This is a genomic window from Desulfogranum marinum (assembly GCF_016918565.1).
Lineage (GTDB): Bacteria > Desulfobacterota > Desulfobulbia > Desulfobulbales > Desulfobulbaceae > Desulfogranum > Desulfogranum marinum.
The window spans coordinates 57,672-115,342 of the sequence record NZ_JAFFQD010000010.1; the positions used below are offsets into that span (position 1 = coordinate 57,672).

General features: G+C 48.4%; 51 protein-coding genes, 2 tRNA genes and 2 pseudogenes (2 of these 55 cut by a window edge). 15 read left to right on the forward strand and 40 right to left on the reverse strand.

Annotation, left to right across the window (positions count from 1 at the left end; all coding sequences use genetic code 11):
• From JWH17_RS07680 to JWH17_RS24575, 9 genes and pseudogenes are all read right to left on the reverse strand, one after another.
• Positions 1-1,249, reverse strand: partial view of an ATP-binding protein gene (locus JWH17_RS07680; RefSeq protein ID WP_205222012.1) — the 5' portion only. The gene continues 662 nt to the left of window position 1, outside the view; 1,249 of the gene's 1,911 nt are visible here — the first part of the coding sequence; the start codon lies at positions 1,247-1,249; its stop codon lies off the left edge, out of view.
• A complete protein-coding gene (locus tag JWH17_RS07685) occupies positions 1,246-2,568 on the reverse strand; it encodes a Pvc16 family protein (RefSeq protein ID WP_205222013.1) in 1,323 nt (440 codons plus the stop codon). Before JWH17_RS07685 ends, JWH17_RS07680 begins: the two co-directional genes overlap by 4 nt.
• A complete protein-coding gene (locus tag JWH17_RS07690) occupies positions 2,565-3,380 on the reverse strand; it encodes a hypothetical protein (RefSeq protein WP_205222014.1) in 816 nt (271 codons plus the stop codon). Before JWH17_RS07690 ends, JWH17_RS07685 begins: the two co-directional genes overlap by 4 nt.
• Positions 3,377-4,105 carry a T4 family baseplate hub assembly chaperone gene (locus JWH17_RS07695; RefSeq protein WP_205222015.1) on the reverse strand — a complete coding sequence of 243 codons (729 nt, stop codon included), beginning with the start codon at positions 4,103-4,105 and terminating at the stop codon, positions 3,377-3,379. The genes JWH17_RS07690 and JWH17_RS07695 overlap by 4 nt, the downstream gene beginning before the upstream one ends.
• Before the next feature lie 20 nt (positions 4,106-4,125).
• Positions 4,126-4,650 carry a phage tail protein gene (locus tag JWH17_RS07700; RefSeq protein ID WP_205222016.1) on the reverse strand — a complete coding sequence of 175 codons (525 nt, stop codon included), beginning with the start codon at positions 4,648-4,650 and terminating at the stop codon, positions 4,126-4,128.
• A 10-nt stretch (positions 4,651-4,660) separates the two neighbouring features.
• Positions 4,661-6,217, reverse strand: coding sequence for a phage tail sheath family protein (locus JWH17_RS07705; RefSeq protein WP_205222017.1), 1,557 nt, complete (start codon positions 6,215-6,217; stop codon positions 4,661-4,663).
• A gap of 11 nt (positions 6,218-6,228) precedes the next feature.
• Positions 6,229-6,600: a hypothetical protein gene (locus tag JWH17_RS07710; RefSeq protein WP_205222018.1), complete on the reverse strand. Its 372-nt coding sequence runs from the start codon at positions 6,598-6,600 to the stop codon at positions 6,229-6,231.
• Positions 6,601-6,967: 367 nt separating this feature from the next.
• Complete coding sequence (locus JWH17_RS07715) at positions 6,968-7,195, reverse strand: hypothetical protein (protein WP_205222019.1); 228 nt, start codon at positions 7,193-7,195, stop codon at positions 6,968-6,970.
• A gap of 7 nt (positions 7,196-7,202) precedes the next feature.
• Positions 7,203-7,256: pseudogene (locus JWH17_RS24575) on the reverse strand (SEC-C metal-binding domain-containing protein); the annotation flags it as partial.
• A 164-nt stretch (positions 7,257-7,420) separates the two neighbouring features.
• On the opposite strand from JWH17_RS24575, the gene JWH17_RS24045 reads away from it, so the two are divergent.
• The 3 genes from JWH17_RS24045 (at position 7,421) to JWH17_RS07730 (ending at position 9,854) form a co-directional block, all read left to right on the forward strand.
• Positions 7,421-7,543, forward strand: coding sequence for a hypothetical protein (locus JWH17_RS24045; RefSeq protein WP_269755828.1), 123 nt, complete (start codon positions 7,421-7,423; stop codon positions 7,541-7,543).
• A 13-nt stretch (positions 7,544-7,556) separates the two neighbouring features.
• Positions 7,557-8,867 carry a trypsin-like serine peptidase gene (locus tag JWH17_RS07725; protein WP_205222020.1) on the forward strand — a complete coding sequence of 437 codons (1,311 nt, stop codon included), beginning with the start codon at positions 7,557-7,559 and terminating at the stop codon, positions 8,865-8,867.
• Positions 8,868-8,993: 126 nt separating this feature from the next.
• Complete coding sequence (locus JWH17_RS07730; RefSeq protein ID WP_205222021.1) at positions 8,994-9,854, forward strand: caspase family protein; 861 nt, start codon at positions 8,994-8,996, stop codon at positions 9,852-9,854.
• 204 nt (positions 9,855-10,058) lie between these two features.
• Here the strand turns inward: JWH17_RS07730 and JWH17_RS24855 are convergent.
• Positions 10,059-10,472 (reverse strand): annotated as a pseudogene (locus tag JWH17_RS24855) (zinc ribbon-containing (seleno)protein DG); the annotation flags it as partial.
• A 390-nt stretch (positions 10,473-10,862) separates the two neighbouring features.
• Between JWH17_RS24855 and hisN the strand changes: the two are divergent.
• The 4 genes from hisN to JWH17_RS07760 all read left to right on the forward strand — a co-directional run bounded on the left by hisN (position 10,863) and on the right by JWH17_RS07760 (position 14,230).
• Positions 10,863-11,675 carry a histidinol-phosphatase gene (gene hisN / locus JWH17_RS07745; RefSeq protein WP_205222024.1) on the forward strand — a complete coding sequence of 271 codons (813 nt, stop codon included), beginning with the start codon at positions 10,863-10,865 and terminating at the stop codon, positions 11,673-11,675.
• A gap of 155 nt (positions 11,676-11,830) precedes the next feature.
• Positions 11,831-12,778, forward strand: a complete 948-nt coding sequence (locus JWH17_RS07750) for a DUF1848 domain-containing protein (RefSeq protein WP_205222025.1) — start codon at positions 11,831-11,833, stop codon at positions 12,776-12,778.
• 106 nt (positions 12,779-12,884) lie between these two features.
• A complete protein-coding gene (locus tag JWH17_RS07755) occupies positions 12,885-13,448 on the forward strand; it encodes an REP-associated tyrosine transposase (protein WP_205222026.1) in 564 nt (187 codons plus the stop codon).
• 191 nt (positions 13,449-13,639) lie between these two features.
• Entirely contained in the window at positions 13,640-14,230 is a 591-nt protein-coding gene (locus JWH17_RS07760) for an REP-associated tyrosine transposase (RefSeq protein WP_205222027.1), read from the forward strand.
• Between the two features lie 660 nt (positions 14,231-14,890).
• Here the strand turns inward: JWH17_RS07760 and JWH17_RS07765 are convergent.
• A complete protein-coding gene (locus JWH17_RS07765; protein WP_205222028.1) occupies positions 14,891-16,213 on the reverse strand; it encodes an ATP-binding protein in 1,323 nt (440 codons plus the stop codon).
• A 9-nt stretch (positions 16,214-16,222) separates the two neighbouring features.
• Positions 16,223-16,543, reverse strand: a complete 321-nt coding sequence (locus JWH17_RS07770; RefSeq protein ID WP_205222029.1) for a hypothetical protein — start codon at positions 16,541-16,543, stop codon at positions 16,223-16,225.
• A gap of 510 nt (positions 16,544-17,053) precedes the next feature.
• On the opposite strand from JWH17_RS07770, the gene JWH17_RS07775 reads away from it, so the two are divergent.
• The 4 genes from JWH17_RS07775 to JWH17_RS07790 all read left to right on the forward strand — a co-directional run bounded on the left by JWH17_RS07775 (position 17,054) and on the right by JWH17_RS07790 (position 21,064).
• Positions 17,054-17,266 carry a hypothetical protein gene (locus JWH17_RS07775; RefSeq protein ID WP_205222030.1) on the forward strand — a complete coding sequence of 71 codons (213 nt, stop codon included), beginning with the start codon at positions 17,054-17,056 and terminating at the stop codon, positions 17,264-17,266.
• Between the two features lie 74 nt (positions 17,267-17,340).
• Positions 17,341-18,759, forward strand: coding sequence for a radical SAM protein (locus JWH17_RS07780; protein ID WP_205222031.1), 1,419 nt, complete (start codon positions 17,341-17,343; stop codon positions 18,757-18,759).
• Positions 18,760-19,254: 495 nt separating this feature from the next.
• Positions 19,255-19,527 (forward strand): HU family DNA-binding protein, encoded by a 273-nt coding sequence (locus tag JWH17_RS07785; protein WP_205222032.1) that lies wholly within the window; start codon positions 19,255-19,257, stop codon positions 19,525-19,527.
• A 367-nt stretch (positions 19,528-19,894) separates the two neighbouring features.
• On the forward strand, positions 19,895-21,064 hold the full coding sequence (locus tag JWH17_RS07790; RefSeq protein ID WP_205222033.1) for a Fic family protein: 1,170 nt from the start codon (positions 19,895-19,897) through the stop codon (positions 21,062-21,064).
• Between the two features lie 145 nt (positions 21,065-21,209).
• On the opposite strand, the gene JWH17_RS07795 is transcribed toward JWH17_RS07790, so the two are convergent.
• The 5 genes from JWH17_RS07795 to JWH17_RS07815 form a co-directional block, all read right to left on the reverse strand.
• Complete coding sequence (locus tag JWH17_RS07795) at positions 21,210-22,259, reverse strand: tyrosine-type recombinase/integrase (protein ID WP_205222034.1); 1,050 nt, start codon at positions 22,257-22,259, stop codon at positions 21,210-21,212.
• Positions 22,260-22,557: 298 nt separating this feature from the next.
• Positions 22,558-22,634: transfer RNA gene (locus JWH17_RS07800), tRNA-Arg, on the reverse strand.
• A gap of 371 nt (positions 22,635-23,005) precedes the next feature.
• Positions 23,006-24,301 carry a glucose-1-phosphate adenylyltransferase subunit GlgD gene (glgD, locus tag JWH17_RS07805; protein WP_232370971.1) on the reverse strand — a complete coding sequence of 432 codons (1,296 nt, stop codon included), beginning with the start codon at positions 24,299-24,301 and terminating at the stop codon, positions 23,006-23,008.
• The gene (locus JWH17_RS07810) at positions 24,259-25,512 is read right to left on the reverse strand and encodes a glucose-1-phosphate adenylyltransferase family protein (RefSeq protein ID WP_205222035.1); all 1,254 of its coding nucleotides are present in this window, start codon (positions 25,510-25,512) and stop codon (positions 24,259-24,261) included. Before JWH17_RS07810 ends, glgD begins: the two co-directional genes overlap by 43 nt.
• A gap of 192 nt (positions 25,513-25,704) precedes the next feature.
• A complete protein-coding gene (locus JWH17_RS07815; RefSeq protein WP_205222036.1) occupies positions 25,705-26,733 on the reverse strand; it encodes a DHH family phosphoesterase in 1,029 nt (342 codons plus the stop codon).
• A gap of 573 nt (positions 26,734-27,306) precedes the next feature.
• On the opposite strand from JWH17_RS07815, the gene JWH17_RS07820 reads away from it, so the two are divergent.
• Together JWH17_RS07820 and JWH17_RS07825 are read left to right on the forward strand one after the other, a co-directional pair.
• Positions 27,307-28,389 (forward strand): LptF/LptG family permease, encoded by a 1,083-nt coding sequence (locus JWH17_RS07820; RefSeq protein WP_205222037.1) that lies wholly within the window; start codon positions 27,307-27,309, stop codon positions 28,387-28,389.
• A gap of 303 nt (positions 28,390-28,692) precedes the next feature.
• On the forward strand, positions 28,693-29,517 hold the full coding sequence (locus JWH17_RS07825; RefSeq protein ID WP_205222038.1) for a DUF362 domain-containing protein: 825 nt from the start codon (positions 28,693-28,695) through the stop codon (positions 29,515-29,517).
• Positions 29,518-29,584: 67 nt separating this feature from the next.
• Here the strand turns inward: JWH17_RS07825 and JWH17_RS07830 are convergent, their stop codons facing one another.
• From JWH17_RS07830 to rnc, 16 genes are all read right to left on the reverse strand, one after another.
• On the reverse strand, positions 29,585-29,761 hold the full coding sequence (locus JWH17_RS07830) for a hypothetical protein (RefSeq protein ID WP_205222039.1): 177 nt from the start codon (positions 29,759-29,761) through the stop codon (positions 29,585-29,587).
• 64 nt (positions 29,762-29,825) lie between these two features.
• Positions 29,826-30,530, reverse strand: coding sequence for a BamJ family beta-barrel-assembly machinery protein (gene bamJ / locus JWH17_RS07835; protein ID WP_205222040.1), 705 nt, complete (start codon positions 30,528-30,530; stop codon positions 29,826-29,828).
• 137 nt (positions 30,531-30,667) lie between these two features.
• Positions 30,668-31,150 carry a MamS/MamX family magnetosome protein gene (locus JWH17_RS07840; RefSeq protein ID WP_205222041.1) on the reverse strand — a complete coding sequence of 161 codons (483 nt, stop codon included), beginning with the start codon at positions 31,148-31,150 and terminating at the stop codon, positions 30,668-30,670.
• A 9-nt stretch (positions 31,151-31,159) separates the two neighbouring features.
• Complete coding sequence (locus JWH17_RS07845; protein WP_205222042.1) at positions 31,160-32,458, reverse strand: phenylacetate--CoA ligase family protein; 1,299 nt, start codon at positions 32,456-32,458, stop codon at positions 31,160-31,162.
• Between the two features lie 156 nt (positions 32,459-32,614).
• Complete coding sequence (locus JWH17_RS07850; protein ID WP_205222043.1) at positions 32,615-33,340, reverse strand: ABC transporter ATP-binding protein; 726 nt, start codon at positions 33,338-33,340, stop codon at positions 32,615-32,617.
• A gap of 87 nt (positions 33,341-33,427) precedes the next feature.
• Positions 33,428-34,186 (reverse strand): ABC transporter ATP-binding protein, encoded by a 759-nt coding sequence (locus JWH17_RS07855; RefSeq protein WP_205222044.1) that lies wholly within the window; start codon positions 34,184-34,186, stop codon positions 33,428-33,430.
• Positions 34,187-34,470: 284 nt separating this feature from the next.
• Positions 34,471-35,547, reverse strand: coding sequence for a branched-chain amino acid ABC transporter permease (locus JWH17_RS07860; RefSeq protein ID WP_205222045.1), 1,077 nt, complete (start codon positions 35,545-35,547; stop codon positions 34,471-34,473).
• Positions 35,547-36,437, reverse strand: a complete 891-nt coding sequence (locus JWH17_RS07865) for a branched-chain amino acid ABC transporter permease (protein WP_205222046.1) — start codon at positions 36,435-36,437, stop codon at positions 35,547-35,549. Before JWH17_RS07865 ends, JWH17_RS07860 begins: the two co-directional genes overlap by 1 nt.
• A 59-nt stretch (positions 36,438-36,496) precedes the next feature.
• Entirely contained in the window at positions 36,497-36,928 is a 432-nt protein-coding gene (locus JWH17_RS07870) for an ACT domain-containing protein (RefSeq protein ID WP_205222047.1), read from the reverse strand.
• 77 nt (positions 36,929-37,005) lie between these two features.
• A complete protein-coding gene (locus JWH17_RS07875; RefSeq protein WP_205222048.1) occupies positions 37,006-38,307 on the reverse strand; it encodes a phenylacetate--CoA ligase family protein in 1,302 nt (433 codons plus the stop codon).
• Between the two features lie 153 nt (positions 38,308-38,460).
• On the reverse strand, positions 38,461-39,045 hold the full coding sequence (locus tag JWH17_RS07880; RefSeq protein ID WP_205222049.1) for an indolepyruvate oxidoreductase subunit beta: 585 nt from the start codon (positions 39,043-39,045) through the stop codon (positions 38,461-38,463).
• Positions 39,045-40,856: an indolepyruvate ferredoxin oxidoreductase subunit alpha gene (gene iorA, locus JWH17_RS07885; protein ID WP_332468387.1), complete on the reverse strand. Its 1,812-nt coding sequence runs from the start codon at positions 40,854-40,856 to the stop codon at positions 39,045-39,047. Before iorA ends, JWH17_RS07880 begins: the two co-directional genes overlap by 1 nt.
• A gap of 295 nt (positions 40,857-41,151) precedes the next feature.
• Positions 41,152-42,873, reverse strand: a complete 1,722-nt coding sequence (locus JWH17_RS07890) for a hypothetical protein (protein WP_205222051.1) — start codon at positions 42,871-42,873, stop codon at positions 41,152-41,154.
• A 40-nt stretch (positions 42,874-42,913) separates the two neighbouring features.
• On the reverse strand, positions 42,914-44,890 hold the full coding sequence (locus JWH17_RS07895; RefSeq protein WP_205222052.1) for an ABC-F family ATP-binding cassette domain-containing protein: 1,977 nt from the start codon (positions 44,888-44,890) through the stop codon (positions 42,914-42,916).
• Between the two features lie 19 nt (positions 44,891-44,909).
• Positions 44,910-45,917 carry an elongator complex protein 3 gene (locus JWH17_RS07900; RefSeq protein ID WP_205222053.1) on the reverse strand — a complete coding sequence of 336 codons (1,008 nt, stop codon included), beginning with the start codon at positions 45,915-45,917 and terminating at the stop codon, positions 44,910-44,912.
• Between the two features lie 218 nt (positions 45,918-46,135).
• Positions 46,136-46,873 carry a ribonuclease III gene (gene rnc / locus JWH17_RS07905; protein ID WP_205222054.1) on the reverse strand — a complete coding sequence of 246 codons (738 nt, stop codon included), beginning with the start codon at positions 46,871-46,873 and terminating at the stop codon, positions 46,136-46,138.
• A 60-nt stretch (positions 46,874-46,933) separates the two neighbouring features.
• On the opposite strand from rnc, the gene JWH17_RS07910 reads away from it, so the two are divergent.
• Together JWH17_RS07910 and JWH17_RS24330 are read left to right on the forward strand one after the other, a co-directional pair.
• A tRNA-Cys gene (locus tag JWH17_RS07910) sits at positions 46,934-47,008 on the forward strand.
• A 1,124-nt stretch (positions 47,009-48,132) separates the two neighbouring features.
• On the forward strand, positions 48,133-48,792 hold the full coding sequence (locus JWH17_RS24330; RefSeq protein WP_205222055.1) for a PEP-CTERM sorting domain-containing protein: 660 nt from the start codon (positions 48,133-48,135) through the stop codon (positions 48,790-48,792).
• A gap of 81 nt (positions 48,793-48,873) precedes the next feature.
• Here JWH17_RS24330 and thpR read toward each other — a convergent pair whose 3' ends face one another.
• From thpR to JWH17_RS07950, 7 genes are all read right to left on the reverse strand, one after another.
• Complete coding sequence (thpR, locus tag JWH17_RS07920) at positions 48,874-49,413, reverse strand: RNA 2',3'-cyclic phosphodiesterase (protein ID WP_205222056.1); 540 nt, start codon at positions 49,411-49,413, stop codon at positions 48,874-48,876.
• 51 nt (positions 49,414-49,464) lie between these two features.
• Positions 49,465-50,298, reverse strand: coding sequence for a carboxylating nicotinate-nucleotide diphosphorylase (gene nadC, locus JWH17_RS07925; protein ID WP_205222057.1), 834 nt, complete (start codon positions 50,296-50,298; stop codon positions 49,465-49,467).
• Between the two features lies 1 nt (position 50,299).
• The gene (locus tag JWH17_RS07930) at positions 50,300-52,984 is read right to left on the reverse strand and encodes a valine--tRNA ligase (protein ID WP_205222058.1); all 2,685 of its coding nucleotides are present in this window, start codon (positions 52,982-52,984) and stop codon (positions 50,300-50,302) included.
• A 157-nt stretch (positions 52,985-53,141) separates the two neighbouring features.
• Entirely contained in the window at positions 53,142-54,224 is a 1,083-nt protein-coding gene (locus tag JWH17_RS07935; protein WP_205222059.1) for a deoxyguanosinetriphosphate triphosphohydrolase, read from the reverse strand.
• A 244-nt stretch (positions 54,225-54,468) separates the two neighbouring features.
• Positions 54,469-55,579, reverse strand: a protein-coding gene (gene prfB, locus JWH17_RS07940) for a peptide chain release factor 2 (protein ID WP_232370973.1) whose coding sequence is annotated in 2 segments (ribosomal slippage) — positions 54,469-55,494 and positions 55,496-55,579 — 1,110 coding nt in all. Because the reading frame shifts where the segments join, the coding sequence is not laid out codon by codon here.
• 267 nt (positions 55,580-55,846) lie between these two features.
• Positions 55,847-57,427 carry an apolipoprotein N-acyltransferase gene (gene lnt / locus JWH17_RS07945; protein WP_205222060.1) on the reverse strand — a complete coding sequence of 527 codons (1,581 nt, stop codon included), beginning with the start codon at positions 57,425-57,427 and terminating at the stop codon, positions 55,847-55,849.
• A protein-coding gene (locus JWH17_RS07950; protein ID WP_232370974.1) for a hemolysin family protein crosses the window boundary here: on the reverse strand, positions 57,420-57,671 show its 3' end. 570 nt of this gene lie beyond the right edge of the window; 252 of the gene's 822 nt are visible here — the last part of the coding sequence; the start codon falls outside the window, past its right edge — the gene reads right to left on this strand; its stop codon occupies positions 57,420-57,422. The genes lnt and JWH17_RS07950 overlap by 8 nt, the downstream gene beginning before the upstream one ends.

Sequence of the window (57,671 nt, forward strand, 5' to 3'; positions counted from 1 at the left end):
TTTTACCAGCAAAGCCCCATGTTTCATACACCGTGGTGCGGTAACGTACTTGGCGACTAATATCGCGAAGCATAGCTTTATGCCCTTTGGGCAGAATCAAATCCTCCCAGTCGGCATGCGGGGTTATCCGTAGCGCCAAATGATCCAAGCCGCCACGGCTCTGTTGGCGGCAGGTTTGCCACAGGGCTTTGTCCAGTGGCATGCCTAGATTGAGCTCGACCTGTAACGTCTCAACAGTACTTGCAATAGCCGCTGAAGAAAAATTGAACTGACCGGTCAATGGCAGTACATCAGCCTCACCCTCATCGTCAGTCTCTAACCTCTTTAATGCGCTCTCCCACAAGTGACACTGTTCCTCAGTGGTGGGCGTATCAACTTCTATAACAGCACAATGACGCCGTAAAGCTCTGGGGCGCTCGCCAAGCAGCAACAATGGACAATCCAAGAGCTCCATAAAGGTCGACAGATGAGCAGGCCGGCTATCGGTGGCATCAATTACAAGGGTGCTACGGGATAACACATGCTCACGGGCGAGCAGGCAAGCCAAAAGACTACGTTCATCGGCAGCAACCGGAATATCAGGGGCCCACATTTGCAACGCCTGCATACCAACCAAAGCACTGGCATGGGCCGCCACATCACGACCGGCAACAGCATCATTACCTTGAATATGAACAACAGGTGGCTTACTGCTGTCACGCCAAAGACTGATCAATCGTTCTACCTGTTGTTGCTGCGAAGGCGGCAGGCTATTGCTTTGAGGGAGGGGTTGGACAAGTCCAGCCACCCTTTGATCCAAACTGTCGACACCCAGCAGGAAATGCAATATACGCTCATCCAGTGTCAGGCGTGCCATGGTAAGACGGCCGGTGTCGTGTAGCTGGATCAACTGCCAGTGGCGAAGTGGTGACTCGGGTGATATGGCGCTCCAGTGTTCCTCAGGTAATACAGACAGGGCCAGGCCAAAAGTCGGATAGTCGGCATGATCACCCTGTACCTTGCTGCATAATCGGCTGATATCTGAATGAAGCTCCATGCCGGCACAGAGCAGGATAATGGACCTCTCAAAGTTGGAGAGCTGAAAGTGCTCTGCTACAAAGTCAAGCGCGAATGCCTTTATTTCAGGCCCTTCGACAGTAGCTGCCGACCCACTGGCTGCATTTTCCAACAAACCACGGAGCCAGGCAATTTCTTCGCTCAGAGCCTGCTGATTGCTCTCAATCCATTGATGCGTATCAGGCGCGTTCATACCGGGACCACCAGCTGTTGAGAGGAATTAAATTCCGGCGGTTTGACGGCGCGATTGACCAGGAGGCTGTCAACACCGTCAACCCGTAGACGCAGCCACTGATTACCATCCGCTAATGCGGGAAAGACAAAATCAAGGTTACCGGTTTGGACACTGAGATCGATAGGCAGGGCTTCATAGCCGCCAACGTTGAAGCTGACATTTTGAGACGGTCGGACCTCTGGGGTAAAGACCAATTGGATGGTGACAGCATCGCTGCCGACATCACGAGTGACAGTGGAACTGCCGATATCAAGTGTCGGTGCCAGCATCACCGGAAAACTGTTAGTGCTGCGTCGCTCTGTTTCGCCTGGTCGTAGCAGGCTGAGGCTGACGCGCCAACTCCCCGGTGGCCAGCCTGTTGTGGCGGCGGCATCGTTGGGCAAAGTGACATCGACACGATCGCTATTTGCATTCGTGCCGATAGTTACCGTTATGGGATCATCAAGCAGGACATGTTCAAAACGTGCTTCCAAAAGAGTGCCACGTAAATGATGACCATGCAGGGTGATGGTGTCACCAAGGACTGCCGCCAATTGTTGATTCGGAGGCTCCACATTTATCAGGCTGGGAAAAGGTGGAATCAGGCCTGCTGTCGTTGTAATGCCTGCCTCACGCCCTGTGACTGGGTCACGCGGTCCCCTTGTCAATACAGGCAAGGATGAACGGGTCGGTTTTTCGGCCTCGATCAACACCACAGAGACGGCATAGGCTGCTGTTGGCCGATACTTTGCTTGCATGGCCGACCACAATTTGGACATCTCCTCGCTGTTCATGCTGGCCGGTGTAATCTTAATCTGTTCTACCTGATCTGCCAGATCGGCAGCCGACAACGCCTGATAGCTGGGCGGCAGGATCGAACCATCCACCGTACTGCTGGCCAAAGCGGTACGAATGGCCTGACGGTCCAGTGTTGGGCGCTCATGCATCAGGTACATGGCATACCCGAGCAGAATTTCGGCATGTAGCTCTTCCGCTCCATAAGCAGTCAACAGGTAATGCAGATCCAGTGCCAGCGGCGGATTAGTCCGTCGAACACCACGGGCATCGCGTGACGGCAGATCAACATTGCGCCAGCCAAGGTTTGGCGTAACCCGGTACAAAAACAAATTAAGCTGGGTAGTGGCGTTGGTGCTGTCGAGCGGGATAGTGTCAGGCGGTACAGCAGTAATGGTGACATTGCTGCCCACCGAACCGACAATATTATGATCGATAAAGCCGTTGTTGAGCAGGTCACGTAATACAGCTGTAACAGAGGCGATGGCCAGAGGACTGCTCATGGGCGGCCTCCCCTGCGATTGAGGTATTCATGTAAAGAGAGATTATTCTTCTCTCTGGGGCGGACAGTTCGCGGCGCAGCAGCAGGTGCTGCCGGCTGCGCCCGGACTTCAACTCTGCCGATGTTAACATGCACTGTTGTTTCCTGCTGTCCAGCCGTCTCCGTGGATCCAGGCAGTTTTGACATGGCCTGCTGTGGGGTTGTATAGGGGATGTTATGGTCCGGTACGAGCTGCAGGATGGCTTGAGAGGTCATAGTTCCTGATTGATCTTTTTGGTCGACGACGGTATCGAACGGGACTTCAACCTGTTCTGGAGCGTTGGCTGGCACCTTTTCCAATGGCGATGCGTTTGATTGGCTATGCTCGGACTCTGTAAACTCGCTCAAATCCATTGACTCAGCCGACGCAGTCTGTGCTACTACAAGATACTCCTGCTTACGGCCTGATAACGGTTCGGCAATGTGCTGCTCTGGGGACGTGTTGTCCTGTGATGCGACAACAGTGTGGGCGGTTTCCTCTCTCTTGTCTGTATATCCTGTTATCGTTTGTTGAGGCTGAACCTGTTGTGTCGAACGTTCAGCAGGAGGTACCGGTCGAGCAGTTTCTGCAACAACCATATGGGCAATGGGAGCTTGTTTTGTTTGTTTGTAGACTGCAGCCTTGCCCACAGGCTGAACAGTTGCCTTGACCGTGTCGCTTGCACTTGCAAGATCATCATGCGCAGGTGGTGCAAAAAGGCTCGGCAAACGTGGCGCGATAACACGTACTTCACCGCGGCTGAGTTGAGCTATGCGCGTCAAAAAATCATTCATGGCGCCACCATCTGTAAATAGGTCGCACGCCGCACCGGCCCCAGCTTTAGAATCTCATCCTCGGTCCAGCCATACGCCGTGGCCAACTGATGCACTTCCAAGAGCAGGCGTTGTGCCCAGGCACAGATTTCCATCCAGAGGACATGACCAATGTCCAACAGGCTCTGCCACTCATTTTTACAGGCGGGACAACTCAGCTCAAGCACCTTCTCTGCCTGGGGATCAGTCGCCGAGGCGGTTTCCGCGATACTGTTTTGTATCGATTGTGGCAGTGCTTGAACAGGAGTGGGTACGCCTTGATAAAGAACTTCATCCACACAGCGCTCCAAGAGCAGAGAACGCGCTTCGTCCACAGTAGAGGCATTGGCAGCGGCACCAAGATCAAAACTCGTAAGAGGACGCACGGTTACATCAAACCCATCTGTGACGAGCTGTCTTCTCTTTGGCTCCGGGGTGTCTACCGATAGAGCTGTGCAACTTAATGCAAACTCGACCCTCTCATTGCAGTGAGGACAGGTGTCCTTCCCTGGTAAGGTATCGCCAAAAGTGAGCTGGCGCAGGGCCAGCAACAGGTCATCGCGCTGCCCCAATGACATCGCTGCCAATTGCTCACGGGTATGTCCGGGCATTGCCTGCTGCAAGATAGACAATGCCTGATCAATAGGGTGAAAACGATACGCTGTTTCCCACAAGTGAATTATTTCCGAGGCTGTCAGTGCTCTCACTCACAATCCTTTGCTTGTGTTTATGCAGGTTCGGTGTAGCTCGGTTCTGCAGGTTCTTTCACATCGTAGTCACGCTCCCAGCCCTCGTTTTCCAGCTTCAAGGTTTGGATAGCTATCGCGTTGGCATTGGCATCGAGATCGGGCATGGCCTGAAATTCAGACACCCAGCAACGATAAACCTTATACGCAATGGCAAGTTGCCCTGCCTCGTTATAGAGCTCGATGATGATATCTTTACGAAAATCCTTGAGCGACACTTCGCTCCCTAAGCCTGAACCGTAATTCCACACCTTATTGGCCCACTGTTCAAACTCAGGGTCATGGGTAACGCCCCGCTCCAGGGTAATTGCTTCATATTTGGTACGTCCCGGAGATTTACGGGAACTGGAGGGGTCGCCGCCTTCACGGTGCTCCACAACTTCGGTACTTCGTTTGAGTGCACCGACCTTGGAGATGCCGGCTACATAGCGGCCGTCCCATTTGATCCTGAACTTGAAGTTTTTGTAGGGATCAAAACGTTGTGCATTGACGCTGAACTGTGCCATTCCTCTCTCCTTACGTTTGAATCTGACCGGCGATCTGCTGAATCTTGATAACTACAAACTCAGCGGGTTTGAGCGGGGCAAAGCCAACCACGATATTGACAATCCCCTGATCAATATCGTTCTGGGTGGTCGTTTCGCTGTCGCACTTGACGAAATAGGCCTCGCGTGGGCTGCTCCCCTGAAAGGCGCCCTGACGAAACAGGTTATGCATAAAGGCCCCGAGGTTCAGACGAATTTGCGACCAAAGCGGTTCATCGTTGGGCTCAAATACCACCCACTGGGTGCCGCGGAACAGACTTTCTTCGATAAACAGGGCCAACCGTCGCACCGGCAGATACTTCCACTCCGAAGCCAACTGGTCGGCGCCCCGTAGCGTGCGCGATCCCCATACGACCCTGCCGGTGATGGGAAAGGCGCGTAGGCAATTAACGGCCAAGGGGTTGAGCACGCCATTTTCGCCATCGGTCAGCTTAACGGTCAGCTCCACCACCCCCTTGAGCGTGGCGTCATTACCGGCCGGTGCTTTCCATATCCCCCGTTGACTGTCAGTGCGAGCCATGACACCGGCAACCGCCCCGCAGGGTGCAAATTCAGCCAGGCGGTTTTCCTGCAAGGGATCCGGCAGCTTGATGCGTGGGAAGTACAGTGCCGCATTGGTGCTGCGACTCAGACCCCAGCCCGGACTTTCCAAGCCTGTACCAGCATTGGTCAAATGCGATGGCTCTGTCCAGCTGGTGAGTGGATCGACCACATACATGGCCCTCCGGTTCTCGCAGTAGGTGGCCGCAGCGCTGCGGGTTTGAGAACCGATATCACCACCGACGGGCAGGGTCAGAGGGGGGATGCAGAGCAGGTTGAAGATATCAGCCTTTTCCAATGCCCAGATACCCTGTTTGAGATTTTCCAGCGAAGGATGGGAGATTTGATCATCGGTAATGGCTAACCCGTTGTCTCCGTCAGCATTGAATGCGGTTGAGGAGGTATTGTCCAGCATCGGGTCAACCCCTGGTGGAGGATCAGCATGATCAGTGGGTATTGTGCCGGGCGCAGTCCCATCTATACGAACCAGCCTGGACTGCTGTGCAAGCACATCAGTAATAAATCGTGCGCTATCGGTAACAGTGGAGACATTGAGGAAACGTTCTGTCACACCGGTACTTGTATCGCGGATGGTAAGGTTAAACAGGGTAGAGTCGGTAGGGACATGTTCAACCCTTACCCGCAACTTTTCACCCCATTCACCGCTGCTGGCTGCAACCAGATCAAAATTCGTAGGCAGGGTCAGCGTGGCTGCGTTGCCGCCGTTTTGTACCCGTATAATAAGGGCATCGTTGCCACCGTTCTGAAAAAATTGCCGTACAGCGTAACTCATACTGCTGTCGCGCCATAAGCCACCGAATAAGCGTTCATACTCAGCAAAACTCTGTACCCGGGTCGGTTCATTTTCCGGTCCGCGCAGGGCACGGCCGATAAAGGCGGTTATCGAGGTGGCGACCCCGGTGATCGTGCGGACCCCGCTGGACACCTCTTCAATATAAACGCCGGGATAGGATAAGGTTACAGGCATAACTATTCTCCTTATGGGGTTGAATCACGACCGACCAGGATTTCAATCACTGCATCGGCTCCGGTGCTGTTGGTAAAGGTTAGACTGGTGGCACCGCCGAGCAGACTCACCGCCCCTTTTCCAATTAAGACATGCGGCCCGTCGAGGATGACGAGACTACCACTGAGGTCATAGCTCAGATTGGCATCAGGCTTTTTGGGATTAATCACGAGTAATGAGATGTCGGCACCTGCCGGTACCAGATTTACCACTTGGGTCACGGTATCGAGCAGCTCGACGTCGAACTTGTCGTACGCATCGGCATTGACAATACTACCCGCTGCTGAAACACTCGGGCCTTGCAACACCTGGGTGACAAAATTCCATTTGATAGTTTCAGGCATGCCATCTCTCCTTTTGTTTGTAAAAAGCCCGCCCTCTCTGGTTGGAGGTTGGCCGCTAATAGTGAAATATATCCTTTCCTTGATGCGCCATCACGAATAGAGGTCCTAAAAAATTGTAGTGGCTCAGCTCAAACACGAGAAACTAAGTGCCGTAAATAATACATTGTGGACAGCAAATGTTATGCCAATGGCTAAGGGAAACCTCTTAACGTGGGCGGACTGATGGGTCCTGAAGGGGATGACTACTTCTACGCCGGCGAAGCAGTGTTATGTTATGGTAGGAGTTCGATTGTTTTCAGGTGAGGAGCAATAATGAAACGTTACGTAGCTCGTGAATTGGGTTCACTTTCATTATTTTTCGCCTGTTTTATTGGTTCTTGGTTGAAATGCACCACCACTTTTGGTGCATTTCAACCAGTATTGTTTTTAGCTTTATGCCTTCCTCACCGATCCCTTCCAACAACATCAGCAGGATAAAGGCGGCCTTGCTTTCTGGTTCGGCTTGCAAGATGCCGGGAAACGAAACCAGCTGCGGAGAATCAAAATTTCGGTCGGCAAGAAGATAGCGGACCCTGTCTTTTACATCCTCTAGCAATCTCGACTTACCGGTTTGTTTTTACCATACAGCATGCTTCGTATTTCTTGCCGCTATCACAAAGAAAAAAGTCATTGTTCGTATTTTCTTCTTAGACTCATCAAAAATTTACCACGTTCCGCCCTAAGAATGTGACAACCTTCCCCACCTCAAGGCAAAGCAGCCAAAGCATAAATAATGAAACACCAAAACACAGTGTTTCCCCATCACTAAATGGCATAAGACATGCAAGCTTACGAAGGAAAGATCAGACTCGTCATCGACCTGTTTATTATTCATCTTAGCGGCGAGCCGGCACTTGCGCTTCACCCCAAATTCTCTTCCAATGGGATACGTATCCCCCACTAAAAGGAGGACAAACATGCTCATCACTCGAAAAAATGTAATTCTGCTTTTGGCAGGTATCACTCTGCTGGCTTCCTGCAGCGGCAACGGCAAATCGCCTGCCGACTCTGCTTCGGCAGGGTCCGACGATGATGTTGCCATTGACCGATACATTGTCGCCACAGCAGAAGAGATTGCTGCCGAGGAACTATACCTGCGCGAGGTTGGCAAAATCCAGCCGGATCCTGCTGTATGGGAACTGATAGAAACCAGAGAGCTTAAACCGTTAAGTGCACCACGCCTCAACATCGATCCGGATTTCGACAAGCTGGTCCCTGACGCTCAACTGGCAGAAGAAGATGCAACAGAGCGAGCAGCTCCCAGCCGAGAACTGGCAATCATGAGCCTGGCAGACGGCCGCACTTATAGACAAAAGCCCGGCACCATGCTCAAAGGCCGTAAGCTGACCTCCACAATCAGCACACTGAAGAAGCAGGAACGCGCACTGCCGGAAGCCGCAGAGGAGGAGGCCGATACAATGGGGGATTTGGACAGCGATCAAGAGGAAGGAGCAGTCCCTCGCCAGATCGTTGGCAGCGACAATCGACGCCGCTCAACCACCTCGAGCAAGACCGAAATAATGGTGCGGCTGCAGAGCACCTCCAGTGCTGATGCGGGCTTCTGTTCTGGTTCGATGATTGGTCCGCGGGTTGTTTTAACCGCTGCCCACTGCGTGACCAACAGCAGGGGCGAGTTCGACTTCACCAACACCTATATCGTTCCCGGTGCGCGCGGTGCCTCCTACACCGGCGAGAGAAAACCCCAGGGTGCCCGTTTTGTTACCAGGTATATAAAACCAAACGGCTGGAGAGGCGGCGGTCCCAAATATGATTACGCCCTGCTGGTAATCAGTGACCATCCACGGGACACCAGTGGTTCTGTCCGCTGGACACCCAGATGGGTTCGGTTCGGTTACCAGACCAACAGCTGGCTCGAAAAAAAGAATTTCAATCTCAGGGGGTATCCAGGAGCACGAAATACCTGCGCCGACGCGGTAAGCAGCGATGGCGGACGCTGCAACGGCTATGCATACTACCATGATCCAGCAAGGAAAATTGACAACGCGACCTCAACAACCATGAAATACAAACACGACACCCAGGGCGGACAAAGCGGAGCTCCCGTCTACTATTACTCAGGAGGCGTGAGAACGCAGTACGGAGTCCACAAAGGTGCTACCGGCAGCAGAAATCGCGGCCACAAAATTCGCTCCGGCAGCTTCGGCCTGATGTGCGATACCATCGAAACCTACACCAGTTCCCATTTTCCCGACCCGTACTGCCCGTAAACCATTGATGCGGGAAGAGCAGAGACGGATGATTGCAGTAAACAGCAGCAGGCTATCTTGAATTATCCAAGACAGCCTGTACTTAGGCCCATCACACACCCTCAATTTTCAACAAAGGAGAAAGACATGGCAAAAAAAGCATTACTTGTCGGCATTAACGACTATCAGGGGATCAGTGATCTGCGCGGGTGTATAAACGATGTGACCAACATGCGGGATATCCTCAAGACCTACCTTCGTTTTACCAACAGAGATATCCGTGTGCTGGTGGACAACCGTGCCACCAAAGCTAATATTATAGCTCGGCTTGAGTATATGGTGCGTAAAGCCAAAACAGGAGATTTTTTAGTTTTTCATTTTTCCGGCCATGGTTCTCAAATCCGCGATCGTGACGGCGATGAGCTTAAAGATCATATGGACGAACTTATCTGCCCGTACGATATGAACTGGGACGGCACCTTTATCACAGACGATACCCTCAATAGCATTTTCACCAAACTGCCCAAGGGAGTGTTGTTGGAAGTTTTTCTCGATAGCTGCCACTCCGGCACCGGTCTTAGAGATGTCGGCCTGGGGCGCCCACCAGAACTTGCTCCAGAACATCCGACACTGTCCAGATACCTTCCTCCGCCCATTGATATCGCATGCCGGCTGGAGGGTGATGAGGATGACCTGAAGACCGAACGAAGTTTCAGCGGAACCGACCGCAGCACGGTACACCATATTCTGTGGTCCGGGTGCAAGGACAATCAAACTTCTGCCGATGCCTACATCAACAACTCATACAACGGAGCCTTTACCTATTATTTCTGTAAGCATATGCGAACCAGCGGAGGGGGGATATCCCGTAAGGAACTCCTGCGCCGTGTACGGCAGTCCCTCTATAAAGGCGGCTATTCCCAAATACCGCAGCTCGAATGCGAGGCCACGGTTCGCGCCGGCCGCACCCTGAGCGCCAAAAAAACAACCAAAAAAGACCAGGCCTAAAAAGGCCTGTAATCTACCCCGGAGGGACACAACTACAAGCTTATATCCGGCCTGCACTCTATTGAATCGTTTTTTTCACAATTCTGGAGAGGCCGGATTTTCACACTCGCAGTGCAAAGAAAGAGAACAAATAATCAGGCAATTATCCACCCTTCCGGCTATGCCGACCTCCAACACAGCCCCCAAAAGAGAATACTCCGTCGATCAACCAAACTGCAGGCCGCACTCAGGGCATTTCGGCGAAGTAGGCGCAAAACGAGTCGAGCAAGCAGGACAGACAACTGTTTGCATATCTGTGTCAAATACTGCCCCGGCTAATGCAAGATCATCAGTGTTGAGGCCGGTGGACTGGATATAATCTCTCTTGATAATCTCCATTGCTCTCTCGGCATCTGCTACTTTAACCTTCAACTGAAGGTCAGGACCGCCTCAGCCCTTTGAAGGGATGTCACCGAAAAGGAGAGAAGGGACATACTCTGCTTTTAAAAGATGCTGTAGTGATTTTAGCGAATTCAGTTTCCCACCATGAATGGTAACCAGTTCATCCTCCTCAGAAATTTCCATGGACCGTGGCGACGAATTGGCTTCCAGCTGCATGAGCATCTCCAACTTTTCAGAGCGAACCAAGTTAAATTTATATTTTTTTTGCTCATTACTTAAAATTAATCATCTGAGCGTTAATGCAAAACAGGTACAAAGAAAATAAAAGGAAAAGTTGTACAGAAGTACCACCGAGATATCAAACGAAAAAGTGTGCAAAGAAAAGTCTCTAAAGAAATCCATCCTGTTTTAAGCCTGTTTCCGGCCTATCAAGTCATTTCGTTCTTCATCGTTGTAAGCTTTTACCAATAAAATAGCTGCGCCCCCTGTTTGACACGTGCTGTGCGTACCCGGCAACCAGCCTTTTTTCTACGGTGTAAAATATTTGCATATCGCTAATGATCAACCTATAGTGCGTTACACAAATGCATACAGCTTATCCACCCAACGTATACTCGGAAAACCGCCATGCCCAACCTGCCTGATGACTTGACCCCCTTTACTGATTTTGCCGCCGCGCTGGCACAGCGAGGTGGAGAAATTGCTCAACAATGGTTTCGCGCCGACTTTACCATTGACGTCAAAACAGACTGCAGCCCGGTAACCATAGCAGACCGAAGCGTTGAGGCCGAACTGCGGGAAAGGATTCTCAGCGCCTACCCGCATCATGGCATTCTGGGGGAGGAGTACGGTCAGAAAGCGGTAGACGCCGAATATGTCTGGGTCATTGACCCCATTGACGGCACCCGCAGTTTCATCACCGGCTCGCCGCTCTGGGGCACGCTCGTTGCATTACTCCATAAAGGACGCCCGGTCGTAGGCGCAGTAGAGATACCGGTCTTGCAGGAAAGATGGATAGGTACTGCGGCACAGGGATGCCGTGCAGGCTCCCCGCAAAAGGGAACAGTCACCAGTCGGGTGAGCCACTGCACAGAACTTGCAGCTGCACAGTTTTACACCACTTCCATAAGGTATTTTGACGAACAGGACAAACCGACTATCAACCAACTGGCAGACACAACCGCCAACGCCCTTTTTGGCGGAGACTGTTATATTTACTGCCTGCTGGCCTCGGGCTACATTGATCTGGTGGTAGAATCCCAGCTCAAGCCCTACGACTACCTGGCCCTGGTCCCCATCATTGAAGAAGCTGGAGGGGTTATCACTGACTGGGAAGGCAAGCCGATGTCCCTGCAGTCAGACGGCAACCTTATTGCGGCTGCGACCCACGAGCTCCATGCCCAGGCACTCCACTTCATACGCAACAGAAAATGTAAGTGATCACAGAAGCCCATGGAGCCTCCCGCTGGTCGTTTACCTCTTTGAACGATCGCGATTGTCCACGTAAAGGGATTAACTTTCACGACTTTATACTTATCAGAAAAAGGAGACAACCAGCTTCGTCACCGCCAACAATTGATTCAAAACGTGGTACCATGATAATCAGTGCAAGTCGAAGAACTGATATACCTGCATTTTACTCTGAGTGGTTCATGAATAGACTCAGACAACGATTTGTTTACACTAGGAATCCATTTAACAACCGGTTGATCTCAAAAGTCCCCCTTTCTCCTGATCAAACCTCATGCATTGTCTTCTGGACAAAAAATCCTGAAAATTTCTTGAAACACTTACCTGAAATAGATCGAATGGGACATAGATACTATTTCCACTTCACCCTCACTTCTTATAATTCAGCTATTGAGAGAAATGTTCCAAAAAAAACTACAGTTATAGAAACTTTTAAGAGGCTATCAGACGAAGTTGGAAAAGAAAGAATAATCTGGAGGTATGATCCTGTTTTTTTGACTGACAGATATGACATTTCATACCACCTGAGATGGTATGAGTATCTGGCCAAGCAACTTAGTGGGTATACCGACAAATGCATATTCAGCTTTCTCGATATGTATAAGAAATGCGAAAAGAACCTTAAAACTGTTCATGTCCATCCATTAAACAATAAGTACAAAAACTGTTTAGCAAAAAACTTTCACACTATTGCCCAATCATGCTCAATCAATCTGGAAGCATGTGCTCAAGAAGAATGTTTTGAAAAAGTTGGCGTATCCCAAGCAAAATGCATAGACGACAACCTGATCTCAAGGCTGAATGGCAGGGAACTTTCTTTCCCAAAAGATAAAAATCAACGAAAGCATTGCACTTGCGTTACCAGTGTGGATATAGGTGCATACAATACATGTAAAAACTTCTGCCTATACTGTTACGCAAACAATAGCAGGAAAGCCGTATTAAATAACATTGAAGCTCATAATGTAAACTCTCCCCTTCTTATCGGTTTTCCCAGAGCCAAAGAAACAATTATCGACAAAAAAATTATCAGTGGCAAAGGCGTGCAACTGCAACTCTTCAACAAAGAATAGGATGGCATTGATGGAAAACTTGCGGGAACATACCGCAGGTCACGATGGACATCTGAAGGTATTCCCCCGGGAACGCCGAGCTCCAGCTCGGCACAGGAAAGAAAAAATGTCTGAAAAAGGATGGTATTCGCGCGGCTATGTCCCGCACCTGGATCGCATAGGCTTGCTGCAGTCGATCACCTTTCGGCTGGCAGACAGTTTACCGCGTGAGGTCCTGCATCGTATAATCGTAGAGTTAAACGGCATCCCTGTGCACAGGAAAGATGCAGAAAAACGCAAAAGAATTGAAACATATATGGATGCCGGCATGGGTTGCTGTGCGTTAAGGCATCCGCGAATGGCATCTGTAGTACAGGAATCTTTACTGCAATTTGATGGGCAGAGATACCGGCTTCTTGCCTGGTGTATCATGCCCAACCACGTGCATGTATTGATCGAACCTTGGGCAGCCCTTGGCAAAATTGTCCAGTCATGGAAATCCTATACCGCTCGTTGGGCAATGCAACATAATGCCGAGCTGGAGCTCGGCGTTCCCGGAAAAAGCCTTTGGATGCGTGAATATTGGGACAGGTATATCCGAGACGAGCAACATTTTCGGGATGTAATTCGCTATATTCACTATAACCCGGTAAAAGCGCAACTCTGTGCTACACCCGAACAATGGCTCTAGAGCAGTGCAGTTTTGTATAACAGCTGATTCATAGTCCATTGAGCACCATGTAAAAGGACAGCCTTTTTCAAACCTAATCATGCTCTGAGCATAGTAAAATAAGGCGCTGAAACATACCGCAAGTCACGATAGAAACCTAAAGGTATCCCCCCTGGGAACGCCGAGCTCCAGCTCGGCACAAGAAAGGAAAAATGTCTGAAAAAGGATGGTATTCGCGCGGCTATGTCCCGCACCTGGATCGCATAGGCTTGCTGCAGTCGATCACCTTTCGGCTGGCAGACAGTTTACCGCGTGAGGTGCTGCATCGTATAATCGTGGAGTTAAACGGCATCCCTGTGCACAGGAAAGATGCAGAAAAACGCAAAAAAATTGAAGCATATATGGATGCCGGCATGGGGTGCTGTGCGTTAAGGCATCCGCGAATGGCATCTGTAGTACAGGAATCTTTACTGCAATTTGATGGGGAGAGATACCGGCTTCTTGCCTGGTGTATCATGCCCAACCACGTCCATCTATTGATCGAACCTTGTGCAGCCCTTGGTAAAATTGTCCAGTCATGGAAATCCTATACCGCTCGGTGGGCCATGCAACATAATGCCGAGCTGGAGCTCGGCGTTCCCGGAAAAAGCCTTTGGATGCGTGAATATTGGGACAGGTATATCCGAGACGAGCAACATTTTCGGGATGTAATTCGCTATATTCACTATAACCCGGTAAAAGCGCAACTCTGTGCTACACCCGAACAATGGCTCTGGAGCAGTGCAGTTTTGTATAACAGCTGATTCATAGTCCATTGAGCACCATGTAAAAGGACAGCCTTTTTCAAACCTAATCATGCTCTGAGCATAGTAAAATAAGGCGCTGAAACATACCGCAAGTCGCGATAGAAACCTAAAGGTACCCCCCCGGGAACGCCGAGCTCCAGCTCGGCACAGGCAAATGAAGAAACTCCAACTGGTGCGGGAACCACACCCTAGCCACTACTTGTACCTGACCGCCTTATTGATTTGTTTATCCAGCTCTGTCTTCAGAACCAAGGCAATCTTTCTGCCAGAAAAAGGTCCGTTCACTTCGATTTCCTGACCGATGAAGAGCTTACAGCAATGCAGCAGGCTGTCATGGATGGATACAATGTCCCAGACCAATCAAGTAAGCAAGACACAAGACTCCGATAACCTACAACTATTCTCACCTATTGAGAAGCAAACCGTCCAGGGGTAAATACCTGTTAATCTACGCCGACTATCTTAAGATCATGAGCCGCGACATGGAGCGGCCTAACAGATAAAACACTTTGGCGAGCAGGATGAGGAAGACCTGAATACCACGCATGCTACGTCCCCTGACCTCAACAGCCTTCTTCGTTATTCTTTGTTATACATTGACACTTTTCAGGTATTGCAACCTGCTACGGACCAACCTATATCAACGATAAGGCTCGTTCAATTAGCAAGCCGGGGGAGTAAACTAGGCAACGAATCAAGGGCGTACAAAGGAACATTACACACATTACCATCTTTACGAAGATTACGAAGTGAAGTGCGAACAAGAAGATCAGCGTTAAATTTTGCATCAAAAGATTGCAGGCTCTTACTCTTTAGATTGATACCTGCCTTCACTTCCAAAGGAAAAACAGCCTCTTTTGTTTCAAAAAGAAAATCCACTTCTGCCTTGCCGCTGCTACTCTTCCAATATTTCAACTCCGACCCCAAGGTACTCCTAAGCTGCTGAGCCGCGTAATTCTCAGTAAAAGCACCGCAAAATTCACGAAATACCTGCTCACCCTGAATAAGCAGTTCCGGTCCCAGACCTGCCATAGCCGCCAAAAGCCCGACATCCAACGCATATACTTTAAAAATATTTTTCTGCAAATAGGCCACGAGTGGTCTTTTGGGTGTGTTTATGCAAAAAGCACGCTGAATAAGCCCCGCTTCTTCCAGCCATAAAATCGCATTTTCATAATCACGTGCCCTGGCGCTTTTACGGATTGTGGAAAACATGAACTTTTTATTTTCCCGGGCCAGTTGAACCACAATGGAATCCCATACATGTGAGAGTTTGCGAATATCAGACGGTTGTGCGTACTTGGCAAAATCAAGAGCATATGAAGTGAGGATCTCTTTGTGGACGACTCTTACTTCCTGCACATCGTTCAACTCAGCCATACAGCGTACAGCCTCAGGCATTCCGCCACAAAAATAATATTTCCTGAGCAAATCTATAAGCTCCAAGTGAAAGGCTTCAGGGAGCGGTTGCACTTCTTCAAGATTTTCCAGGTATTCGCGAAGGCCGGTTTCCCCCATCCCATCCAGGAGCTCATAGAAACTCAGGGGTAAAAGGTCACGAAAATTGACCTTCCCCACAGGAAAAGATTTTGGCGAAGACAACTTCACACCAAGAAGAGAACCCGCAGCAGCAATATAGTACTCGGGAGCTTTCTCCTGGAAATATTTTAGACTGTTCAGCGCATTGTTCGAGAGTTGTATCTCATCAAAAATAATCAGATGGCGCTTCGGTAAAATGCTTTTTTTGCTATGGAGGGAAAGGTTGGTAATTATCTTGTCCGGATCGAGACTTTGAGCAAACAAGCTATCAAGCCGAGCATCTTCCTCAAAGTTACAATAGACGACATCATCAAACTCTTTTTCGCCAAACTTTTGTAAAATATAGGTTTTACCAGTTTGCCGAGCGCCTCGCAGGATCAGCGGTTTCCTGCGGGCAGATCCTTTCCAGGCAAGAAGTTGGGGGTAAATATCGCGTTTCACAACTTCTCATTAGCCTCCTTTCTGGCAATCATCAAGTTTTTTCGTTCTTAAAAAGTGATGCGACTCCATTTCTACCACCCAAAAAAGACCATTGACACCAATGAGAAAAATCAAAGGAACGTTTTGGACATTGACTAACTCTTCTAGAGAAATTTCCTTGAATTCCTCGTGATCTTTATTGATAAACCAACCATCGAAAATTCTAGAAAACGCAGTGGAATAAAAATCTGTAGCAGATTGAATGACAAGCTGCTTGCAAATGGATGAAGGAAGATGACTTTCAATCTCTTCAAGGTTGGAATGAAGTCCAAATAGCAATACGTTATACACGCTCCAGCCTCGCAATCATAAAAGTTATGCTATTCATTCCCCTAATAAATCATGAAGAATAGACTCTCTTTTTATTCTTATTACTCTCTATTTGAAAAGACCTTCACAAATCGGAACAAAAAGCAGCAAATCGGAACTTTTCCTGTAGTCTCTTATTATTACTGGTTCGAGGATAGAGAACGTAGGCGACACCAGTATTAATCGGAATTATTCGTGTCGTTTCCTTTTCTTTCATATCTTTCGCATTTTGACCATATACCATGCAGTAACGAGGACATACCACTAGAGCACTTTTTTTCTCCAATGGCACACATATTGGAAAATTACGGCTGGATAATCTCATAAAGTACTCTCTGGAGACACGGTAAAGCAGTGATTTCTATCCAACGATCAAGGTTCTAAAAACAGGATAATTTGAGACCAATATCGGTATAGCGCTTGTCACCTACCAAGTGCTACAAGGAACAACTTAGATCAAGGAAATGATTGAGGCGTCAGGAGGATTTCCTCATGCAAAAAACTAAAAAAAACACAAATAAACAGAATCAAATGGCGCTCCCTGTCGATTGGCACGGCCTGGGTAACGAGCCTCGTAACGAGAACCTTGCCAGGATAAGGGGCCCCGGCTCATTTGAAAAGCAAGAAATTGATAGGGAAAAGGAGAGTGAGCCGGATTCATTATATCGGTTTCATAAGCATATGAGGAGGGATTCCAGGAGGTGACGAGGGTCCATTTTTAAAATCTTCCGAGCATCAAAACCTTTACTAGCTCTCCTTAGCTCTCAGGACTATCTAATATGGCATTGTCATTACAGCAAAGAAACAGGTTTATACAAGGCAACCAGCGGGAGTTTGGCAATCGGTATGAACAACTTTTCTTTCCGGATGAGGAAACGCTCTCCGAGGCTGATAAACGACGTCGATATTTATTGCAGGAGTTAGCTGAAAGCGTATCTTTCGGTTGCCTTGGCACCAAGCTCGACATGTCGAACCTTTCTCCTGGGTGCCGAATCTGTATCGAAGGGCAATGGTCCTGCCTCTTCATTAACGGTAAATGCAACGGGAATTGTTTTTACTGCCCGACCAGCCAGGATGAGATCGGACTACCCACAACCAATACCCTGACTTTCCAAGATCCTAAAGAATATGCCGCCTACCTGCAGGTCTTTGGTTTTAAGGGAACGAGTATAAGTGGTGGCGAACCGCTGCTCACCCTCGACAAGACTGTTCGCTTCATTCGGTCCATAAAAAACCGCTTCGGCGGAGATGTTCATGTCTGGCTATACACTAATGGTATTCTTGCGACCAGGGAAATCATGAAAAAGCTGGCTGACGCCGGTCTTAATGAAATTCGCTTCGACATTGGGGCTACAGGGTACAGGCTCCGGCAACTGGACCATGCCGTGGGCATTATCCCAACGGTAACTGTTGAGATCCCGGCCGTACCGGAGGAGTCTGAGCGGATGATAAATTTGCTCCCCTCGCTTTATGACTGTGGCGTGCAGCACCTTAATCTTCACCAATTAAGGCTCACTCCTTATAATTTTAAAAAATTGGTCACTCGCGGCTATCGGTTCCTGCATGGGAAGAAAATGGCGGTCCTTGATTCAGAACTCGCCGCCCTTGAAATTCTCCTGCATGGAAAGAAAAAGAACATTAATCTGCCGATCAACTACTGTTCCTTCCCGTACAAAGACAGATTTCAGGCATTGGCAGCCCGTCGTCGTAACGGAACCTTTATTCTGAAAAGTTATGAGTCCCTTACCGAAAACGGCTTTATCCGGACGCTGATGATCACCGGAAATCCGGACGTGTTGTCTCAACAGGTTTCAGCATTGAAACGATCCGGCAACAACGATGGATTATGGAAACAGAACGGTTCTGAGGAGCTATCTGTCCACATCAACCTACTACCGCACATCGATTTCAAGGACCTTAACTTGCAAATTGCCTACAGTGCCGCCTATCAACGTCCGTCAGCCACTTATCGCAATCCGTTTACCAAGGTCACCATCTCCAGAAAAATGAACATCGTCATTGAGCGAGAAACGTCTCCACATCGATTTTCCCTTTCCTCGGATCAAGCCTCCACCCTTCCGGCTGCAATTTCAGCTACCGGTAGCAAACAAGCTACACAGGGCTTGGATAAATTGATTATCCAAGAGGAAATGATTGATTACGAATATGTTCGTGCCGGACTTGCCGACTACTATTAAAGGAAGTGATTCACGAAAAGATGCTCCTGTATTATTGTCTCAACAGAGGCTGCTCTGTTATCGAGTGTAATGCTCTTGTACATCACATCTCCATTTCTGCTCTTGTGCATCAACTGCAGCCTATCCTTACCAAAGATTATCTCAAATTTAACTCCAGAGCACCAGAATTTATACTGTTCCTGATCTGGTGATCTCAGAACTGAGCCTTGAGCTTAACATTGCCAAATCCAAGATATCAGTTTCGTACCTTCCCCGCTGATTAACACTATTCGTCCATTAACGGGCGAGAGATCGTAATGGCTTTTTCCAACTACACATCCAGATTAAGCAAAAGAATACGCTTTCAGTATTACCCACCCCGGGAGATCGATGCATTTATGAAAACCGACCAGAAAGAAGAATCGGAATAACCATGCCAGACAAAAAACGCTTTGCTATGTCAAACAGAGTACCCCTGCCATTCCCATATAATATATCAAAACAACAGGAAAAATTATGAACAAAGGCGACCTGATAGAACAAGTAGCAAAAGACTGTGATATGAGTAAAGCAGCTGCCGAACAGGTATTGGGCAGTATATTGACGACAATTACCGAGGCTGTTGCAACCGGGGATAAAGTAACGCTGATTGGCTTTGGAACTTTTTCTGCGACTGAACGACCAGCTCGCGAAGGCCGAAATCCCAGAACAGGTGAAACCATGCAGATCGCCGCCAAAAAAGTTGTTAAATTCAAGGCTGGAAAAAAGTTTACGGAAGCAGTGAAATAATTGACGACTCAGGAAGCTGCACGAGAAAATCCAGCGTAATGCGGTCTACCTCCAGGTAACCTTTCATCATCCCTACATTCAGTGTCAGAGGTGGAGTGAAACATGGTGGTAGTTGATCACCTGAGCGAAGATTTTACCTCCACAGTGAAGGTCTCAACCTAAAGCGTTGACAGAGTGGCCAAACCTTTGAACTGGCAATATTAATTTTAAAATCTGAAGAGCTTCTTACCAGGCTGGTGTATGGCTAAAGGCAGCCAAGAGAATGAGATGCACTGCGTCTTGACGTTTCCTTCACGAATCCTTATTTTAGGATGCACACTAAAGATAAAATAACAGTGAAACATATTTTAAGTTCAAGGCGTGCAGGATGAAGAGAGAGCTCCAAGGCAGATACGTGGCTATTTCGACGGTGGGTGAGAAGGCCCAGGCCTTCGTGCCCTCTTCGCTGCCTCCGATTCCGCCCATCGACTGGACGCCGGAGCTGCGCAGCAAGTTCGATCAGGCGCTACTGGCGCTCGGGCGGCTGGATAGCGTCTCGACCTTGCTCCCTCACACCTCGCTGTTCCTCTACATGTACGTCCGAAAAGAAGCGGTTCTTTCCTCCATGATCGAGGGAACCCAATCGTCGCTGTCGGACCTGTTACTGTTCGAACTGGATCAAGAGCCGGACGTTCCACTAAATGACGTGCGGGAAGTCAGCAACTATGTCGCCGCCCTCGACCACGGTCTACGCCTGATGGAGGAAGGACTACCGCTGTCATTACGGCTTTTCCGGGAAATCCACGGCGTGCTATTGACCAAGGGCCGGGGCAGCAATCAGACACAGGGTGAGTTCCGGCGCAGTCAAAACTGGATCGGCGGTACCCGGCCGGGCAATGCAGCCTTTGTTCCGCCTCCGGCCGAAGAGGTACTGAAGTGCATGGCTAAGCTGGAACTTTTCCTCCATGACCAGCCAGAGCCGACCCCTGTGCTACTCAAAGCAGCGTTGGCTCATGTGCAGTTCGAGACCATCCACCCATTCCTCGATGGTAACGGTCGCCTCGGGCGTCTGCTTATCACGCTTCTCTTGTGCGAGCAGAAGGTACTGCGGGAACCGATGCTCTACCTTAGCCTCTATTTCAAAACACACCGGCAGTATTATTACGAGTTGCTCAATAATGTCCGCCTGACTGGCGACTGGGAAGCTTGGCTCGATTTCTTCGCCGAGGCGATCATCGTCACCGCCACCCAGGCAGTAGAGACAGCGCAACAGCTTCTAGACCTGTCGAATCAGGATCGAGACAAAATCAGCGGTCTCGGCCGGCCAGCGGCATCGACCCTACAGGTTCATCGGGCACTGATGGAACATCCCATAGCCACCTCGGGCTCACTGGTGAAAAAAACAGGCATCACCCCGGCAACTGTCAATAAGGCGCTCGGCCACATGGAGCAACTCGGTATAGTGAAGGAGCTGACCGCCCAGAAGCGGAACCGCCTGTTCAGTTACGCGGGCTACCTCGATATCATGAGTCGCGGTACGGAACTGCCTGGCAGATAGTACAATTCAATTTCGGGTTTCGCTATCGAATCAGGTAATAAGTTTTTCACCCTTAATCGGTTTTTGGCCTATGAAGTCTAGTTGTCCTTCATTCAAAGCTGGGGATAAGTTTACGGATAGTATGAGATAAGCGGTGGTAACCAGCTCACTTGCCAAGCCCTTCAATGTGATCAATGGCCTTGAGTTTATGCTCATCCAGTAAATGAGTATAACGCTGCACCATCTGCATGGTGCTATGCCCTAAAATATCTGCCAAGGTGCGGAGGTCAACACCGGCCATTAGCAAATAACTGGCTGCTGTGTGCCGAAGATCGTGCATATGAAAATCTTGAATTTTTGCCTTCTTGACGGCATTATCAAATGCACGGCGGAAAAATAGATTAGGCCTGCGCTGCACAGTTTGCGAGATTGTATCTGGTAAAAAAACAGGCTGCACGCTGTTGCAAATTTCCGGCATGATATCGAGCAGGATCTCAACAGCCTGTATGGTTAGAGGAACACGCCGGGGCTTAGTTTTTGTAACTGTCAGGTCGATAATCCGGGCATCAATATCTATCTGCCCCCATACCAACCCGGCACCTTCTGATGGCCGCATGCCGGTATGGAGTAAGAGCTGCACATAATGATAAAGCTTTTCATTACGGCTCTTTTTGCATATCTCAAGCAAGTGCCGCGCCTCATCCTTGCTTAATAGCCGCAATCGACCTGCTGGCTTTGCCGGTTTTCTGATGGATGCCACCGGGTTATTTAATTCCAGTGCCCATTCCGTTATGGCGATCGTATACAGATGGGAAAGCAGGGCCAAGTCTTTCTGCACCGTTGACGGACCGACAATTTTCAGCCGTTTATCCCTAAAGGCAGCAACCAGCAACGGTGTAATGTCTTTTAAATTTAATCCTGAAAAATTCTCACGCAATCTGTTGGCGGATGTTATTTCCCGGGCTCTGGTATTGGGCCTTTTCTTGCTGGAAATTTCAAGTTCGTACCTGTCCAGTGCCTTCGAGAAAGCCATATCATCCGGGGGAGTATCTCCTACATATCCACCGGAGCGCAGTTTTGCCTCTGTATCCTCAGCCCAGCGCTGGGCATCGGAGAGACGATCAAAGGTCTGGGAAACATAGGGATGATCTTTTAATCGTATTTCAGCCTTATAGACAGTGCCTTTCTTTCTTTTTCGCTTAGTTATCCGAGCCATACTTTTTGGGCGTAATTTTGGGCGTATTTTTTTGCAAAAAGGGGCGATTCACAATAAAACTATGCCAAACGCAGCTAAAAAAGCAACTAAAAAGAAAAGGCCAAACCCCGCGTTACTGCTGGGTTTGGCCTTTATTTATATGGTGCTCCAGGCAGGATTCGAACCTGCGGCACCAGGATTAGGAATCCTGTGCTCAACAAATTGCCCCTTTAAAAAATCGTAGAAAATCAAGCAGATAAAACGGAAAAAATCGCCTAAGCGGTTTCAGTGTAGACGTTTTGTGGAAAACAGGAAAAAATGGTGATCCCGGCTGGATTCGAACCAGCGGCACCTAGATTAGGAATCTAGTGCTCTATCCTACTGAGCTACGGGACCACTCAACTAGTGCCCGTCCATAAATGGTATTTAGGCCTGATAGCGGCGTTATGCTTAAAATTTTATCCTCGGAATATCAACTATATGCCTGTGGTAAAATTTAAAGCATGCCTTGCTCTCAAACCAAAATCCTCATTTCTGGGCAGACACCAACTAGCAAGGGACATTTTTTAACAAAATTAATTCAAGAACGCTACTTTTTTATGTTTGTGAATGTAACGAACCTGGAATCTTGAACAAAATCAAATGTATCACAGAAGAAGAAAAATAGTATGCATACAGCACCAGCAAAGTCAATTAAATTGATGTATTACCATTGTTCTCTGTGCAAAAGAAAAGAGAGGCAAACACTGCTTACCTGAGAGCTAGAACTAAACCGACTCACCGTCTCCCAGTTGCAACGAACCGTTAAAATCTTTTTCTGCAAACCCGAAATCAACGATACAGTTTCTACCAATCCCAGCACCAGCCGGGATATGAGCTTCTTTACCTACAAGGGTAATACCTGTATAGAGATGTGTCGGGAACTTTTTATTCACAACCGTCATGTTGTCGGAATTACCGATCACCGCCCCATCGCCAATTCGTACCCGCTTGTCGCAAATTGCAAGATCAACCTTGGCATCCTTACCGATGACACCGTCATCAAAAATGATGGAATTGGTGACAACTGCTCCTTTTTCCACTTTTACCCCAGGAGACAGTACGGAATTTTCCACAGTCCCCTCAATGACACAACCGGCAGATATCAATGAAGAGGTAACGCTGCACCCATTAACAAAGCGACTCGGAGCTCTGTCCATTGGCCGATCACCATAGGCAGGATTGGGCTGAATACCCCATTCTTCGGGGGAAATTTCAGAATTTTCCCGAATGATCTCCATGTTGGTTTCCCAATAGGACTGGATCGTGCCCACATCTCGCCAGTAGCCGTAAAATGGGTAGGCAAACACCCTGTCTTTTTCGATGGCCCTCGGAATGATATGCATCCCAAAATCCACTTCCTTTCTATCCCTTTCCAGGGTCTTTAACAGATACTTGGTATCAAAAATATAAATCCCCATGGATGCCAGGTTGGTCTTGGGCTCCTTGGGTTTTTCCTCCCAATCGATAATCCGGTTTTCGGCATCCACTATTCCAGCACCAAACTGATGAATCTGACTCTTGGGTACCACCATCATTCCGATAGTAACATCAGCCTCTTTATGCTGATGGTAGGAGAGCATGGCATCAAAATCCATCATATAAATATGATCACCGGAAAGAAGCACTACCTGGTCGGAAGGGTTGCTTTTGATAAAATCAATATTCTGGCGAATGGCATCCGCTGTTCCCTTGTACCAGTCCGAATCCTTTTCTCCAGTTCGTGGTGGCAATATTTTTACCCCGCGAGTGCGGCCAGTAAAATCCCACGCCTCACCGCTACCGATATGGGCCATCAAGGAAAGCGGTTTATACTGAGTTAGCACGCCGACCTTTTTAAGCCCGGAATTCATAACATTGGAAAGGCTGAAATCGATTATACGGTATATCCCCCCAAAAGGTACAGCCGGCTTCGCCCTGTGCCCTACCAAGGAATTGAGACGACTGCCAATACCACCTGCAAGCAACAGCACCAGAGCGTTCATTTCAGTTCCTCCCCGTCGTTCAATGCTTTTTCCGGCCATCTGTACTCTTCAATACGGGGCGCTACCGTACAGCCACTGCCGATAGTTGTTCCGGCCGGCACTTTATTATTCCACCCGATGACACTGACATTTCCAGGCTCACCTCGGCCCGGGACACCTATCTGCACATTGGTTCCAAAGGTTGTGTTCACATCGCTTACCACCCTGCACAGTTTAGCGCCTTCTTGGACGACATTATCAAAAAACAGGACTGAATCCACAACCTCAGCCCCTTTTTCGACCCTGACCCCAGGAAACAGGATGGAATTACGCACCGTTCCTTCAATAATACAACCGTTGTACGCCATCGAATTTCCAAGGCTGCCACAGGTACCTACTTTCAATGGCTGCCGACCTGCAATATTGCGATGAGCAAGGTTGGTTCTGACCCCCCATGTTTCCATGTCTATTTTGGGTTCAGGCCCAAGCAGGTCCATGGATGTCTGCCAGTATTCATCAACGGTTCTTGTATATCCCCAGTAGCCGTCAAATTTAAAACCATGCACATTATACTTCTGCTTCATCATCAGCGGAATGATGTCACGACCAAATTCATATGATTCGTTCTGCTGATTTTCTCTCAGTACGTCGTACAGCACTTCCGGCCTGAAGCAATACACTGTCAGGGAAGCCCAGTTGCTCTTTGGTTGAACAGGTTTCTCTTCGTAAGTAAGGATGCGGCCGCCTTCGCTGCTGTCATCAGCAATCTCAGCAACACCGAACCTGGATGCAGACGTCTGCGGCACCTGTATAAAGGCTGCAGTAAGATCTGCCTTTTGATCGTTATGATACTGAACCATCTGCCGATAATCCATCTGATAGATATGGTCCCCGGATAAAACGAGCAGGTTGGAGGGATCATGATACTTAATAAAATCGAGATTCTGGTACACAGCATCAGCTGATCCGCGATACCAATGGGGACTGTCATAATCTTGAAATGGAGGCAGAATGGAAATACCACGATTGCGGCCTATCATATCCCAGGCTTCCCCGGTGCCGATGTGATTAATCAGAGAATACGAACGGTACTGGCTGAGAATGGCTATCCGTTCTATACCTGAATGCAGTAAATTAGAAAGGGGAAAGTCGATTACCCGTGCAAAACCACCAAACGGCACTGCGGACTTTGGTCTATAATGGGTTAATACACCCAACTCTCCGACTCGGCTCCCAGCAAGAATCATTGCCAGGATTGAAGGTTTAGACATATACGCACCTCTTGCTGGGGATTACATTTCCGCTGTATCTGTCCTTCAGCAAACAGCTTAGAAACGAAAAGGACTTTTATGAGTGTACCTTATTGCATAACCAATGACTCCTGCAAGGAATAACTCTCATATCTGTAGAACATTCCTTGCAATTTTGTAAAATTCAAACCGGTTATCGGGGAGTATGGCCTTTTACTTTACGTGGCGGGTAATGATGCGAATAAGGCTATTGGTTGAGAACTCGTGATTTTCTCTTAGGGGGAGGTTCTTCAGAGGTACTTCTGCCCTTGCAGCCTCTTTGTGGCCGCCGGCAGGGCCATATTCACCAAATGTCTTCTGGGCCAGTTTACCTGCGTTTTTCCGATAACCGTCGCAACGAAAAATAACCACTAATTTTTCGCCGTATACTCCAGAAACAATAACCCAGTCAAACTTATCTACGTGATTAAAAAAATCAGCTATAATGACAAGTATATCAGGAGTTCCCACCTTACCCAGATGGACGTAGGCACGCTCTTTCCTACTTTTTACTTCGTTAAGGGCAATGCGAAAATATTTGAGCTCTGAGCGCCGCAGTTCGGTCAGCTCAAATTTTCGAACCAGATTCAGGTTTGCAATATTAAACAGGTAGCGAAACGATATACCGTCTCCGGCCTGCATGTTTTTCTTTTGGAAGTTCTGGGTATCGACCTTGATCCCGTAAAAGAGGGCAGTGGCAAGTGCTACCGAAGGTTTAATATTTGCGGCACGCAAATACTCCACCATCATAGAAGCCACAGCACCGTATTCCGGTCGTATATCAATAAATTTTGCATCCCACCCTTTTGTAACAGGATGATGATCGATAACCGCATCAAATTCTATCTTTTCAAAGCAGGGTTGATGGTTCGGCTGTGAATCCACCAGGATATATTTTGAATAATCTTTTACCGGCAGAGTGTGCATACGCTCAAGTGGTATTTTGAGCCGTTCCACCATGGTAATATTGTTAAGGCGACGGATTTCATTGGGATAGCCAATTGCCACACTTTGTACCCTATAACTGAGCAACCTTTTTACTGCCATGGCAGAAGCAATGGCATCCGGATCTGCACTGATAAGAATAAGAACTTCGTCATCGCGATCAAATATATCCCAAAATCCTTGAAGACGTGACGTAGCCGAATTTTTACTGGCACTCTGCGTGACACTATCTGCAATTTTTTCCAGTCGTTTAATCATAAAATTTACAATAATAAAAAAAAGCCACTACAGTTCACAAAATTGGAAACGCAGCGGCATTAACAACCAGCCTAAGAACGATTCATAAAAAATCACACTCTTTTTTGATGAAAATAACCGACATCGAGGGTCTTTTTTTGTTTTTGGCTGATCCATAGACAATCACCCGTTCCTTCCCGGTGTTGTATCGGGGAGCAGGGGAAGACAACTATACCACAGAGATTTCAAAAATAGCAAGTTTTGACTTAGGCCCGCAGACAAGACATCAACATACTGAAATTAAAGAATAAAGAAGCAAAGGTTTATTCAAAAAATAAAATAACCAAAAAAACCATACCTAGCATATGTCCTCATCTGGTTAGTCAGTACCAACAAGAAAAAGGTCTCTAGCCACAATCATCTTTTGCTTTTAGACCAGTCATGTTAAAAGTGATTCTTTGGCAAGATGGACATATCTTCATCATTACAATTGTCTGCCATACCAACTGAAAAAGCATATATGGTCAAACATGAGCGCTCAATGGACTCCTGTACCTTTTTCTCTATAATCGCCCTTTCCTTGATACAAAAACCGTGATTCTCCTTTACCGATACGTCTTCTATCAATTCCTTCGTAATATAAGCATGCTGATGGCAAGCTTTATTACCATTTATCTGCTGATCGATTTTTTTGAAAAAATAGACAACTTCCTGGAAAAAGGAAAATCCATGGCGCTTGTCTTTAAGTTCTTCCTACTCAATGTTCCTTTTATAGTCGAACAGATGGGCCCGGTCTGTATTCTGCTTGCCGGAGTTGTGACTCTGGGTATTCTCAATCATAGTAACGAACTGATTGCTCTCAAGGCCGGTGGCGTTCCCCTCAAAAAAATTACCGCCCCAATCCTGGTTTCCGGTGTATTGTTTACCTTGCTCTTCCTGGCCATGTCTCAGTTTATCCTGCCCAAAACCATCGCAGAGACCAATCGGATATGGAACAAGGAAGTCAAAGGGCGCGTTCCGCTCGGTATATATCGCAACGGACGTTATTATTATCGCGGCCAGGAGGGTTTTTATTCTTTTGCTCGTCCATCACCCAAGAGCAATAACTTTCTCTTTTTTTCTTTTACCTCATGGGATGATAAATATAAGTTGTCAACCCACATAGCCTCCAAAGAAGCATATTGGGCCGATGAAACCTGGACCCTCAAACATGGGCAGGTACAGCGGGCTGTGACGGAAACAGATTTTTCAACTGATCTTTTCACCTCTAAAGTCTTCCAGTTCAAGGAAAAGCCGGAAGACTTCTTTGTGCCGGAATATCAATCCCTGGAACTTTCCCTGCTGGATCTCTATAAGGCTACCCAGCGCCAAAAATCCGACGATGAAACAAACCTGGCCTGGGCTAATTTTTATGGCCGTATTTCCTACACCTTGCTTGGCCTGCCTCTCCTTTTTCTTGGCTTACCTCTGCTTTTAATTGTCTACAGGAAATGGGGGCGCGACCTTTCTCTTGCCGTGCCCACCAGTTGCGGCATGGCCTTCGGTTGCTGGGGCATATGGGGAACACTGCAGTCTCTTGCAAAAGCTGGTTATATGAATCCGTTATTTGCTGCTATTTCCATTCACCTGCTCATGGGCTTTTTTGGTTTTATTCTCCTGTTACGAGAGGATAGTTAACCCGAATTTCTCATGAGTTTTTTGATTTTCAACTTAAGCTTTTGATATTTACAGAAAATACGGTAGCGCTAAAAAAACAGACTGTTTTTTCGTCGATAATCAAAAAAACTCACCCTCCTGGTCAGCGGATTTTTCCGCAGACTCTTTGTTGCAGGCCACTTGCGGTAGCTTACTATCGGAGTCTACGCTTACCTGCTGCGTGTCCTGCGCCTCGATCTGCGAAAAACTTCACTGATGAGAAATCCGGGTTAAGAGCCATCCGCTCTCATTTCCTCTCAAATGGCCTCCAGACAAATGCACTCGATGAAGCAAGGGACAGTCTATACGGTTAAGCAAGAAAACCAACAGTATCGGGTCACGTGCCTTCTTGACGCTGCCGGGTTGGATAAAAAGATTGCCGGCCGGCCTGTTATTTTGATCAAACCAAATCTGGTTGAAGCACTCCCCCCTCCGATCACCACACCCGTGAGCCTGGTAAGAGCCATCATCCTTTATCTACGAAAACATTCTCAGGCAGAGATACTTATCGGAGAGGGGACGGCATCTGCTACCTATGACACACCCCATGCCTTTGAAGCCCTTGGCTACACTAAACTGGGCAAAGAGCTTGACGTTCCATTGATTGACCTTAACCATGAGCCCTGTATATCACTCAAATGCGCAAAGTACGTTCGATGGCCGGAAATGCACCTGCCCCAAATAGCTATGGAGAGTTTTCTGCTGTCTGTACCGATGCTCAAAGCACACTCCCTTGCCCTGGTAACCCTTACCATGAAAAATATGATGGGCCTTGCCCCACCGCAGCACTACCAGCAGGGTGGCGGCTGGAAAAAGTCCGCTTTTCATCTCGGCATTCAGGATGCGGTTGCAGATCTTAACAGATACCGAACCCCGGATTTTTCAGTACTCGACGCGACCCTGGGCATGGCCGAAGCCCATCTGTGGGGTCCAACCTGCCAACCACCTCCCCACATCCTGGCAGCTTCAGATGACCCGGTTGCCATTGATGCTTACGGGGCGCAACTCCTGCATAAAAACTGGCAAGAGATTGGCCATATCAAAAGCGTTCACCAGGAACTGGGCCAGGCCGCACCGCTGACTGTGCATGAAATCATGACGGTTAAATAAAAAATGCCGGGATTGCGCATCGCTGGCAACACCCGGCATTAAAAAATTATGACAAAAAGAATAATAATTATTTTTTCTTCTTTTTGTTTTTCTTCTTATCTTTTTTCTTTTCTATTTCAGAAACTGCAACCATCTTTTTTTTAGACGAACACCCTGACGCAAACAACGGGCATCGGCTGCAAGGTTTTCCTTTTTTACGATACTTTGCACAGCATTTCTTTTTTTCTAACTTTACCTTACCCATAAACTGTGCCTCCACAAATGGATTATGTCACGTTTGCAAAGTGTTGCAAAACAGTGCATAAACTTTATTTGTCGGTTTTGAGTATGTCAAGGAGTTCAACTTTAAAAATCAGCATAGAACCAGGTTCTATCACCGGAGGTGCACCACGGTCGCCATATGCAAGTTTTGCCGGGATATACAGTTCATAGGTTGAGCCAACAGCCATTAATTGCAATGCTTCTTGCCAACCTGGTATCACTTGGTCTACTTGAAATTCAGCAGGTTGTTTACGTTCATAGGAACTGTCGAACTCTGTTCCGTCAAGCAGTGTTCCCTGATAGTGTACTTTCACCATATCGGTAGCAGTTGGCTTAGCTCCTTCTCCGGATTTCAGCATTTTGTATTGCAACCCGCTCTCGGTCGCAACCACCCCTGCTTTGGCCTTATTTTCCTTTAAAAACGCCTCTTCAGCCTTTTGATTTTTCTCAATCATGGCCACTGTTTTCTTTATCTGCTTTTCCTGCTGCCGTTTAGCAAAGTCCTGTTGAATGACTGCCGATTCCTCTGCAGTAATAAGTGGTGTCTTCCCATTATATGCGTCAAACATGCCGCGACTGAGCATTTCCAGATCGAGTTTTTCATCAATTCCCTGAAAATATTGGCCCAGGTCCAAGCCCATGGCATAGCTTAATTTTTGTTGCTCGGTTTCAAGTACAACCGCCTTATCGGCTGCAAAGGAATTACCGGTCAAGACCAGTCCGGCCAGTAAAGCAGATACAATCACTTTCATGTAGTTCTCCTGTTCATAAAAAAATTGCCGGTTACCTCAGCAGCACCGACAATTGATTTCCCGGCTATGAAGAGGCTGCAAAAAACTGCAACCATCAATGGTGAGCCGGAGAGTTATTAGTCTCTCTTACGACGAGACTATTCAGCAGCACGTTCCTTTGCCAATTCCTCGGGGGACATGCTCCAGAACGGTTTGCCATTTTTAGTTAAACGTACCTTGAGGGAGAAATAATCACCTTTCTTGATTTTGGAAGCCATAAAAACATCTTCTCCGTTAATTTCAGCCCAGGCACCGCGAATTTTGACACGATCACCACGTTTCAAGCCAACGTTTTTCCCTAAAAATGCCTTGGGCCCGAGGTGTACAGTCACCTTATCACCGTCGCCATCTTTTAAAATAAGACCAATCCCAGGATCCATTCCTTCCATAGGGACAATTTCTATCATTTTTTTGATATCCCCCTTCAGCCGATCCAGTTCAGAGACATGGTACAAACTATTATATTGACCTTCTTCCTCCCAGCCTTTCAGGCCTTCGGCAGGTGCAGCACTTAAAAAAGTCGGTACTAAAAACATGGTGAGCGCTATAACCATAAACAAGACAGAAGAACGAATAGCCATTGTAGCCTCCTAGAGTTTTCGTTTATCAATCACCCGCTTGGATTTGCCCATGGATCGTTCAATGGTTTTCTCTTCAACCAGTTTCACATCCACGCCTATCCCGAGTTCTGCTGCAAGCCGCGCCTTGATATGGTCAACCATCTGACGCTGCTTTTTCATCTCGTCAAAAAATATATTTTCTGAAACCTCTACCAAAACACTGACTTTATCGGTGTGATTTTCACGTTCAACAATAATTTGATAATGGGGCTCAGTTCCTTTTATCTCAAACAGTACTTTTTCTATCTGGATTGGAAAAACATTGACTCCTTTTATAATAAGCATGTCATCGGAACGGCCAATAACACGCTCCATCCTTTTCATCGTTCGCCCGCAGGGGCACGGCTCTAAAAGAAATCGAGTCAGATCCCTGGTCCGATAACGGATCATGGGAAAGGCTTCCTTGGTCAACGTAGTGATCACCAACTCCCCTACTTCTCCGGGAGCGACCGGCTCTAAGGTAATAGGATCTACAACTTCAAGCAGAAAGTGATCTTCATTGATGTGAAGACCGTTGCACTCCTGGCATTCTCCAGCTACCCCCGGCCCCATGACTTCAGATAACCCATAGTTGTCTGTGGCGAGAATGCCTAATTTTTCATGCACTTCCTGACGCATGGCCTCAGACCACGGCTCTCCACCAAAAAGGCCGAAACGCAGCGACAACCCATTGGGATTCACCCCCATTTCCATCATCGTATCTGCGATAACCAGCGCATACGAAGGTGTGCATACCAAGGCGGTGGTTTTAAAATCCTGCATAATTTGGATTTGTCGTTTGGTGTTACCGGCAGAAATTGGAATCACCGATGCTCCAATGTGCTCGGCACCATAGTGAAGACCAAACCCACCGGTAAACAAACCATACCCAAAGGCAATCTGAATAACATCGTTTCGAGTTACCCCTGCCGCAGTCAGAACGCGGCCAACCAGGTTTGACCACGTCTTGATATCATTGCGACTATATCCAACCACAGTGGCGAGGCCGGTAGTTCCCGAAGAGGAATGTACCCTCACAACATCACGCAGGGGCACTGCAAACAGCCCGTAGGGGTAATTACTGCGCAAATCCTCTTTTTCAGTAAATGGCAGCTGTCTGATATCGTCTAGGGAACGAACAGCGTCATAGTTAAATTTGAGTTCCTCAAATTTTTTGCGATAAAACGGCACATGGGTTCCAACCCTGTACAAGGTCGACTGCAACCGCTCAAGTTGCAATTGCTCCAAATCCTCCCGTGCCATACATTCTCTTTCCGGTTCCCAATACATACGCTTATCAAACAAAGTTAGAATTAATGTAACTATTCAGCGAAGAACATACAACCTCGCCAAAGCCTCGATCCGTACCTGTTCCGCACTTAATAACGCAACCCCCTTGTTGCCGGCCAACTCGTTGGTCGGCACCCCATGTACCACCCGCTCATACTATGCTATTTTTTCTCTCCCAAGATAGGCCCGCTGCACATCTGAATTGGCAAGCAGATCATCAGCAGGCCCTTGCAGAATTACCTTTCCAACCTCAAGGACGTACCCCCTGTCGGCAATTCCCAACGCTGCTTTTGCATTCTGCTCTATCAGCAAAACAGTGTTGCCCGCATCTCGAAGCCGGGTAATAACGGCAAAGATATCTTTAACAATCAATGGTGCCAGCCCGGTTGAAGGTTCATCCATCATCACCAGGCGGGGACGGGACATGAGTGCTCTCCCCATGGCCAGCATCTGCTGCTCCCCTCCGGAAAGGGTTCCGGCGAGTTGCTCACTCCGCTCGCGAAGAACCGGAAACAGGTCATATTGACACTGCATCTCGCGCAGCACTGCACCCCGGCCCTCTTTTCGCTCCAGGACATAGCCGCCAAGGATGAGGTTTTCCTCCACGGTCATCGATGCAAAAACCTGACGCCCCTCCGGAACCAAGGCGCATCCGGCTGCCACTATCTTTTGCGCAGCCATCTTGTTACAACACTGGTCCTGAAACTCAATACTGCCTGCTGAAGCGCGGACCAAGCCGATGATGGTGTGCAGCAAGGTGGTCTTCCCGGCACCATTGGCCCCGATCATGGTTACAATTTCGCCACTGTCCACATGCAAAGAGATATTCTTCAGAACACGTAACTTACCATATCCCGCATCCAGGTTTCGAACTTTGAGCATGACTGCTGCTTACCCCACCACTGAAAATATTGTCATTTCCGATTTCTCAAGCCTTTGCAGCGGCCACATCCCACTGTGCCGAGACCGTCATTGTTCATCTTCGCCCAAATAAATGCTGATCACTTCTGGATTTTTTTGGATTTGTGCCGGTACATCTTCGGCAATTTTTTCGCCAAAACAGAGAACAACAATTTCATCAGAGATTTCCATCACCAGTGACATGTCATGTTCAACCAGCAGAACGGTGATCCCCATATCACGAATTTTGGTAATCAGGCGAGCGACCTCAGCTGTTTCATAGATATTCAGCCCGGCAGCAGGTTCATCAAGCAACAAGAGTTTTGGTTCACTTGCAAGGGCCCTGGCAAGTTCGACAGCCCGCTGCTGGCCAAAGGCAAGGCTGGTGGCTTCCACATCTGCGTACTCGGCAATCTCAAGAAGTTCCAACAGCTCCATGGAGCGTTTGTTAATCCACTGCTCCTCTTTTCTGGATCCTGGCAGGTGCAGCATGCCGCCGATAAAACCTGCTTTACTGCGTAAATGGCACCCGACCATCACACATTCAAGGGCAGTCATGCCATGAAAGAGTTTTATGTTCTGAAAAGTCCTGGACATGCCAAGCCCCGCAATCTGATGCGGTTTTTTGCCATGGATCGCTTTCCCTTGAAAATAAATAGCACCTGCGCTGGGGGGCAGATTACCGGCAATAAGGTTAAAAAGCGTTGTTTTACCGGCGCCGTTGGGACCGATCACCGCTTTTATGGCTCCTGGATCCACTCGGAAGCTCACATCATTGACAGCATGCAGTCCACCAAACGTTTTATGAATTGATTGCAGCTCAAGCATAGGTAGCTGCACCTGCTGGCTCACCGATACGTTCCATTATCTCTCCTAGCCTGGATTTCTCATCAGTTCAGGCAGCGCCAGGTTCAAAGTTTTTGGTAATGAATCATAGTCGCCTATATTCATTGCCAAAATACTGAAGAAAATGGTGCTGGATGGACTGACCTTTGGCCAACATTGTGAAAAACTTTCAACTTCATCTTAGTTTGTATAACATATAAAAATTGTTTGTAATTTGACAGGTTGACACAATGTTCATGAGAAATTCTGGCTAGATAGTCCCAACCTTATTCGGCAGTTTCCTTTTTCCTGGTAACGAAAAATTCCCTGACACTCAGTACACCATTGGGTGCAAATAACATCACACCGATAAGAATCACGCCAAAGACAGCATCATCCATGGAACCAAAAACGCCACGCAACGAGAGAAAGGTCAGGCTAACTCCCATGATCAGCATCCCCCAGAGATTGGTCATCCCACCCACTGCTACCAGGGCAACATACCGCACTGACTTCATCACAGATGCTTCAGAAGGACCGATCCCACTGTTATAATGGGTGATAAAAACACCGGCAAAAGCAGCAAATATAGCGCTGAGGACGAAAACGCCCACTTTAAATCCGGCAGTATTGACTCCCACCGCTTCTGCGGCCTCTTCTGAACTGTGCAGCGAACGTAAAGCTCTGCCCACCCTTGAATCAATAAGATTGAGCAGCAAAATCATGCCGATAATCAACACGCCCCACGCCACATAGTAATTCACCACCCGCAAACTGAAATCACCGCTTATCACAATGGGCGGTAACGATCCCAAAGCAGGCAGAATCGTAAAAGAGGGTACATCAGAAATACCATCCGCTTCTCCGAAATAAGGTGTCGCAAGCAGCAGGCGATAAATTATAGTGCCGAATCCAAGGGTTGCCATTGCCAGGTAATGCCCTTTAAGCTTAAGCACAGGCACCCCCAAAACAAGGGCAATAAGGCCCGCAGCTCCGACAGCAATCAGGCATGCCGCCCAGGGTGAAACAGTCAGCAACTGGTCGCCGTAAATATCTTGGGACATCGCCAAAAAACCGACCTGATCCAGCAATTTGACCAGTGGATTTTCGGCCACACCTAATAAGTTATGCGTGGTCAGTGCTGCGGAAAGGTAACCGCCAATAGCAAAAAAACCGGCATGACCAATGGATATTTGACCGGCATAGCCCATGAGGACACCAAGCCCGATCACCACCAGACCATAGTAGGCTGACATGGTTAACTGGGTTAAAAAATACTGGGTGCCGGTGACCAGAGTGAGCAATTGAACGGCAATCACAAAACCACAAAGGCTGAGAATTTTCAGACTGTTTTTCTTTTTCATCAAAAATCTTTCAACCTCGCTGCTTCGCCGGAACCAAATATCCCATGGGGTTTTACAAATAAAATAATGAGCAGCAACGTAATGGCGATGGCATCCTGAAAAGCCAGGGGAACGACTGAAACAGAAAACGCTTCAATTATACCGAGCAATAGACCAGCAGCAACGGCTGCCATAGAGTTACCAAGCCCCCCCAAAATTGCGACGGTGAACCCTTTAATCGCCAGGCCGGTCCCCGAATCGTACTGAGTATACGTAATGGGGGACATCACACACCCGGCAAGGGCACCCAACCCGGCACTGAGCATAAAAGAAAGGGTTACCATGTTGCGGGTACTGATACCGCAAAGGATTGCAGCGGTGCGGTTGGCGGAACAAGCCCGCATTTCACGGCCGGTTGGGGTAAATTTAAAAAACAAACTGAGCCCTGCAACCATAACTGAGCAGGTGGCGATCACCCACAGAACTTGTGGAGACAGGTGAACCGAGCCGACCGAAAAGGTAGTAATCTCGTTGCCGTAAAAATAGGGTAAACTTCTGATCGATTCGCCCCATATGTGGAGTGCTATTTCTCTGAGCAGGATGGAGATACCGATGGTAATGATAATCAGCCGTAATACGGATGGACTTTCCAGCCAACGAATGAAAAGAATCTCTATGACGGCGCCAATGAGCATGGTTATGCCAACTGCTAGGGCAATGGCTACCGGCAACGGGACTAACGGCAAAAGGGTGATGGCGATCATGCCGCCAAGCATGACAAATTCCCCTTGAGCGAAATTGATAATCCCGGTGGTATTGTAGATAATATTATAACCTATGGCCACGATGGCATAGATCGAGCCATAGGTTATTCCGGCAAACAGGTACTGAAAAAAGAGATCTAATGTCATAACCGTAAAGAATTAAGAGTGTACGTTATCAGCTACCTGTCGTGTCCTGATGAATAAAATTATAAAGCGCAGATCTGTGGGCCGGAGAGTAAAACAAACCCTCCTTGTTGCAATACTTCAATGGCTTTATCCATCTCATCAAAACGAAAAATAAGCACGGCATCTTCAGCACTTTTATTAACAAAGGCATACATGTACTCAACATTCAGCCCTGCCTCGTTGGCTGTTTTGAGCACACTGGCCAGTCCACCGGTCCGGTCCGGCACCTCAACGGCAATAACATTGGTTTTACCGACTGTAAAACCGCCTTCCTGCAGGGATTTTTTTGCAGCATCTACCTTGTCGACAATCAGCCGCAGGATACCAAAGTCTGCTGTATCTGCAACAGACAGCGCCCTGATGTTGATATCATTTTCCGCCAAAATCCGTGTGATTTCTGCAAGACGTCCTGATTTATTCTCAAGAAAAACTGCGATCTGCTCTACTCTCATTCTTTTCCCTCCGGAATTGATGCAATGGCGGCCTCCAGCTTTTAGAGACTGGAACGGCCAGGAAGCCACCCCATCTGTTACAGCTTCCTATTATCTATGACCCGCTGTGCTTTCCCCTCTGAACGTTTTATGGTTCGAGGTTCAACCAGTTTAACCTTACAGGTGACGCCAAGCATATCTTTTACTTCTGCCTGGATCTTCTTGCTCAGCCCTTCAAGAACTCTTATCTCATCAGAAAAGATATTTTCGCTTACTTCCACCAGGATAGACATTGTATCAAGGCTGCCCTCGCGATTCACCTCAATCTGATAATGAGGCTCAACCCCTTCAATGCCCACCAGTACGTGCTCAACCTGGGACGGGAAGACATTTACACCACGGATTATCAACATGTCGTCGGTCCTGCCCATGACTTTTTCCATGCGAACCAGGGTCCGACCGCATGCACATGGCTCTGCTATCAGGCGAGAAATATCCTTGGTGCGATAGCGGATCAACGGAAACGCTTCTTTGGTCAGGGTCGTAAAGACAAGTTCCCCCACTTCGCCATAGGGAAGCGGCTGCAGTGTTTCGGGATCAACTATTTCCGGCAGGAAATGATCTTCCAGAATGTGCATGCCCCGGTCTGTCTGCAGGCACTCCATGGCGACTCCAGGCCCGATAATCTCGGAAAGACCATAGATATCCACAGCCCTGATGCCAAGTTTACGCTCAACCTCTTCACGCATGCTTTCACTCCATGGCTCGGCACCGTGAATACCCACCCGAAGTTTCAGTTCTGAAGGCGACACACCCACATCTGCCATAGCATCGGCAAGGTTAAGTGCATAAGAGGGTGTCGAAAGCAATACCGTTGACCCAAAATCACGCATAATGGTGATCTGGCGCTTTGAGTTGCCTCCAGACACCGGGATTACGGTTGCACCAAGCGCCTCAATACCGTAATGGGCTCCAAGGCCCCCGGTGAACAATCCATACCCATAGGCATTATGCACCATATCACCAGGGGTGACCCCGGCCATTGCCAGCGCTCTGGACATGACCGACGCCCAGAGTTCAATATCAGCTTCGGTATAGCCGACCACAGTCGGCTGACCGGTGGTACCGGAAGAAGCATGTACCCGTATCACTTTCTCCAAAGGCACCGTAAACAGGCCAAAAGGATAATTGTCCCGCAGGTCGTCTTTGGTATTAAAAGGGAGTACGTGCAAGTCCTTCAGCGACTGGATATCGCCAGGTTTGACGCCGGCATCATCCATCTTGCTACGATATGGTGCCACGGTATCATACACACGTCGGACCTGTTTCTGCAGCCGTTTCAACTGGATGGACTCCAATCCCGGACGCGGTAATGTTTCTACTTCTTCAACCCACATCATTACTCAACCTCATTTCTTCCTTTGCGAGACAATTAAACTTTCAGCTTCCCAATCCGGATTTTTCGTTTGCACATCGTGTCAATGAAATCAATCGACACGATGTGCATAGGAAATCCAGGTTAGTTGATGAGCAAACTACACTACATTACTACATTATGCGTACACCGCAGCTCTACCTGCTTCAAATGCCTTTTTATTGACCTCTCTAAACTGCTCTTTCACCGTAGTATCGATCACCTTGAGAAACACCTCAGGGCCCACCGCCAGAAAGTTCGACATTGCGCCGACCATTGCTACATTGACCGTGCGCAGCTCTCCCACTTCTTCGGCAATGGCAAAGGCATCGATGGGGACAACATTAATCTGACGATCGGTGAGTTCTTTGAGTATATTTTCCGGATAGGTCATCTTGCCCAGGGCGACTGCCGGCGGCAGAATCTTCTGCGTATTGACCACCACAGCGCTGTCCTTATGCAGGTAGGGCAGATAACGGGCAGCCTCTAAGATTTCAAACGCAACCAGGATGTCGGCACTACCTGGATCAATGAGCGGCGAGTACACCCGCGCCCCATAGCGAAGATGGGCCTCGACGGATCCACCGCGCTGCGCCATACCATGAACCTCGCTCTTTTTAACGTCATAGCCTTCTGCCAGCTGTGCATAGGCGGTTAGCTCACTTGCCAGCAGAATCCCCTGACCACCAACACCGGAAAAGAGTATATTACCACTTTGCTTCATTAGTCTTCCTCCCTTCTGGTGATCGCATCAAACTTACACACGCACGCACATTGCCCACATCCATTACACTGCACTTCGGTTATCTCTGCATACCCTCGCTGTTTTTCCCGGTAGCCTTGTTCAACAGCCTCTTCCGGAGTCAGAGGATGCCAGCTTATAGCAGGACACCCCATCTGTACGCAGGCAGTACAACCGGTACAATTGTCAAGATTGGTATAGTACGTAGGTTTCTTTCGCTTGACCTCTTCCGGCAACAAGATACACGGAGCTCGGCTGATGACCACCGACGGCTCAGGAGAAGCAATTTCTTGTTTGAGCACCTTACGAGTGGCATCCACATCATGGGGATTGACCACCGTAATCCGTTTCACTCCCAGAGACGAGCAAAGTTGTTCAAAATCGATTGCGCTTGCAGGTTCGCCGGTGAGGCTCTTTCCTGAAGCAGGATTTTGCTGGTGACCGGTCATTGCAGTGATTCGATTGTCCAGGATAATGACCGTGGCATACGAATTGTTATAGACGGTATTTAACAACCCGGTAAGGCCTGAATGCATAAAGGTAGAATCACCGATAACAGCAACCAGTTTACCTTCCCCTTTTTCGCCGAGCGCCTTTGCCATACCATGGGCCATACTTATTGAGGCCCCCATGCAGACGCACGCATCCATCGCGGAAAGTGGTGGCAGAAAGCCCAGGGTGTAACAACCAATATCACCGGACACAAAGACATCTTTCATCTTTGACAACCCATAAAACAGACCCCGATGCGGGCACCCGGCACACATGTTGGGTGGTCGCATGGGCAGTTCCACCGGTTCAAAAACTTCAGGGGCGGATTCCGGCTCAACAGCCGTCTTGACAATAAAAGAATTCAACTCCCCTTGATTGGGGATTATATCTTCACCATGGCAGTCAATGCCCATGGACTTGATGTGCAACTCCAGAAACGGATCCAGTTCCTCGACGATAATCAGCTCTTCAACCGAGCCTGCAAAGGTCCGTATCATTTTTTCCGGCAACGGCCAAACCATACCAAGCTTAAGGACCGGTGCATCGGGAAAGGCTTCCTTCACGTAATTATAGGAAGTGCCGGCAGCAATAAATCCCCTCGGGCCTGTTCCTTTTTCAACTCTGTTTTCCGGCAGGCTTTCCGCCATCTCGCGGGCAGTGGCCATCCGCTTTTCCACCTCGCGTCGCCGAACTCTGGCATTCCCCGGCAACATCACCAATTTGGCAGGAACCTTTTCAATAGAAGGCTCAGGCACAGCAACCCGCTCTCCCTTTTCCACCACCCCTTTGACATGGGCAATCCTGGTGGTGATACGGAGCATAACCGGAGTATCCAGTTGCTCGCTCAGTTCAACTGCACGGCCGACCATAGCCTTGGCCTCGGCAGGGTCGGATGGTTCCAGCATCGGCAACTTGGCGGCAAAGGCATAGTTCCGATTATCCTGTTCGTTTTGCGAACTGTGCATTTCCGGATCATCAGCGGTGAGCACGACCAGGCCACCCCGAACACCGGTATACGCTGCAGTAAAGAGCGGATCGGCAGCCACGTTTACCCCGACATGCTTCATGGTGGCAAGGGCACGTGCACCGGCAAAAGAGGCACCGATCGCCACTTCCAGCCCAACCTTTTCATTGGGTGCCCATTCTGCATAAACGTCGTCGTAACGAGCAAAATTACCCATTATCTCTGTAGATGGCGTTCCCGGATACCCGGACGCAACTGTAATTCCAGCTTCCCACGCTCCTTGAGCTATCGCTTCATTCCCGGAAAGCCATTGTTTTGTTTCGTTATCAAAAACCACATTTCCTCCTTTCATGCCCTTAGAGAGCTGGTTAAACCGCCGGTTTATATAAGGGTTGAGGTTAAAACGCTGACACAGGTCTCTTGTTTGCCCTGCAAAGCCGCATTAAAGAGGATAGGTCTTTACCAGCTTGACCAATATCAATTTTCTCATTTAAAACGTATTCTTGCCCCGAACAAAGCCCTGCAACGCCACAAAGAAGCATCAATACCCTGAAATCAATCGGTTAGGCAAGAGCTTTTTCCGCCGTACCCAGCGACCGACACCTTGTTTTCAGTGTATACTGCAAACAGCCTCAGTTTTCAGTTGCAGCTACTGGTTGCTTGCTTTTAATGGTACAGTGCCAATCGCCGTGTTCCGGAGTCAGCTTGGTGGTCATAGCCACCACCTCATAGGCAAGCATCAGATTGATTATTTCCTCCCCTAGTCTGGATGCAGACACTCCCTGGGTTGCAGCCAGAGTAGAAACAAGCCATCCTGCAACATCCTGTAATTCATTTGCAAGCCGGGCAGGATAAACTATAAAAGTACCAAGACCTGCAGCTTCCACCTGGTTTTTTAATGCATCCCCAAGCGATGCTGCTACCGGGGCCCCAATCATTGTTAGAGCACCACCTTGATTCAACAAATCGACCAAGACAGACTTGCCATTGGCTGCATACAACATGGTTGGTGTGAGTACCATGGCCAACTGGGTCGCTTCCCCCGGGAGAACAGACCAGTAATAGACCGTCTGCCCGTTTGCCTCCACTGTTTTTTCCTCTGCAAAACCGGTCTGGTTAATTTTTTCCCGTATGGTATTAAAAACAGCTGTTGCCTGTGTACTATCCCGCACTTCTACAAAGGCAACCACCTTGGGTAGCGGGAAAAAACCGCTGTTGACTATTTGATTGACCACAAAACCATATTGTGGGCCAATGGCCTGTAAAAGTTGTGCAAACGACAATCCTAATTCCTGCTGAATAACAGTTTCGAACTGATCAAGTTCCTGTTCATCACCAGCAGCAAATGAGTGCAGCATCACCTCCGCTGAAAGCGAAGAAGACCAATCGTAGATAAGCGTATTTTCGTTGAGTAAGTTCAGAGAGGTGTTCGCTTCTACCTGCTGTTCAAGAGCAGCTTGCAATGCCGGATGCAGCTTTCCCGGCTCAAATCCCGCCCTGCTATCACTGTGAAGATCTTGCCCCAGCTGGTAGGTTAATGAGGAAAAATAGGTTATGCCTTCCAGGTACTTGGCTATACTACTGATTTCGTCTTCTTCTGCTCTTGCCAGCAGGCTCATGAGTGCATCACTATTGACGAACATCCTGCTGTAAACAGTCTCAGCTTCAATACTTTGCCAATACTGTTTTGCCGCCAGGAAAGACGCTGCATTTTCCAGTGTTACCTCAGATTCTGCAGCTGTCAGACAGGCGAGTATGGTTTGCGGAGCATACGAAAGCAGGACCGTCCCCTTTGCCGCGACCCCGTAAATAATTTCACCATCACTTACCTCTATCTTGGTCAGGGTGAGATTGTCGATTACTTCCGTGGTGACGGTGTCGCTCATAATGAGTTTTGCAAATGAGTCCAGTGCGCCGGACACGGCTGTTGTTGCAAAAACAACCATAGATCGTTCAATTTCACGTTGAGGCTCGCCTTTTAAGCGAGCAAGATCCGGGGAAAGTACAGCCAGGGCCGTGTCATCTCCAAAAACAGAAAGAAAGGCAGGGTTGTTCATCAACGCCACCATATCATCATACGTCTTGTCATAGGTTGCAACAGCCTGCCCGTCCACCTGCAGTTCGTTCAGGATACCGCCCATGGTTTCCTTTGCAAGAAGATGCCCAAGGGGGGAATCCGCAAACGTATCGCTGATTTTATTCAAATGGGTAAGACTCACTGTGGCCAATGTGTCCTGTGGCAAAAAAGCTGCGTAAGACCCGGCATCTTCTTTTTTAGAAACATTTAACACATAAAATCCGGCGGCTGCCACTACCGCGACCACCACCAGGATTATCCCAATTCGTTTATTCATTACATTTTCCCCATGGAATTTTTCATTGCTTATCTTTGGGTTACAGTTCTTTTTCAATAGCCTCTATGGCTGCCTGGGCTTCTTCCCATTTAAGATAGGCCCGCTCCAGGTAACGTTCGACCTGGGTATACTCTTTACTGACTTCTGCCCAGGCTTCTTTTTGTGCATAGAGTTCCGGGTCTGCCATCAACTCCTCCAGTTCACCTTTGCGGGTCTCATGTTTTTCAATTTCTTTTTCAGCATCCTGATTTTTCTTTTTCCAAGGACCAATTTTTTTATTGAGCTGCTCCCGCTCTTTTGCCCTTTGCCTGCGGTGTTCTTTCTTGTCTATCCGCTTTGCCTCATCTTCTGCGATCACCTGCTGGGCGTTCTGCTTACCGGCGGTTCCTGGATTATCGGCAAGGGCCTCTTGTTCTTTCTGTCGCTGAGCCAGATACTCATCAACATTGCCCTCGTAGATAGTTGCTTTACCGTCTCGTATCTCCAGTACTTTATTAACAAATGAATTGACAAAAAATCGATTATGGGAGACCACCACAATGGTCCCCTCATACTGGGCCATTGCCTCCTGCAGCACTTCCTGAGAGCTGATATCCAAATGGTTGGTCGGCTCATCAAGCAGCATCAGGTTAGCAGGACGAACCAGCATCTTTGCCAGCGCCACCCGTGATTTTTCGCCACCGGAAAGTACCTGCACTTTTTTCTCGACTTCATCGCCGGTGAAGAGAAAGGTCCCTAACAGTGATCGAACCTGGGTGACAGTCATGTCCACCGCCGCATGGTAAACAGTATCGAGAATACTTATTTCACCGGAAAGTTCCTGGGCCTGGTGCTGACCGAAATAGGTCAAAACCACATTATGTCCCTGCTTGATGGTGCCTTCAGCAGGCTCCACTTCGGCAAGCATTTTTAAAAGGGTTGTTTTTCCTGCCCCATTGACACCGACTACAGCCAGCTTATCGCCCCGCTGCAGAGAAAGAGAAACATTCGAAAGGACCTGTTTCCCGGCAAAGGCCTTGCTCACTCCTTCCACTGTCAATACATCTCGCCCGGAAGGGGCTGCAGGAGGGAAAGAAAAAGCAACGGACCGGTCGGTCTCTGAGAGCTCAATCCGCTCTATTTTTTCCAGCTGCTTGACCCTGCTCTGTACTTGCTTAGCCTTGGTGGACTTAGAGCGAAAACGAGTGATAAAACGCTCGGTCTGTTTAATCATGGCCTGCTGGTTATTATACGCAGCCCGCTCAAGCTCCAGGCGTTGTTCTTTTTCCACCAGATAATGGGAATAATTGCCGCGGTAAACGGTGAGCTTCCCCAGGCTTAACTCCCAGGTGGTGGATGTTAACCGATCTAGAAAAATCCGGTCATGGGAAATAATGACCAATGCCCCCTGGTATTGCTGCAGAAAATTTTCCAGCCACGTCAGGGAGTCCAGGTCCAGGTGATTAGTGGGTTCATCTAAAAGCAACAGGGATGGTTTTCTCAACAACAGTTTGGCCAACAGCAACCGCATAATCCAGCCACCGGAAAAACTGGCGGCCGGTTTTTCAAAATCCTCATTTTTAAACCCCAACCCACCCAAAATCCGTTCAATCTGGGGACGGATACGAAACACGTCGCACCCTTCAAGTGCATGCTGCAGTTCACCCTGGCGGGTCAACAGAGGTTCGAGAGCGTCACTCCCTTGCTCTAACAGGGAAAGTTCTTCACTGATTTGATCAAGCTCTTCCTGCTGGGCAAGGACATCATCAAAGGCAGACTCTGCCTCCTCAAAAAGGGTTCGCGAACCAAGGTCAAGGGTCACTTCTTGCGGTAAATATGCCACCGAAAACCATGAAGCACGCGACACAGTTCCAGGATCGGTCTCCTGTTCGCCGCACATAATTTTTAACAGAGTCGATTTACCGGTACCGTTTACACCTGCCAGTCCTATACGATCACCAGTATGCACCTGGACCGCTACATCGCGAAAAATATGCTTACTTCCATACTGGAGGTTTAAGTCATTGACACTGAGCATCGTTATCTCGTCTTTCTCTTTAGTTATTTCTCAGGGTAACCTGGTAGCGGGCCTGACTGTCATCGGTTCGCAATGCAAAACAGTCCAACAAACCCAGTTCCGACAGCCGGTACATATTGGCAGACCGTATCCCTTTAAAAATAGACATATCTTTACTATTGATGATGAGTGTAGGACATGATTCTTTCTGCCCTTGCAAGAGCATCCTTGTCTGTTTAAGCATTAACCGGCTCAAAACCATCTCTCCAAAAGAGGGATGATAGGGACCAGCCAGCAGAGAACGCTCTAAAGAATCTCCCGGCTGCAGACCCATGCGTATAACCCGGATGCCCTCACGATCAAAGTTTTTTTTCATATATGCTGCCTGCAAAACAGCCTTACCAAGTGAGAGCGGGGTGTATATACCTTTTTGCCAAGCCTTTTCCAGGCCACTTCCCTTCACCACCAACACGGGATAAATACGAACAAAATCAGGCTGCAACTGGATCGTTTGCGCAACTGTCCGTCGCAGCGAACGAAACGTTTGACCCGGCAAGCCAAGCATTAACTGCATCCCTACCTGAAACGCCCCCCGTTGCAACAAGTCCACGGCCCTATACACATCTTGTGTGCTATGGCCGCGCCCTGAATACCTAAGGACAGTATCATCAAGTGACTGCACTCCAAGCTCGACAATATCTACCTTGAACATGTTCAACAGGTCGAGCTTGTCCTGATCGATATAATCAGGACGGGTAGAAAGCCGTATCTGCTGCACCCTGCCCTGATCCATAAAAGGTGTAACCGCTCCGAGTAATTCCTGCTGGCGCAGTGGTTCAAGACCGGTAAAGCTCCCGCCGTAAAAAGCGACCTGGACGGGATGCGCCTGTTTTGCCAAATACCGATCCAGCCAGGTTTCTATAGTTTCCGTTATCTCTGCGGGTGTTACCCGTTTGGCACTTCTACCGCTGATAGAATTTTGATTACAAAAAATGCAGCTATGGGGGCACCCTTCATGGGGTATGAAAATCGGGATAATAGAAGCCATATGCGCTTAGAAATAAAAGGGATGCTCTCTTGGAGAAATCTACTTGTCGTCTAACGTCAGCGAATAACAAACGCCCTCGCCTGAGCCTGATCTGTAACAGTTCAGCAGTGCTCCGGATGCGTGCAGGCAGGCTGGGTAACTAGCGTAAAGCTAAGTTGTCCAGCCTGATCGTGCGCAGAGGTAAGCGCAGACTCCGTGGGGTGCTGCTGAACGGTTACCTAATCGTCTTCTTTATCCTGCTGCAACTGCTCCAGTGCAACCCGGGCAGCCTGCTGTTCAGCTTCTTTTTTGCTTGAAGCCTTTCCAAGCCCAAGCTCATTCCCCTGAAAACAGGCGGCAATGGAGAACTGGCGTGCATGGGCAGGGCCTTCTTCGTTTTTCAGCACATACTCCGGCCCTTCATTATACTGTTCCTGGAGAAATTCCTGAAGAGAGCTCTTGGCATCGGCAGTAATAAGATGGTCACCGCGTTTAGCAATGTGCGGCTCAAAAAAACGCCGTACAAAGTCCAGGGCAGCATCATAGCCACCGTCAAGAAAAAGTGCTCCAACCACGGCCTCGTAGGCACAGGAAAGGATGGATGGTTTTTCTCTTCCTTTGGAGGCATTTTCCCCACGCCCCAGCAAAAGGTATTTTCCCAGTTCAATCCCTCTTGCCATGTGGGCAAGTCCGCCTTCATTGACCAGTGCGGAACGGATCCTGGTCAATTTCCCTTCCCGTAAATCCGGGAAGCTGGTGTACAGGATATAGCCCACCGTTAAATCAAGCACAGCATCGCCTAAAAATTCAAGGGTTTCGTTATGCCGCTTATCATCCAGTCGTTCAAATGCATAGGAGCTGTGCACGAGAGAGAGCTGCAGGAGCTGCAGGTCACGGAATTGATAGCCAATCCGTTCCTGCAGCTCCTGCAGTTCCTCTTCGTGGTCCTGCACCAATGCCCAAAGTGTTGTTCCCATAAATGCAATTTCCTCTTGTCAAAATTTTTATCTGTGGTATAAGATGTCGCACTTTCTAACGGCGACGTAGCCAAGCGGTAAGGCAGTGGTCTGCAAAACCATTATTCAGCGGTTCAAATCCGCTCGTCGCCTCCAGACATTCAAAAGGGTCACAGTATTTGCTGTGACCCTTTTTTTTCTCCCAAATACAATGATACTATGTATAGATTGCATTCTATTCTCGACTTTGCTTCTATAACAATAAAAAATGTTTTTTTATATAGTAATTTAGAAAGTCCTGTTCCTTTTAATTTTACCTGACCAGTTAAACAAACATAAATATCACTCTTGAACATTTCCTCGATACCCGCCCCCCAGAAAAACGGATTAACATCAACACAGGTCAAACTGGCACACCATCAAAATAACAAAACCCTAATCCATTGAAACTCATCAACAAACTCCCCATTTTCTACAGCGAGATGTGAGCCAATTATTGGACCAATCTCTACTATGGACGTGCACAAAAAAAGACCAGAACAGCATCACCAACTTCCCCAAATTTACTGAAATTTCAACCAATGTTCTATTACCCCCTTTTACCTGACAATAGGCGGATTCTAAATCAGCTCTCGAAACTCGGCAAAGTTCATACAAACAGGAAGGTAAAATCGTTGGGCCTGTCTATTCATTCTCATTAGCAGTGGAAATCTCTATCCGCACTGAACGATGCTGTCGTAGGAACTTACAGCGCCCCTAACAAACTTCCATAAATGACTATTGAACATAACCTGGAAACATCAAAAATTTAAAACGCTGTATTTAGCATCAAAAGATATGAACATTATTGAATTTTCAAAAGTGCCTAAATGCTCAATTCCTGTTGTCATGTTTGGTCATTGTTAAGTTCAAAATTATCAGACACATTCAAACGGGATCCCAGTTCAATATTCTGAGCCGATTCCTTTTCTGGGTAAATTTGACAGTTTAAGCAAGAGTAACTTGTATAAACTAGGACACCACTTTACTGGTGCAGGGCCACTTGTGGAGTATTTTTGTTTGAAAGAAATCCTTGGTCTATTGGAACTTTTCATTCAACATAACGAACAGTTTTTCCGGAAAATGGAATTTAAGCTATAGTTGGAGATTGATTGACAGTGACGTTATTCGCGGTAACCATTGCAAATTCAATGCTTTTTCAACTTTAAAGATAGTGGCCCTATTTATGCATATCTGTCAGGAAATATTTAAGAAAAATTTTAACCCTTATGGAGGATTATGTGAAAAATGTATTAATAATACCATTGGTAATATTCGGATTGGTAGTCGTGGTCAATGCAACCCCAATTTTAAATGAAACGGCACCAAACACATATACTGACACTTTCCCTAATGGCTCCTCGTATGGATGGTATACAAATAGCGGTAATTACTTGGGGACATTTCAAGGAAACGATACTCTCAATTTTTTAGACCAAGTGGAGGTAAACCTTCAATCCGTCGGCATCACCACAGATCTCACTCAGGCTACTGTGAGCTACACCACTACAAATGAAACCGATGGTAATATCCTAGGTACATATACAGGACCTGATGGCGGTGATGTCCCCGAAGCTCTTCAGTCTAGGACTGGTACGTGGACAGCTCTCCCCGCCCCTACAACTACGATTGAAATTTATTCTGTAAAGGCAGGGAATTATTATTCGTTATATCAGTTAGTTCCTGGCCCTCAAGCGACCGGATCTTGGAGCACATATGATATGTGGCAATGGGGGCAAGATAATAATATAAATGGAATAGGGGGAAATGGAGGATTAGAAATTTCACATTTTTCCGGTTTTAATCCTAATAATAATGCTGTACCCGAACCAACCACCATGCTTCTTTTTGGTACCGGCCTCATCGGCCTGACAGGTATTATTCGGAAAAAACGGAAATAATTTCCGGAAAACCGAATTGCTTAACAAAAAAAGCGGAACTTTTGGGTTCCGCTTTTTTTATAACTTATCCTTTCCCCCTACTCACAACAACCCATATTCCTGCTCAATGTTATGCACAGCCCCCTGCCGCCCGAGCATACTCGAATACAACCTAAAATTATTCACCTCAAAAGGCTCCGTACAAAATAAGCCATACTCTTCCAGATAACGAGCCACCTTGCTTACCGGCGTGTTTTTCAAGCGAGCAATAGTGATATGCGGAGCAAATTTTCTTTTCTCCAACTTTACCCCTGCTCGGGTCAAACAGGTATATATTTTCTGATGCAGCAGGTGGAGTTGTTCATTCTTCTCCACTCCCACCCAAACCACTCTCGGTTTTCCCCGGGGAGGGAAAAAACCCATCCCATCCAAACGCATGGAAAAAGGTTCTGTGATGACGTGTGAAAGTTCCTCCCGGATATCGTGAAAGGCAGCCCCCTCCACCTCGCCGATAAAACAAAGTGTCAGGTGCAGTTGCTCGGGTGTTATCCAGCGTGCAGAGGGCAAACCGCTACAAAGCGATTCTATCCTGGCCGTGATCGATTCCGGCAAATCCAAGGCAACAAACAACCTTTTTTTCATCAGCTTATCCGGAAAATGCCCTTTGGTAACGAGTAACTTTCAGTTGATAATTTAGCACCAGTCCATGCCAATATCACAGGCAGGAGCTGAATGGGTCAACCCACCAACAGAAATTACGTCCACGCCGGTTTCAGCGATTGCCCGAACGGTATCCAAGCTAACGCCACCGGAGGCTTCGATAACAGCCCTGCCGTCAATCAACTTGACCGCCTCCTCCATGGTCTTAGTATCCATATTGTCCAACATAATCACCCCGACACGACAGGCGAGACACTCTTCCACTTGTGCCATGGTATCGGTTTCCACCTCGATATTTATGGTATGTGGGACTTGGCGTCGTACCCGCTTAACCGCATCGGTAATCGAGCCACAGGCGGCAATATGGTTATCCTTGATCATAACTCCGTCGCTGAGACTAAAACGATGATTACTCCCCCCTCCGACCCGGACCGCATACTTTTCAAGCATCCGCAGCCCTGGAGTTGTTTTTCGGGTATCCACGATCTTCACATCCAACCCATCGATAGCGGCAACAAAGGCTGCTGTCAGGGTCGCTATGCCGCATAGCCGCTGCACCAGATTCAACGCAACCCGCTCACCTCGCAGCAGCGCCCGGGTCGGGCCTATTAGTTCCAACAGGATATCGCCTTTATCGGCGTGTTTGCCGTCCTGAAGAACACGACCATAGGTGGTTTTAGGGTTCAGCTTGGAAAAAATCGGCCAAGCCACCTTTGCCATACCGGCAGCAACCAGTGGCTCACGGGCTGTAAAATAGGCGTGCGATTGGTCTTTATCGGTAAAAATCGCATCGGTGGTGATATCACCGTGTTCTAAGTCCTCATGGATAAACCTATCCAGCAGAGGGTCCAATAAGTAAGCATCCATATCAGCGTAGTTTCTGTAAACGTTGGCTTGATTCCTGGTTTTTCTCCAAACGGGCCACCAGTTCAGCTTCGATCCCCTTTTCCTTGGCAACGATTTCCGGCGGCGCATTATTGAGAAACTTCTCGTTGTTGAGCTTACCGGTTACCCGTTTGAGCTCCTTTTCCAGTTTTCCCTGTTCCCTGTTCAGTTTTTCCAGCTCTGCATCCACGTCAATAAGTCCACTCAGCGAAATAACCAACTCCACATCCTGCACCATGGCGTGACCGGCATCATCAGGAACCTTCCCCTGGGCTACGACGGTAAGGCTTTTGGCTCGAACCATTGCCTCAATACCAGCGGCAAATTCCTCTATCACCGACCTTTTGTTCTCATCCGCACAGATAACCGTTGCCTCAACCTTGGCAGTCGGATGCAGTTCCGCCTCAGTACGTATGGTTCGTAAACCGGAGATAACATCCATCAGCAGCCCCATGTCCTGCTCGGCAGCAGCATCCTCCCACGCCTGATTCACAGCTGGGAAAGGCTGGGTCATGATGGTGGTGCGCTCACCCGGCAACTGGCTCCATATCTCCTCTGTAACAAAAGGCGATACAGGGTGCATGAGCTTTAAAATGTTTTCCAGGACACTCAACAATACCCCTTTAGCATTCTTCCGCTGCTGAGGATCCTCACCGTACAGGTCTGCCTTGATCCACTCCAGATACCAGTCACAGAATTCATGCCAGATAAACTGATAAATGGTAGAGGCAACTTCATTAAAACGAAATCCATCCAGGGCATCACGTACCTGGACAATGGTGGCATTGGTCCTGCTCAGTATCCAGCGATGCGCCAGGTCAAGCTCTTGCGGCCGCTGTGTTACTTCGGTAATGGCAGGATCTTCGTCCTTAATATGCATCTGCGCAAAACGGGCAGCATTCCAGAGCTTATTGATGAAGCGCCGATAGCCATCCACCCGCTCTTCATCCATCCGGATTTCCCTGCCTTGTGCTGCAAAGGCGGTCAAGGTAAAACGAAAAGCATCTGTCCCATACTGGCCGATTGTCACCAGGGGGTCGATGACGTTTCCGGTAGATTTGGACATCTTTTTACCGTCTTTATCCCGCACCAACGCATGGAGATAGACATCATGAAAAGGTACCTCATCCATAAAATGGAGCCCCATCATCATCATCCGCGCTACCCAGAAGAAAAGGATATCAAAACTGGTAATCAGCACAGAGGTAGGATAAAAAGTTGCCAACTCTTTGGTCTGTTCCGGCCAGCCGAGAGTGGAGAAAGGCCACAGCGCTGAACTGAACCAGGTGTCCAGCACATCGGTTTCCTGCTTGAGCTTGCTGCTGCCGCACTTGGTACAGGTTGTGGGGTCTTCCACCTCCACCATCACCTCGCCGCAATCCTCACAGGTCCATGCCGGTATCCGGTGTCCCCACCATATCTGTCTGGAAATACACCAGTCACGGATGTTATCCATCCACGAATAAAACGTCTTGTTCCAGGTGGGAGGATGGATCTTCATCCGTCCCTCCTGCACTGCACCAACTGCCTTGTCGGCCAATGGACGTACAGAGACAAACCACTGCTTAGACGTGGTGGGCTCGACCACGGTGTTGCAGCGGTAACATTTGCCCACTGCGTGCTGATAGTCTTCTATTTTTACGAGATAGCCCTGGGCCTCCAAATCAGCAACGATACGCTTGCGACAATCAAAACGATCAAGCCCGGCATAGGCACCGGCTGCTTCGTTCATGACCCCTTTATCATCCATCACCTTGAGGCGATCAAGATTATGGCGCAACCCAATTTCATAGTCATCACGATCATGGGACGGGGTTACCTTGAGGGCACCGGTCCCAAACTCGCGCTGTACATGGTGGTCGAGCACCACAGGAAGAATTCGGTCTGTCAGCGGCAAGGCAATGCCAATCTTCTCAAGTCCCTGATAGCGCTCGTCTTCCGGATGAACGGCTACGGCCGTATCGCCGAGCATGGTCTCCGGGCGAGTGGTTGCTACCACTACATGTCCGGAGCCGTCAGCATAGGGGTAGCGAACATGATAGAGCTTGCCGTCGGTGGGATCATGCTCCACTTCATCATCCGCCAGAGCAGTGTGGCACCGAGGGCACCAGTTGACAATATAATCCCCTTTGTAGATAAGGCCTTCCTTGTATAAACGGACAAACACCTCTCTCACCGCACTAGAAAGGCCCTCATCCATGGTAAAACGTTCGCGGTCCCAGTCACAGGAGGCTCCCATCCGTTTCAACTGGTTGATGATGGTACCGCCTTTTTCTTCCCGCCACTGCCAAACCCGCTCGATAAATTTTTCCCGGCCAAGGGCATGACGGGTTGTTTCTTCAGCTGCCAGCTGGCGTTCAACAACATTTTGGGTCGCAATCCCGGCATGATCGGTTCCAGGCACCCAAAGCGTATTATCCCCTTTCATCCGGTGATAGCGAACAAGAATATCCTGCAGGGTGTTATTCAGCGCATGACCGATATGCAGAACACCGGTCACATTAGGAGGGGGGATGACGATGGAGAAAGCATCCTTGCCTTCCTCCATTGCTGCGGAAAAACTTTTTTCCTGCAACCAGCGGCTGTACCAGCGCTGTTCTACCTCATCAAACTCATAGCCCTTTGGCAGGTCGTACTTTTCGTTTTCTTGTGTTGTTGATTTTTCCATCGTTTTCTCATACCGGCTCGTGACCGGAGTATAATATGCAAATAAAAAAGTAATTCGAAAATAAAAATTAAAAAGGAGTCTCAGCCCAAGTGAAGTAGGCGCCTGAAGAAGCCTCACGGCTCTTTCAAAATCATATTCAATGCAATGAGCGCACTGATTAAAGAAGACTCCATGGTTTGGGCATAAAAATCTGCGAATACAGACCAAGAGCATAACGATCGGTCATACCTGCGATGAAATCACATACCTTTCGATGCCGCTTGGTCTCTTCATCCTTGGTAAATATCGGCTGTCGCAATTGGCAACAGGCTCCGGCTCCATGCACAGGAAACTCATGTTGCAGAAAGTATCCATACAGGTCCCGAATAATACGCTGCGCCTTTTCAAACTCATCATGAACCCGCCAGTTCCGATACACATTCTCATAGAGAAAGTTACGCAGTTCATTGATGGTTTCCGTCATGCCATCGCTTAAATGAAGGTGCCCATCGTCGGCATCAATGGTGGTTTTCACCAAATCACCCACCATTGCCTTTATTCGCTGAGAAGAGCGTTCTCCCAGCACTTTTCGTAGGGCCACCGGAAGATCACTGTTTTTGACCATGTCCGCCCGCATGGCATCATCCAGGTCATGGTTGACATAGGCCATAATATCACCAACCCGCACCAGCTGCCCCTCCAGAGTAGCTGCCAAGGCTCCGGTATTCTCCGGCAATATGTCCCCGTACCCCTTGGAGTGCTTAAGAATACCATTGCGAACTTCCCAGGTAAGATTTAACCCCTGGCCGTCATTTTCTAAAAAATCGACAATACGCAGGCTTTGTTGAAAATGTTTAAATCCTTTCGGGTGCAGTTGATTAAGACTGTATTCGCCGGCATGACCAAACGGAGTATGCCCCAGGTCATGTCCCAGAGCAATAGCTTCCGCCAGATATTCATTAAGCCGCAGACAGGTAGCCATGGTCCGTGCGATCTGCGACACCTCCAGCACGTGGGTAAGTCGGGTGCGATAATGATCGCCGGCAGGGGCCAGAAAGACCTGGGTTTTATGTTTCAACCGGCGAAATGTCTTGCAATGAATAATACGATCACGATCACGCTGAAAAGCGGTGCGCAGCTCACATGGCTGATGCTTCTGCCGCGAAGAAAAACGACCTCGGGACTGGGTGCTCAGGCAGGCACGAGGGGAGAGAATACGCTTCTCCAACTCTTCCTGCTGCTGCCGGATTGTAAGATTCATGGTATACTCGGGAACCGACTCCTCAGCTTAAATTTTCGTTTTCCCCGCCTCAGGAGTTGCCCACAAATAACGTGAACATCTCGCATTGCATCTTCAGCTCATAGTTGACTGTTCTTCAATCACAAAGCCCCTAACGTAGCACAACTACACCTGCGGCTTCATTCAATAAGTTCACCCAAACCTACCCTAAAGAGGAGTGCGATATTGCCCAACGTAATTACGGGCACCTCCTTAAAAAGATCATTTACGGCTGCCACAGCAGATAGGCTTTGATAAAACGATCAAGCTTTCCATCCAACACAGCATCCACATTCCCCTCTTCGCAATTGGTTCGATGGTCCTTTATCAACCTGTATGGCTGCAGGACATACGAGCGGATCTGAGACCCCCAGGCTATTTCTTTTTTATCTCCCTGGAGATTTTCATGATGCTTGGCCTGCTCTTCCCGCTCCTTTTCCATAAGGCGGGCCATCAGCATTTTCATGGCCATGTCTTTGTTGCGGTGTTGAGAACGCTCATTCTGACACTGCACAACAATACCACTTTCCAGATGGGTAATCCTGATGGCAGAATCTGTTTTATTGACATGCTGTCCACCGGCACCACTGGCCCGATAGGTATCGATACGAATGTCCTTGTCCTGAATATTCACTTCCACATCATCATCCAGCTCGGGCAAAACCATGACCGAAGCAAACGAGGTATGCCTTCTCCCGCTGGCATCAAAGGGCGAAATCCGCACCAAACGATGAATCCCTATTTCTGAGCGCAGGTAGCCATAGGCATATTTCCCTTGGACAAGAATGGTAACACTTTTGGTGCCTGCTTCATCACCAGGAAGCAGATCGAGAATATCGGTTTTAAAGCCTTTATCTTCTGCCCAGCGAAGATACATGCGCAACAATATGCCGACCCAGTCCTGGGCCTCAGTACCGCCGGCGCCGGCATGGATAGTGATAATACCGTTGCCGCCGTCGTACTCGCCGCCGAACATGCACTCCAGTTCAACCAGGTCAATCCGCTCTTGTAATAAAGCCAGAGTGGAAACTACTTCCTCGTAGGTCTCACCATCCCCCTCTTCTACGGCCATATCCAGCAACATTTCCGTTTCTTCGAGATCGTTGTAGCTCTTTTCCCAGGAGTTGATAACCTCCTGCAGCTGGCCGAGCTGTCGCTGCACCTTCTTGGCGGTTGCCTGATCATTCCAAAAATTGGGCGTAAGGGTCTGCCGCTCCAGCAGTTCGACCTGTTCTTTCTTGTTATCTAAGTCAAAGATGCTCCTTCAGCGCAAGCATTTTACCCTTGAGTTGATTGAGCAATTGTCTGGAATCTGCAGATTCACTGATTTCCGCCATGGTATACCTCTTTAGAAAAAAAAATTACTTCTAACCCGAATTTTTCATGAACATTGTGTCAACTTGTTCAGTTATATACCGTTTCCGGATGTTAAACAAAGTCACATAGCGTTTCAAAACCCTCACAATGTTCATGAAAAATCCCGGCTCACGGAACAAGCGCCGTATACTATACAGTTAGCTCATAAGTCTCAAGTGGGGAAAGCAAGATTTCCAGCCTCTTATGAAAAAAAAACTCCCAGCCCACACAAATACGGCCCCCAAACATTACGCACCCCGTCTTCGAAACAGAAAAATAGCAACGACGCCGCAAAGACAACAGGCACCGAAGAGGTAACCATTTCGGGTAAAAATCGTTTCTTCTTCCCATAAAGGAACCTGGCGGGCAAGTGCTGTCGGCACAAACAGTTCCGTGCTCTTGATTATATTACCAACAGGATCAACAAATCCGCTGATACCGGTATTGGCAGCCCGTACCAATGAACGTTTGTTCTCAACCGCTCGAAAAACCGACATAGCCATGGATTGATAGGGCGCACTTGATCTTCCATACCAGGCATCGTTGGTCAAATTCGCCAACAGATTGGCCCCTGCACCAGTGCTTGCTCTGGCAATTTCGGGAAAAATTGATTCAAAACAAACCAGTACACCCATTCGTATTTTTCCCATAACAAGAGGCGCACTGGATTGCCCAGCAGTAAAATCACCGACACTGACCACCAGTGGGGACAGAAACGGCATATATTTTTTCAGGGGAACATATTCACCAAACGGCACAAGGTGCTGTTTTTGGTACTGCCCAGCCAGTCGGCCTCCAGCATCAATCAACACTGCGGCATTGAAATAATCAACATCCCGGCGTCCGTCCGGGTGGGTACCCGTGATAGTATAGGCAGGCGTACCGGTTAACAGCCAGATATTGTTGGCGATGACGAATTGAGCAATCCTGGACGCCAAAGGATCACTTTGCAGATAAAAAGGCAACGCGGTTTCCGGCCAGACAACAAGCTCTGTGTCCCGCTGATCAAGAACCTCCTCAGCGAGTCGAACATAGGTGGCCACTGTCTGCTCTTTTTTTTCGGGAGTCCATTTTTCAGCTTGGTTGACATTGCCCTGCACCACAGCAATTTTTGAGTGCAGTCCACGCGAGACAGCCCTACTCACGACATCGTAGCGGAGAAAGGAATAGCCAAAAATAAAAACGAGAAAGCCGCAGGCCAGCAGCAGCAGCCGCCTCTCCATTCGGATATTCCACCGTACATTCGAGCGCTGCCGGTCGATAATGGCGACAAGTAAACTGTTGCTGAGCAATAGAGCAAAGCTTACGGCATGGTGCCCACCCAGATCTGCGGCTTGAATCAGGCGGGGTTGTGAGTAGAGCCCATAGCCTATGTCCATCCAGGGAAATCCACTGAACAAAAAACTGCGCAGATAATCAAGAGCCACCCAAAGCACCGGTGCAAGCCATACCAGGGTTGAAATAGAGCGCTCCCTGTGCCAGGAACGACCGGCAAAGATACTGAGTAACAAGCAGAATAAGCCCCAGAAAAAGCTCATGTACAGGGCAAGCAGGACGAGTGCCGCGAATGAAAGATAGAGGGGCAAGCCACCGTAACGGCCGACCACGATGACAATCCAATACAGCAGGAAGAGGTGATACAAAAAACCAGCAGCAAAACCAAGCAGACAGCTTTTTTTAGGTGGCAGAAAGAGACAGACGTGCAGCAAAGGAGCCAAGGCTACGAAAAGCAGTGGCCAGAAACCGACCCGACCCGGCATTGCAAGGCCGAGCAACAGCGGCGTCAGGAACCCGTAGACAAGGAAGACACGTTGTGGAAGCTTAGTCATCCTGCTCTACAATCTCTTTTTGGGTAACCCTGATGGTTTTAACCCGTCGCTTATCAGCACTCAGCACTTTAAGATGCAATGATTCATACACTATCAGGGTCCCCACTTCAGGTACTCTGCCGAGCTGATGAATGACAAACCCACCCACAGACTCATACGGTCCTTCCGGCAGGGTAATGGAAAAGTGGGACTCGACTTCCTCTATATCGATCTTGGCATCGACAATTATGGTTTGCTCATCGAC

Bases quoted from the DNA above. Each gene is read 5' to 3' on its own strand.
- JWH17_RS07685 (WP_205222013.1), bottom strand. From the start codon at position 2,568: ATGAGCAGTCCTCTGGCCATCGCCTCTGTTACAGCTGTATTACGTGAC.
- JWH17_RS07690 (WP_205222014.1), bottom strand. From the start codon at position 3,380: ATGAATGATTTTTTGACGCGCATAGCTCAACTCAGCCGCGGTGAAGTA.
- JWH17_RS07700 (WP_205222016.1), bottom strand. From the start codon at position 4,650: ATGGCACAGTTCAGCGTCAATGCACAACGTTTTGATCCCTACAAAAAC.
- JWH17_RS07705 (WP_205222017.1), bottom strand. From the start codon at position 6,217: ATGCCTGTAACCTTATCCTATCCCGGCGTTTATATTGAAGAGGTGTCC.
- JWH17_RS07710 (WP_205222018.1), bottom strand. From the start codon at position 6,600: ATGCCTGAAACTATCAAATGGAATTTTGTCACCCAGGTGTTGCAAGGC.
- JWH17_RS24045 (WP_269755828.1), top strand. From the start codon at position 7,421: ATGCAAGCTTACGAAGGAAAGATCAGACTCGTCATCGACCTGTTTATT.
- JWH17_RS07725 (WP_205222020.1), top strand. From the start codon at position 7,557: ATGCTCATCACTCGAAAAAATGTAATTCTGCTTTTGGCAGGTATCACT.
- JWH17_RS07730 (WP_205222021.1), top strand. From the start codon at position 8,994: ATGGCAAAAAAAGCATTACTTGTCGGCATTAACGACTATCAGGGGATC.
- hisN (WP_205222024.1), top strand. From the start codon at position 10,863: ATGCCCAACCTGCCTGATGACTTGACCCCCTTTACTGATTTTGCCGCC.
- JWH17_RS07750 (WP_205222025.1), top strand. From the start codon at position 11,831: ATGATAATCAGTGCAAGTCGAAGAACTGATATACCTGCATTTTACTCT.
- JWH17_RS07755 (WP_205222026.1), top strand. From the start codon at position 12,885: ATGTCTGAAAAAGGATGGTATTCGCGCGGCTATGTCCCGCACCTGGAT.
- JWH17_RS07760 (WP_205222027.1), top strand. From the start codon at position 13,640: ATGTCTGAAAAAGGATGGTATTCGCGCGGCTATGTCCCGCACCTGGAT.
- JWH17_RS07775 (WP_205222030.1), top strand. From the start codon at position 17,054: ATGCAAAAAACTAAAAAAAACACAAATAAACAGAATCAAATGGCGCTC.
- JWH17_RS07780 (WP_205222031.1), top strand. From the start codon at position 17,341: ATGGCATTGTCATTACAGCAAAGAAACAGGTTTATACAAGGCAACCAG.
- JWH17_RS07785 (WP_205222032.1), top strand. From the start codon at position 19,255: ATGAACAAAGGCGACCTGATAGAACAAGTAGCAAAAGACTGTGATATG.
- JWH17_RS07790 (WP_205222033.1), top strand. From the start codon at position 19,895: ATGAAGAGAGAGCTCCAAGGCAGATACGTGGCTATTTCGACGGTGGGT.
- JWH17_RS07795 (WP_205222034.1), bottom strand. From the start codon at position 22,259: ATGGCTCGGATAACTAAGCGAAAAAGAAAGAAAGGCACTGTCTATAAG.
- glgD (WP_232370971.1), bottom strand. From the start codon at position 24,301: ATGGCCGGAAAAAGCATTGAACGACGGGGAGGAACTGAAATGAACGCT.
- JWH17_RS07810 (WP_205222035.1), bottom strand. From the start codon at position 25,512: ATGTCTAAACCTTCAATCCTGGCAATGATTCTTGCTGGGAGCCGAGTC.
- JWH17_RS07815 (WP_205222036.1), bottom strand. From the start codon at position 26,733: ATGATTAAACGACTGGAAAAAATTGCAGATAGTGTCACGCAGAGTGCC.
- JWH17_RS07825 (WP_205222038.1), top strand. From the start codon at position 28,693: ATGAAGCAAGGGACAGTCTATACGGTTAAGCAAGAAAACCAACAGTAT.
- JWH17_RS07830 (WP_205222039.1), bottom strand. From the start codon at position 29,761: ATGGGTAAGGTAAAGTTAGAAAAAAAGAAATGCTGTGCAAAGTATCGT.
- bamJ (WP_205222040.1), bottom strand. From the start codon at position 30,530: ATGAAAGTGATTGTATCTGCTTTACTGGCCGGACTGGTCTTGACCGGT.
- JWH17_RS07840 (WP_205222041.1), bottom strand. From the start codon at position 31,150: ATGGCTATTCGTTCTTCTGTCTTGTTTATGGTTATAGCGCTCACCATG.
- JWH17_RS07845 (WP_205222042.1), bottom strand. From the start codon at position 32,458: ATGTATTGGGAACCGGAAAGAGAATGTATGGCACGGGAGGATTTGGAG.
- JWH17_RS07850 (WP_205222043.1), bottom strand. From the start codon at position 33,340: ATGCTCAAAGTTCGAAACCTGGATGCGGGATATGGTAAGTTACGTGTT.
- JWH17_RS07855 (WP_205222044.1), bottom strand. From the start codon at position 34,186: ATGCTTGAGCTGCAATCAATTCATAAAACGTTTGGTGGACTGCATGCT.
- JWH17_RS07860 (WP_205222045.1), bottom strand. From the start codon at position 35,547: ATGAAAAAGAAAAACAGTCTGAAAATTCTCAGCCTTTGTGGTTTTGTG.
- JWH17_RS07865 (WP_205222046.1), bottom strand. From the start codon at position 36,437: ATGACATTAGATCTCTTTTTTCAGTACCTGTTTGCCGGAATAACCTAT.
- JWH17_RS07870 (WP_205222047.1), bottom strand. From the start codon at position 36,928: ATGAGAGTAGAGCAGATCGCAGTTTTTCTTGAGAATAAATCAGGACGT.
- JWH17_RS07875 (WP_205222048.1), bottom strand. From the start codon at position 38,307: ATGATGTGGGTTGAAGAAGTAGAAACATTACCGCGTCCGGGATTGGAG.
- JWH17_RS07880 (WP_205222049.1), bottom strand. From the start codon at position 39,045: ATGAAGCAAAGTGGTAATATACTCTTTTCCGGTGTTGGTGGTCAGGGG.
- JWH17_RS07890 (WP_205222051.1), bottom strand. From the start codon at position 42,873: ATGAATAAACGAATTGGGATAATCCTGGTGGTGGTCGCGGTAGTGGCA.
- JWH17_RS07895 (WP_205222052.1), bottom strand. From the start codon at position 44,890: ATGCTCAGTGTCAATGACTTAAACCTCCAGTATGGAAGTAAGCATATT.
- JWH17_RS07900 (WP_205222053.1), bottom strand. From the start codon at position 45,917: ATGGCTTCTATTATCCCGATTTTCATACCCCATGAAGGGTGCCCCCAT.
- rnc (WP_205222054.1), bottom strand. From the start codon at position 46,873: ATGGGAACAACACTTTGGGCATTGGTGCAGGACCACGAAGAGGAACTG.
- thpR (WP_205222056.1), bottom strand. From the start codon at position 49,413: ATGAAAAAAAGGTTGTTTGTTGCCTTGGATTTGCCGGAATCGATCACG.
- nadC (WP_205222057.1), bottom strand. From the start codon at position 50,298: ATGGATGCTTACTTATTGGACCCTCTGCTGGATAGGTTTATCCATGAG.
- JWH17_RS07930 (WP_205222058.1), bottom strand. From the start codon at position 52,984: ATGGAAAAATCAACAACACAAGAAAACGAAAAGTACGACCTGCCAAAG.
- JWH17_RS07935 (WP_205222059.1), bottom strand. From the start codon at position 54,224: ATGAATCTTACAATCCGGCAGCAGCAGGAAGAGTTGGAGAAGCGTATT.
- lnt (WP_205222060.1), bottom strand. From the start codon at position 57,427: ATGACTAAGCTTCCACAACGTGTCTTCCTTGTCTACGGGTTCCTGACG.